Raw genomic sequence first — 57,671 nt, 5'->3', positions numbered from 1 at the left:
TTGCTGCAATTGCTGCTCAAACGAATTTACTAGCACTAAACGCGTCCATTGAAGCGGCTCGCGCTGGGGAACATGGTAAAGGCTTTGCCGTTGTAGCAGAAGAAGTTCGAAAGCTTGCTGAACAATCGAATAGCGAAGTAAACCAAGTAGAAATGATTGTGCAAGATATTACAGCAAGTATTTTATCCGTTGTAACTTCTACTGAAGAGAGTACAAAACTGATTGAAACAGGTTCTACTACTGTATTACAAACGTCTCAATCATTAAGTGATATTTCAACAGAAGTTGCGAAAACAGTAGAAGAAATTTCTACGATTTCTAGTAAAGCAACAAGCGAGGCGGAAGATTCTAAACAAGTTGTGAAGCTTATCCAGCAACTAACAGAATCTATTCGTGAAATAGAAGAAGTAACCACATCTATTTCTGCAGCGACCGAACAAACCACAGCTTCTATCGATGAGGTAGCAAGCCGCTCAAACGAAACAAGCCATATGGCACAAGAGCTTCAAGAAATTGTTGGTAAGTTTAAATTGTAAATATGAAAGTGAAAACGCCGGTAAGGCTTTAACAGGTGTCCACTGCGATTTTCACTCCAGTCGTACGCTTTCCGCCGGGTGAGCGATGAGCCATTCCCGCCGCTTATGGCGTCGTTGGAACGTCTCATTTTGCTCCCTCATCCGGCAGGAGTCGACACCTGTAGTGAAAATCAATGGTAAATTCTTTTTTATTTATGATTGAATTGCTAAAACAAAATCATCAACAGTTATTTACCCTGTAAATACAATAAAAGGTTAAGGGCATTCATACAGCTGTTGAGAGCAACTAGTTCTAGTCTGAAAAAAACCAAATTACTCTTGAGAGCAACGAATTTTCATAAAATAAGTTTATCTGGAGTGAGACTACGATAACTATCGTATAGTTTCCCTATTCTACATTCGACAAAATATTAAAAACTCGCTTCCTATATAGGAAAGCGAGTTTTTATTCTATCTATTAATGAATACCATGTGCAACCATGGCATCTGCTACTTTTAAAAATCCTGCAATATTTGCACCCACTACGAAATTCCCTGGGGCTCCGTAAGCTGCTGCTGCATCAAAACAACTTTTATAAATATTTTTCATGACTACTTGTAGCTTTTCATCCACTTCTTCCACAGTCCAAGACAAGCGCATGCTATTTTGTGACATTTCCATTGCGGAAACCGCCACACCCCCAGCATTAGCTGCTTTCCCTGGTGCAAATAAAACACCATTTGTTTGGAAAGCATGAACGGCTTCTTCTGTACAAGGCATATTAGCGCCCTCTCCTACCGCCTTTACACCATTTGCAATAAGCAACACTGCATCTGTTTCTTCTAATTCATTTTGCGTCGCACAAGGTAAAGCGATATCGCAAGCGACCGTCCAAATATTGTTACATCCTTCATGATAGACCGCATGCTTATGAAACTTTATATATTCTTGTATTCTTTTATTGTCGAATTCTTTTAATTTCTTCACTGTTTCTACATCTATTCCTTTTGGATCATAAATGTAGCCACTAGAATCACTGCACGCTAGTACAGTTGCACCTAGCTCAATTGCCTTCTCCATCGCATATGTTGCCACATTTCCCGAACCGGAAACAATTACTTTTTTTCCAACGAAGCTCTCGCCTTTACCTTTTAACATCTCTTCTACAAAATAAACGCAGCCATAACCAGTCGCTTCTTTACGCCCTAAGCTACCGCCATGATTTGGATCTTTACCGGTGAAAACACCTGCTTCAAAACCACCTTTAATGCGATTATATTGACCAAACATATAGCCAATTTCTCGCTTTCCAACGCCAATATCTCCCGCCGGTACGTCCATGTCCGCTCCTATATATTTGCTTAGCTCTGTTATAAAGCTTTGAGTAAAACGCATAATTTCACGCGATGACTTCCCTTTTGGATCAAAATCAGAACCACCCTTACCGCCACCAATCGGCATACCAGTCAATGCATTCTTGAATGTTTGTTCAAATGCTAAAAACTTCATAATACTGCTATTTACCGTCGGATGAAAACGAATTCCGCCTTTATAAGGACCAATACTATTATTAAATTGTACACGGAAACCACGGTTTACTTGCACCTTACCTGTATCATCCTCCCAAGCAACACGAAACGAAATTACTCGGTCAGGCTCTGTAATACGTTCTAAAATACCATTATGCATAAACTCAGGATGCTTTAAAAAAACAGGACGAAGCGAATCAAAAATTTCACGTGTTGCCTGTAAAAATTCTTTCTCCCCTGGATTACGCTTCTTCACTAGCTCGTAAACCTCATGCACATAATCATTTGCTCTACTTTTTTGTTCCTGTTCTCTCAATAAATCCATATATTTTGCCCCTAACGTATTCATTCTTTTATCTATTATCTCGAATCTTCTAAAAACATTCAACACAAAGATAATAGTAGTATAATAATTATACATAAAATGTTACAATTATACGGCTAAAACACCCTGAAAAAATCATTCTATTCCAAGATAACGCTTCTACTTACAAGCTCTTGAAGTATCAATCAATCGAGAAAATTATTAATTCTACTGATCACTCTATCATCTCACTTGTATACATTATACATTCCGTGATGAATTAAAAATTTTCTAAAAAGTATGTGTCAGCTTTTTTCACTTTATAATGAATAAATTAATGACTATATAGCGAAAGTTAAGAAAAGAGGAATAAAACATGGAAACAGTAAACACACCAACATCTAAAAGAAAGTGGAAACCATCTATTCCACATGTATATGTCATATTATTTTCACTCGTTATTGTAGCAGCAATTTCCACTTACATATTTCCGTCCGGCGAATATGAGCGGATGGTGGACGAAGCAGGTAGAACGATTGTTGTAGCGGATACATATAAAGAAACCGCTTCTACTCCTGCTGGCTTTTGGTCGATTTTCCAAGCGGTACATAAAGGAATGGTGAATTCGGCAGGTATCATTTTCTATATATTCATCGTTGGAGGTTCTTTTGGTATTTTGCAAGCAACTGGTGCCATTGAAGCAGCAGTTGGTTCAATCGCGCAAAAAATGAAGGGGAAAGAAATTTTAATTATACCGATCCTTATGACTTTCTTCGGCCTATCTGGCGCAATGCTTGGTTTAGCAGAGGAGACAATTCCTTATATTACAATTTTAGTTCCTTTAATGCTTTTAATTGGATATGATTCTATGGTAGGGACGGCTGTAGTGCTCCTTGGAACTTCAGCAGGATTTACAGCAGCCTTTATGAATCCTTTCACGGTTGGAGTGGCTCAAGGAATCGCGGAAGTTCCTTTGTTCTCTGGCCTTTATTTGCGAATTGTATTTTTTGTCATATTTCTAGCAGTAAGTATTTGGTATGTTATGCGTTATGCACGTAAAATTAAAAAAGATCCAACTAAAAGTGCACTTTATAATGATACAGATAATGATAGCTTCAAAATTCCTGATACTATCCTAACGTTAACGAATCGTCATAAAATAATTTTCGTTATTTTACTTGGAACACTTGTCACACTCGCATTTGGAGTTATAAAATTTGGATGGTATTTATCTGAAATTGCCGGGTTATTCTTATTGATGGGTATCCTAATGGGGCTAGTTGGAAAGATGAACTTCAGTCAAATTTCAGAGCAATTTATCGAAGGGTGTCGAGTGCTTGTAATGGGAGCACTAGTAGTTGGGGTTGCAAACGCAATATTAGTTGTTCTTCAAGACGGGAAAATTATGGACACCATTCTATACGGATTCTCTTCTGTTATCGGAGACATGCCTGCTGGTTTTGCAGCGTTTGGTATGTATATCGTTCAATGCTTACTCAATTATATTATTCCATCGGGTAGTGGACAGGCTGCATTAACAATGCCGATTATGGCTCCGCTTTCAGATTTAGTCGGGGTAACTCGCCAAACAGCTGTACTTGCCTTCCAGTTCGGGGACGGAATATCTAATATATTCACACCGACATCCGGATATTTCATGGCAGGACTTGCCCTTGCCAAAATTTCTTGGGTGAAATGGGTTAAATGGATTTTCCCTCTTATTTTGATCCACTATGTGTTAGGGGCAATTTTCGTGACCATCGCACACTATATAGGATTTTCTTAATAGCATACCCCCTCCATTCACGGGGGTTTTATTTAATGGAAAGGAACTAAAACAATGAAACCAGATATAAATTTAACAAAATGGGTTATTGAACAACGACGTTACTTACACACTCATCCAGAAATTTCCCATGAAGAAGTTGCCACAAAAACATATATAACGGAACAATTACACGCTCTAGGAATCGAGACATATTCCATAACTGGTAAAGACGTCGTCGGTATTGTTTACGGAGAACATCCTGGAAAGACAGTTATTATTCGTTCCGATATGGATGCTTTACCTATACTAGAAGAAACGGGTCTTCCATTCGCTTCTGTCAACAAAGGTGTTATGCACGCTTGTGGACATGACGGGCATATGTCCATTTTACTCGGTATCGCTAAATTACTAGTCAGCAATAAATCAGCTATTCATGGTACGATTCATCTTTTGTTTCAACATGCGGAGGAAGCAGTTCCAGGTGGAGCAGGTGAAATTGTGAAAACTGACTTTCTGGACAACAAAGACGCCATTTTCGGTTATCATTTATGGCAGCCTTTGAAATCTGGTTTAATCGGAGTTCGTCCAGGCTCTACAATGGCAGGTGCAGATCGTTTTTCCATAACTATTTATGGAAAAGGAGGTCATGGATCTATGCCAGAAGAAACGATCGATCCAACGCTTGTTATCTCACATATTATTACGCAGCTACATACCATTGTCAGCCGTAATGTTAAAGCAATCGATCAAGCTGTCCTAAGCATTGGCGAACTAAATTCAGGCACAACTTATAATGTAATACCGGATACAGCGTATGCCTCCGGTACTGTTCGTTATTTCAATATGGAAACATCTCTACTCATCCGAAAAAGAATGGAAGACATTGTAGACGGTGTATGTAAATCGTTTGGTGCAACATGTAAAGTAGAGTACTTCCACGGGGATCCGCCTGTACTAAATAACAAAGCGTTAACCTCTTTTATTCAAAAAACGGCTGTTTCCCTTTTCGGCGAAGAAAAAGTTGTGGAGATCGATCCGATTTTAGGTGCGGAAGACTTCGCTTGTTACTCACATAAAATTCCGGCGTCGTTTACGTTTATTGGTGTCGGTAAAGAAGAGGCTCCATACGGACATCACCATCCGAAGTTTGATATTGACGAAGATATGCTTTCTGTAGGAGTCGAGCTATTTACGACTGGCGTACTCGATTATTTAAGAGATAATTCGGTAGCGAACAATTAATTTTCTCCAATAAATGGCGTAATGCGACAATACTTACTGGGAACGCGACAGATTAGGCTCTGAAAACGACAAAGCCAAGCAAGCGGAAGTTTTTTGGGAAGTAACCCCAGTTAAACTCTATTATTATTGCCGTCTCACTCCAAGCTAACTTGTTTGATGAAAAATGGTTGCTCTCAGGGGTCATTTGGTTGCTTTCAGAATGCCATTGATTGCTCTCAACAATCGTTTGGTTGCTCTTATACTAGAACTGGTTGCTTCCCCTAGCTGTTTGATTGCTCTTAGCCATTTACTGGATATATTTATTCTACAACTACTTAATTGTATGGATTTAGTGCGGCGGCGCGTGCCCACGGAAAGCGAAGCGCAGCCCACTAAGTCGCAGTTTCCCTAAACTGATCGACACGCCCTAGAGCATATAATTTCCTAAATCCATAAAAAAGTGGCTCCATCAACAAACGATGGAGCCACTTTTTCTATTAGTAAAGGCTTTTAATAAGTGTTTCTAGCATAACAGGCATTTCAACAAAGGCACTATCTACATGCAGTCTCTCTGTTCTTTGGTGTGCATCTTTACCGAATGGGCCAACATTCAGCACTGGACCTTTTAGCTGTGCCATATCTTCAAACGGGATACTGTATGTGTCTCCCCAGACTGGTGTGTTGCTTTCAAAGGCAGTCCAACCGTTGCCTGAATCATCATAATTTACATAGCTTAAATCACAAATGCCATTAAAGTAGTGAATTTGATCAATTTTATTATTGAACGATTGTCCTGATTTCTTCAGTAGCTCTACCGCTTCTACAATTAACGGATCATTGGATGTATTGACCGCCGGGTAGTAAGGAGGTGTGAATAATATGACAGTCGCAGGTGCTAGTTCTTGGCACTGAATCATTAAGTTATCAACGATACGCAAGGATTTTTCACGATCGTCCCAATCCTCCTGCATAAGCGCTTCCTGTTTCAAGCGCTCTACTTCCTCTGCTCCTAACTTTTGAGTCGCATAGGCAAGCAATTGTTCATAACGTAATACTTTGACTGTTCCTACGCCCTTTACTTCTTCACGCTGACAAATCTTTTGATAATCGGTATTTAGCGCATCCATCGCCTCTGTAGCCACCTGTTCAAAAAGATCCATCACTTCCGCTGCCGTACGTTTAAATAAAAACACATTATATAATGCTACTGCACGATATGGAGTCTGTGTGGAATAAGACATCTTCAAGTCTTTCTGCTGCAAGGAAACTGGTAATGGCGTACTTTCACCTAAATCCGTTTCACGGAATAGAGAATTCCATTCCATACGTTGAGTCAAGTAAGATGCAATATAGTTCGCCGTCATCCCTTTCATCGGCTCTCCAACATGTGTCTCTTTACCATAAAATAAAGCAGCGGGCATAATTTTACCGATTGTTCCAGAGTAAATATACTCTGCAATATCCGTTGGGTTTTGAGAAAACGATGGCTCACTATTTAAAAACAATTTATATGTTAACCCAAATTCCTCCCGAAGACGTACTAGCTGTGTTACCGCTGCACGCATCCCAGCAGAATTCACTTCCTCATCTGGAACAGTAGTCAACACAAGATTGATCGGCCATTCTTCGACAGTTGCTTTTTCTATTAATTGCATATGAAGTGCAAGACCCATTTTCATATCCATCGTGCCTCGACCAAATAAATACTTTCCAGTTTCTAAATCAATGCGGGCTGACTCTGGTAAATCGCTCGGATCCTCCATTAATTTCTTTGTTAGCTCCTCTGGAAAATATGCGAGTGGTTGTAAAGCACCATACTCCTCTGTTTGGACCGTATCAAAATGGCTGATTAAAACAACTGTTTCTACTGCTTCTGGGTGTTTATATAATGCAGTAACTGCATATCTTCCTAGTCCTGCATCAAGCAACTGTAGATGACTCGGATGATCTTGAAAATACTTTAATTCTCTTAACTTATCCAAAGCTTTAGGAGCAAAAGTAGTTTCCCCTTCTGTTAGCGTAATACTATCCCAACTAACAAGTTCACATAACAATTCTCGAAGTGTTTTTGGTGTACTCCATAATAATTGACTCATTCTCTATTTCTCCTTTGTTGCTAATGCCTAATACAATAATTACTAATATTCAGAAAAAATACGTTAGTTTTCTTGAACAACTTTAGTATTTACTAAGGCTTCTTTTTGGTGTTTTTTCTCTAATCTCAATTTATAGAATAGCATACAAGCGATGAAAAAACCTACCCCATAATATAAACCTACTCGCTGTGTAGGGTCAAATGCTAAAAAGACTAATATTAATAAACAAAACGCTATACAAAATATTGGAACCAACGGATAAAATCGAACTTTATACCCTAAATCCTCGACTTTTCCACCATCCCTTATATAACGTCGTCGGAACATGAGCTGGGATGTAGCAATTCCCATCCACGAAATAGTGACTGAAATCCCCGCTATCGACATTAATAATACAAATACTGTATCTGCCTCCATTACACTTGTAAGTAAAGACAATAAGGAGAAAGCCATCGTAAATATTAAAGCAGTTAACGGAACTTTTCGTTTAGATAAACGACTGAATACTTTTGGTGCCATCCCTTCTTTGGCCATTGACCATAAAAGTCGAGTAGATGCATATAAGCAAGAATTTCCGACAGACAAGATGGCAGTCAAAATAACGAAGTTCATAATACTACCAGCGTATGGAATTCCAGCTAAATTCATCAATGTTACAAAAGGACTTTCCAATAATCCAAGTTCTGAAGCTGGGAAGATAGCCGACAATACAATAATAGATGCAATATAAAATACGACAATTCTAAAGAGAATTGTTCGAATTGCTTTAGGAATATTCTTTTCTGGGTTTTCCGTTTCACCCGCTGCAATACCTACCAATTCTGATCCTTGGTAAGAGAAAATAACATTCATCATCGTCACGAAAACAATAGCAATCCCCGCTGGGAACAATCCTGTAGGTGCTAAATTAGTAGCGAATGGTGTAGCTCTTTCTTCCAATGGAATAATCCCGAAAATTGCTGCAGCACCAATAATGATAAACAGAATTACCGCAACAACTTTAATACCTGCAAACCAAAACTCTGCCTCCGCAAAAGCTCTCGTTGTAAGCGCATTCAAAGCAAATAATAAAACCATGAAAATGGCACACCATATCCAAATTGGTACATCAGGAAACCAATGCTGCATAAGTATCCCGGCTGCAGTAAATTCCACACCGGCTGTAGCAGCGGATCCTACAAAATACATCCACCCAAGTGAAAATCCTGCAGAAGGACTTATAAATTTTGTCGCATATGTTTGGAAGGATCCCGTAACCGGCATATAAACAGCTAGCTCTCCTAGACAAACCATGACCATATATAAGATTAGACCACCAAATAAATAACCAAGAATAGCTCCCCCAGGACCAGCTTGGTTAATCGTATAGCCAGCATTTAAAAATAAACCCGTCCCAATTACCCCTCCAAGTGAAAGCATAAATAAATGACGGCTTTTCATCGAACGATTTAATAAATCTTGCTGTGATTGTTCCCCAATATTAGACATACTATTTCCCTCCCCTATTACGATTTAGTGGTTCTTACTGGTACGCTGGCACAAGTAAGAATCTTTTAATATATTTTCCCAAGTTAGAATCTCAAAGATAAACAGCTAAGACCTCCGTCTTGCTTTTGTACTTCAGACATATCAAGTTCAATTGTTTCGTAGCCTGCTTCGTTGATTTTACGTTTCGTTTCGTTATATCCTTGTGGAATAATCACATAATCATTTACACGAATACAGTTTGCTGAGTATTCATCTTCATCGGAAATAACGATTTTATCGTATGCATCAAAAGCTGGGTGATCGACAAATTCACCTGCTACTACCATTTTGTTATTTCCTAAATAAGCGATACCTGTTTTCAAATGAAAGAACTTTTGAAGAGGAATGATTGTTGCTTCAAATCCTTCGCTTTCTAGAATTTCTTTTAACTGGCGTGCTCCTTCTTCATTCGTACGTTCTGAAATTCCGATATAGAATTTATTATCCGCTTGAAGAATATCCCCACCATCAAGAGTGCCAGGTGATTTAATATAATGAAATTTCTTATAAAAATCTTTTAAAACGCTTTCAATTTCCACGATTTCTCCATTACGAGAATCCGCACCAGGATTCGTAACAACCGCAAAATCAGCAGTTAATACAGCAGCGTCTTCCACAAATGTTGAATCTGGAAATTCTTCACTCGCTGAAAGAAGTGTTACTTCTACTCCGCACTTTTTCAAAGCTTCGACATAAGCCTCATGCTGAACTAGTAATTTATCATAATCTGGTTTCCCAAGATCAGATGTAGTCAATCCTTCTACATAGCTTTTACCAGGTGTTTTTGCGATTACTTTTTGAAATTTACTCATTTTATTTTCCCCCTTAATTTCTTATAACCGGACTTGTCAGACATGTTGGACCACCAGTTCCTAAAACACTGATTTCGCGTCCTTTGTATTCATATACCGTTGCTCCCGCATCTAGCAATTGTTGTTTCGTAGATTCATTGCCTTCGACTAGCACACAAACACGTGGCGCAAGAGCCAACACATTACAGCCGAGATTATCGTATTCTGCCTTTGGTACTTCTACTAGTTGAATACCACGCTCAATTAGTAGCTGACGGAAAAAAACTGGCATCAATGGTGAATGCACTGCCGCCAAGTCTTTATCGACCATGCTTATGAAAGACATCAAATGTAAGCATTCCGCTTCTCCTTGATCATGCGGAAGCTGCACAACGATGAACTCCTCCACAAATGGAGCCGTCATTTCTTTTAATTGACGAATTGCTTCATCATTCGTACGGTATCCACGACCTACTACCAATGTTTTATCATCCAACCAAACAATATCTCCACCGTCAGACACTGCATCACCAGTTAACTCTCCAATAATAGGAATCTCTTTTTCTAAAAGAAATTCTTTATAAACAGCTGCTTCTGGCTGTCTTAACTTTTTCCCTGATTTTAAAATGATGGCACCTGCTGGCGTAAACTTTACGGGATCATGCGCGTAAATTGAATCCAATCCTACCTTGTCTGTTGCTGGAAGATAATCAATTTGAGGTACATGTTTTTCTAAAATCTCGATGAATGTTTGATATTCACGAACCACTTCGTCCAAATCAGGTTCTTCTAGATAATTGAACGTTTTCCATTGATCTGAAAGATGTTCTTGACTAACAAAAGCTTCGTTCGGATGTTTTACAATTACTCTTTCTAACTTTTTATACATAGATGAGTTATAAGACATTTCTGCTCCCCCTTTTCCGTATATCGGAAAACGTTTCTGATTAACGGAAAGTTTATATTTAAAATATATGGTTTTTATGGTATGATGTCAATGTATTTCGAAAATTTAAAACATATTATTTTAAGATAATAAACAGGTGGTGACTTACATATGCAATCCATTACACGTGCTATGACTGTTGCAAAGGTATTAGCTTCGCATACCAATGAAAAAGGAGTAAGCATTTCGGTGCTATCCAAACAATGCGAGCTTCCACTCAGCACGATGCACAGATTGTTACAAGCCATGATTAAACAAGGCATGGTCGAGCAAGATGAACATTCCAAACTATATCGCCTTGGCATCGTTTGGTTGGAATATGGTTTACAAGTGTACGATACAATAGACTATGTTAGTAAAATCCGACCTGAATTAGAAAAACTCTCGAAGGAAGTAGAGGAAAGTGTTTACTTAAGTAAACCTGTTGGAACAGAAGCGATGATTGTCGAAAGAATCGATAGTGAAAACAATTCTATCCGGATATACGACCAGCTCGGGTTACGTATCCCTATGCATATCGGTGCTGCCAATAAATCAATGCTTGCAGCTATGCCTAGTGCTCAATCTGAAAGTATTTTGTCAGATCTTGTACCTGCTGACAGAATTCCTGATTTTCTACAAACACTTCACCAAATTACAAAGCAAGGTTATGCAGTTAGTCACTCTGAAAGAACGGAAGGCACCTCTTCTGTCGCAGTTTCTATAAAAGACAGCCTTGGACAAATCATCGGTGCAGTAAGTGTTGGTGTCGTTAGCTTCAACCTAACGGAAGAACGTCTCGCATTCCTAATAAGTAAAGTAATGGAGACTGGCAATAATATATCTACAAAATTAAGATCAAATAACTAAGATATCTGCCAAAGGAAATGGATAGAATATGTAATATAGGGAAACTGCACTGTAAAAGTTTTATAAAGGTGACCGCTAAGATTTTCGCTGCAGTCGTACGCTTTCCGCGGGGTGAGCGATGAGCCTTTCCCTCCGCTTAGGGCGTCGTTGGAATGTCTCATTTTGCTCCCTCATCCGGCAGGAGTCGACGCCTGTAGTGAAAATCAATGGTAAATTCTTTTTTATTTTTGATCGACTTGCTAAAAACAAAAACATCAATAGATTTTTGACTAAGTAAATCCATTAAATGGCTAAGGGCAATCAACCAATTATTAAAAGCAACCAATTCTACTTGGAAAGCAACTAAATTAGCATAAGAGCAACTAAATTACTAGTGAGCGCAACCAAATCGATGTTAAAAGCAATCATTCCTTAAAATAACAAGTTTACTTGGAGTGAGACGTCGATGACTACCGTTGCAGTTTCCCTATACGGTGTAGTATTTCAATAACACCAATTCAATAATTTCGAGTTCCTAAAAAAAGAGAGCAACCGTCTATTCGACAAGTTGCTCTCTTTCTATATATTATCCGAAACTGATTCTTTATTTTACTTCAAGTTAGCCCATTCGTTTTCAAGCCAAACTTTGAAATCAGAACCTTTTTCACCTTCGTATGCATCATACACGTCAATGCGCATTCTTTTTAACTTTGTTGCAAAATCCTCAAAGGAATGATCTGCTGGTAAACTCTTTTTCACGCGAACGAAGACTTTATTAGCTCCTTTAATCACTTCAAACTTTTTACGAGCAGGCATCGCAGCTTCCTCTCCAAACTCAAGAAGGATACGGTATGCCGCTTCCTGAATTTTATATACGGGGTCATTTGCTAGTCTAGATTTCATAATGTCGATTACTTGACTAGTATTGTATTTCCCTAATTCCTCCACTGCATCATAACGTGCTCTCCAATTGGAGGTGCGATTGGCCGCCTTTTTTAATTCCTCATAATTCTCCGGTAACTCATTATTCACGATCTTTTTACTCAACTATTCCAAACTCCTTCTTTTGTTCGACTCTTCCTTACTGTCACATCTCATCATTATATACTATGATCGATCATTCTCCTATTTTTACCGGACAATCTTCTTTTATCCCGCATTAACGTGCAGTAAGACTCCCACTTCAAGATTTAAGAATAGCGAAAAGATAAGTGGGAGATCAACTGCCCGTAAAAGCCCGAAGAAATGATCCCAGACTAAGCACGCAACATCGTGTTGCAACGTCTGTGTGACCCACATCGTGTGGGTCACAACTAACAATCAGTGGGGGATGAACCCCCACTGATTGAAGTTTCACTTTATAGGATTTGTTCGTGTTGGTTTTGGACTCTTCTAAGGACATCTAAAATCTCCGCCACGATTTCTATAGCTGAGCTTTGTTTTCCTACTAATAACTCTACATTGTTTTCGTTGATCATTTCAAAAGTCCAATTGCTAGTAGTGGATGTGAGTACATGTAGACCTTCAATTGCCCAGTCATTATGTTCTTTATAAAAGATGAGTAAGCGATTATTATGTATTTTGTTTTTTATAGAATGATTTAAAAGCCTACTCATCTTTTTTAAATCTCCATTTTTATTGAACTGTACTAGTTTTTGTTCATCTATTACGGTTCCTTTTTTTATCCATTCACTATAATAGCTAGTTGGGACAAAGACTTTTTCTTGGGAATAGACTTTTTGTTTGTCTACTCCTGCAAGCATCCGTGGATAGATGACATTGTTCCACGTATCACTTGGAGCCCCGTGCATATATAATGTATACTTCTTATCTTCTTGCTGTGAGCATTCGACTACATTGTTCTTACTAAAATAAAACAAAGACTTCTTTTCTCCGTCTGACAATATTTCCACCGTTAAATTTGTTCTAGACATAATCCATAAAGCATTTGCAAATCCTTCTTCTAAATCTATTTCCCCGTTTGAAAAGCGCACAAGCTCTAACGCATGTAGCTTTTTATAGGTTTTTTCCCATTCTATTTCTATTTGTTCTTTTGAAAAACCTAAGAAGGGATCAGAAAATCCTATTAAGGCTTTCGTGTTCAACGTTTGCATCATGACAAAAATATCACTTACTGTAAAAGTAGGAACCATCTTACCTCTTCCCTTCCTTCTTTCGTTTTTTCTTATTTTTCCTCTTATATCGCTCACTCTTAGGTAAACCAAACTCCGGATAAAGCTGTTTTACAATATCTAAGTTTTTGCAAATAAAAAAATAACGATGAATATAAATGGAAAAAAAAGCAGTTAGGAGCGAAAAAAAAGAAATACATACAATAAGTAATATAGATAAAGTGGAATCAGTATGTATAAAAGACAAGACTATTTGCCCTAATATATAACTAGCTCCCCCAATAGCTATCCAACTTACAGGAATAGTGCTTTTTTGCTGTAATCTATGATAGGTTCCCGAATATAAAGACTTCCAATTCATCCAGTTCATACCCACCAGCAACAAAATAAACAACAATATACCTGTTATGAAAGGCCATAAGCCAGTTGCCCCCATATTTACATAGAGCAACTTTTGAATAACTAAAAAATATACATAGGTGTTTACTACTCCATAAATTCCGAAAAATAAATAATACGACTTCTCATTTTTATACGGATCTATCAAATAAATGATAGCCCAAATTTGAATAATTGCTATCGGAACAATTGCAGCTATCAAAAAAGGAAGGGAAAAAGGATCTCCTATGATTGGAATGATTCCAAACATGTATAAAAAAATTAAAAAGAATCCAATTATATTGGATCTATTCTCCTTGGGTGTTTGTAACTTTAAGTAAGATTTTGCAATCTTATCTATGTTATTCTTTTCTATTGGAACTCACCTCTATCTACCTACTAAATCTAACTAAACCAAGAGGACACCTTATCAATAACGCCTTTCGTTCCTATCTTAATAGCATCTCCTATGGAATCCTTTTGGCCATCATTGTCAACATCCATAATATCAATTTCACTCAAAACAGTTGTTACAACTATCCCTGTAACAAGTCCAGCTACTGCTCCAACTGCAACACCTACTGGTCCACCGAAAGAACCCATTAAAGCTCCTGTTTGAGCACCTGCCCATGCGGAAGCTGCAATAGAAGCTCCAGCCACTGCTACATCTCCTGTAACATCTCCTGCAATTTTGCTACCTGACTCGTTATTTTGAATGCCATGTACAATATCTCCTCCAGCAGTGGCAATAACGCCTAAATAACCAACTTTATTTCCCGCAAATTTAAGCGATTCCTTTACATTAGTCGCAGCATCAACACGCTTAAATATCTTCGTATAATTGGTAGCATTCTTACCTGAATAGGTCTTCTTTTTAACACCTATCAATTCAGGCTTCGTCAATTTTAACACAACTCTTCTTTCCCCTTTCGCAGTAATACGCTCTTCTCTTTTAATACCAAAACCTTGGGCAGCAAGCCTCCCTTCTTTTCCAGCAACATAACCAGAGTAACCAAAAACCCCCAGGCTAGCAGCAGCATTGATCGGCTTGTCTTCCCAACCATTAATATTCATGCCGACTGTACTTAAAATTCCTTCCCATAGATTTTCTACCGTATAACTAGGTGAAGAAACTTCCACATCATTTTCTTTTACTCTAGGGTTCTCTTTGAGTAAATCCAATTGATGCTGCCTGTAAAACTTTCCTATCGGCGTATTCTCTTGTAACATGTTCCAGTTTTCACTTGGAAAGTTTACATCGGTCAACCCTTCCTCTATAAGAAGCTCCATATCGCTTATCCATGTCTCTATATGTAAAAGAGCAGCCTCTATAACAACAAGTGCATTTGTTTGTGTACTATCAAATTCTTCTAATGCTGTGACCGTGTCATCTCTTTTATTCCGACTATTCATGACTCCGTCTTGAACGCCACTGTCATCTAAATGAGGAAGTGCCACAATATCAGAAACCTGATCCATAATCGCATTCGCTTCTTCCGTAAGATTACCGGTAATTTCTGAAATCTCTGTTAGTCCGTCTTCGACATCTTCCTGCAAGAAGCTTTGACGTATAAAACCATTCGTATTCGGTTCCAGAGAAGAAAGTGCGGCATCCATTTGCTTAAGAATACCATCAAACTCGTTTTTAAAAGTCATAAAAAAATGCAATAAAGGCAAATGACAATTATCATAAAATGATCGAATGGCTTGAGCCCCTTGCCCTTTAAAAGAGTCCTCCATCGCAACAAGTCCATCGACAGCCAGTTGAATTGCCTTCATTTCTTCTTCTATTCGACTAAGCATTTGAATGTTGCGCTGCAAGCCTTCATGAAAAGGGTTAACATCTAAAACCTTCACATAAACACCTTCCCTGTCTGAGCATTATCTTAGTTTTCCATGATCTTTATTAATCTCTTTATTTTTTACAATACTCCTAGACTCATTTCCGCATAGGTTCGATTAGATCTTGTTTTCTTGAACTGAACGAATACAGGCGTTTTTTGAGTCATATTATGTTCTTTTATATAGGTGAACAACTCCCAATACTTAACTTGTGATTGCACTTCATAATTTTCAGTTACTCTTGTCATAAGTAAATTATCGACAATAAAATAGCTACTGAAATTTATTTCTTCTTCCTTTGGGAAAGCAAAATGGCTTTCTGCAATTGGTAGAAAAACCTGAGCTGTCATCACTTCTGCCGTCGGATCACTAATAATCGAAAAAAATATCACTCCTGTTGGATGATACCCATGCCCTGTTAGAATTTCATCAAAGTCATTTAACGCGATATCAATTTCCTCTGGCAAAAAATTATATAATTTCGATGCTACGTTCCGGTAAGCAATTTGATGGTTTTCTACAATCATCCTTCATCACCCTGCCCTACTACTGGCACGTACAAATCGATTATATAATCGCCGTACACTTCCAATAATACACAATAATACGTATCATCTAGCTTTATCCCTCTAGCATTCGCATACGATTTTACTTTTTCATACGCCGCATAAAAATCCACTTCTTGGTCCGCTTGTCGAAGTAACAAAGCCCTTTCTAACACTAAGACATCTTTAAAAGAAAGATCTCCCTCATCTGCCAGTACAACCGGACTACTGATCGGCAAGTAATATGTAAAACGACCTGATTTTTCATCTGTCGCACTTTGCTCAAATGAAAAACATATCGGTCCATTGCGATAAACATCCTTATTCAGCGTAAAGTCTTCCAGCATATAAATACTTTCCTGCCAATCTGCTTTCTTCTGCTCCACTTTATATGTCAACACATTCTCAAAAACTAATGAACACATTTCAATTCCCATCCTCATTCACCCTTTCTCCAATTTTTTCTACTTATTTAAATAACCACGCTTGTTAAAATTAAAGCTTTTAAATCGGAATTTGCAATATAAGATGACAAGTTGTTCCGGCAAAACAAATAACATAACTAAAAATAAAGCAATTCCAATTACAATGACTACTATCATATTAATGTCATCAATCGCAGATATTCTAGCAATATATTGAATGATAAAAACTACTCCTAAGCCTCCCACAGTTGCTGCAGGGACGATAGATTTAGTTTCAAAATGACTTCTCAAAGCATCTTTTTTAGTCCCTTTTCTATAATGCCCTTTTCTCAACAGCCTAATAAAACGTATAAAAGTAGCAACAAAGATTAAGAGTCCAATTCCCAGAATAAAATACGTAAATTGAATAAGAGATTCTGCATTCGCTACCTCTCCTTCCCCATCGTAACCAATAATAAATAAGGCACTTATGAACAAAGAAAAGGAAAATAAGTTTTGCGAAACTAATATGGATAACAAATACTGCATCTTTTCACTTTTTTTATATACTATAGGAATGGCGTAAATAAGTGACAGTACGCTAAGTATTACTGTAAATACAAAATGGCTCAAAAGAATTTGATCTTTATATGGATAGACGGTGTACCGACCTGCCACAAAATATTCTAATGCAAATAGCAAAGCCTGGAAAAGTATAGATAGTAGTAGCATGCCTCCCAAAGATCCAGGGCTTTGTCTTCCAGATTCAAAAGGCCCTCTTAGTACTGCAAAATCTTCTTCCTTAAGTTTTCCGAGCATAAATGGTACCCTCCGCTTTAATTGAATTGCCGCTTGTTAACAAAACCTCGCTCACTAAAATTAAAGCTTCTATATCGAAATTTACAATACAAAATAACAAGTTGCTCTGGAAGTATAAAAAGCATGACAAAAAATGCGAGAATACCTCCGACAATCAGAATAATCATATTCAAATCATCAATTGCAGATTTTCGGACAATGTATTGAATGATAAAAACAATCCCTAATCCGGCAATAATAGAAGACGGAATATAAGAAGTTGTTTCAAATCTACCTCTCATTTCACCTTTTCTCGAGCCTTTACGATAATGACCGTTCTTCAACAATATATAAAAACGGATAAACGTTGCTAAAAACACTAAGAACCCGATCAATAAAACAATATAGGTAAAGTTAAGCAGGGAATCAGAGGTAGCAATCATTCCTTCCCCATCTTTTCCGATTAAGAATAATGCCATTATGAGAAATGGGATGGAAGACATATTTTGAGTAACTAGGATGGAGATAAAATACTGCACTTTCTCACTTCTTTTATAAACCGCTGGAATTGCATAGATTAAAGACAACACAATTAATACAATGGTTAACCAAAAATGTGCTGTCAGTATTTCATCCTTATATGGATAGATGGTAGAATCAGCGGCCATATAATACTCAAGTGCATAGAGCAATGCCTGTAAAAATATACCCAGAATTAAGACAAAAGCTAAGTTCGCTGGGCTTTGTCTACCGGAATCTATAGGACCTCTTAGCACTTCAAAATCTGCTTCCTTAAATTTCATAAAAAACCACTCTTCTTTCTTTATTAATGGAACCATCCTTTTACATGATCCATTACCGATTTATCCTCTTCCCCAAACTTGGTATTTAACGCAACGTTGGCAAGTATTCCAAGTCCAACCCCTACCGCTGTTCCAACACCTGGTATAGGTATAGCCACTGTAAAGGCAGCAGTAAACCCTGCCTGAACTGCTCCTCCAACCGCCACATCAATTGCCGTATCAACTGTAGCACGTCCTGCAGCTTCTCCATCACTAAGACCTTCATCTTTTGCCGTTGTGTAGTTGCTATAATAACTTAGTCCTGCACCTATAGGGCCCAGTGCTTTTCCAGCGCCTTTGAAAACTCCACTTGTTGCTATACCTTTTACATCCACTAAATCCGTAAATGATTTTCCTGCACTTTTTAGAGCGGCACTTCCGACCGTTTTTGCTTTTTGGATATTGGTTGCTTGGTCATTAAAGTAAGCAAGAGAAGGATGCTTTTTCAATGCTTCATCCCCAGTCCCAGACCAACCGCTCTGTCCTGGTTTTTTCGTTCCATATTTAAGCGTAACTTTATTGTTCGCTGCAATTTCATAATGCTTAGGAGACCATTTTCTATTTCCTTTTGGCACATTTTTCATTAATTCTTTAAAAGCTTTAGAGTCTATATCTACTCTCAAGTTTTTTAAAGCATTGCCAGATGCATTGATTCGATAAGAATATTGGCCGGTTTTTGGATTAAATACCCTGGAAGTAGTAATCCCTCCATCTTTCCCTGCCACATACATACCGAAAGCAGATATTCCGCCAGTAAGTCCTGTATTCAACCTTTTCGCGTGTCCTACTGCGTCCTTCAACATCATAACAGTCGGATTTGCGGAAGAAACATCCCCAGGATTTTCCTCTTCCCCGTCAGCATCCACATTATCCGTTTTCCCTAAACGGGTATCTAGCTGTGTACGAAGTGGATGACTTTCCGTATACTCTCCCCACCGGTCTGCCGGAAAATCAATATCCGTCAAGCCGTCATTCATCATGCCTTCTATTTCTAATAACCATAGTTCTAGCGTAAGTAAATCCGATTCAATTTGCGTTAATGCATTCGTCTGATTTGTGTCAAACTCATTCAAATCTGTAACTGTATTATCTCGCTTTTTCTTCGCATTACTAACACCATCTTGCACACCGCTATCATCTAAATGAGGAAGTGCCACGATATCCGCCACTTGATCCATAATGCCATTTGTTTCATCTGTGAGATTACTAGTTACTTGAGAAATTTCCGTTAGTCCTTCTTCTAGTTCTCCCACTAAAAAACTTTGGCGAATAAAACCATTACGATCTGGCTCTAATGCATCGAGTGCAGCACCCATTTGGGTAAGGGTGCTATCGAATGCGGCTTTAAACGTAATGAAAAATTGTAAGAATGGCAAATGACAATCATTGTAAAATGCTCGGATAGCATTTCCACCTGTTCCTTTTAAAGAATCTTCCATTGAGACAAGACCTTCTATGGCAGTTTCGATTGCCTTCATTTCCCCTTCAATTCGGTTAAGCATATTTATATTTCGCTGTAAGCCATCGTGAAATGGACCGACATCTAATATTTTCATGGTGCCACCCTCTGCGGTCCGTCGATTGTACATTGCATAGCGGTCGAAATAGTTTGATCCGTTTCATTCATAAATTCAACAGAACTTGTAGTGGTCTGAATGTTTGTGTTTAACACGGTTTGATATTTTGTCAATAATTGCTCCAGTTTTGTTGAAAGATCTGTCAATTTCGACACAACATCCAGTGTATTTCCTGTAATTGGCGGTTCTGCTTTTGGATTAAGCGATTCATTCGCGTTTGTCATTTCCCCTAGCTGCATTTCCACATCGGCATATACGATTTTCACTTCAGTTGACATATTGATTCACCCCCCACATTATTTAGATGAAGCAGCGGCTCTTTCTCTAGCTTCTTCTGCCTCTAAGTTCGCAATCGTTTGTTTGATCGATTCAATTTCTGCTTGCAATGACGCAATTTTAGCTGATATTGCACTAAATACAGCAGAGAATTGAGCGCCCGTTATTTCTAAATAAGAAGCATGAATTCCTGCTTCCCGAATGTCATCAAAACTAGTTGCAAGTGTTCCAAACCATGTCGTCGTTGTAAGTTCTGGCTCTAAACACTTATGTTCATTTTCATTGAATTGTCCTTGTTTTTCTGAGAGTGATCCTTGGCATTCGATTAGTCGTCTTAGTTCTTCTTGCTTCTTGTGCAACAGTGCATAATAATATCCAAGCAAATGTATTCTCCTCTCTTATCCTTTGTTAATGGAAGTTCCAGATGGTTGAACCAATTTCGGTAACACGACGATAAATAAAGCCAAAAGACCGATAGCAATGATCGCTAGGAATATCAACGTGCGCGTATTGTTAGTAGCCGTCTCTCGATCATCTATGAAGCTATCCGGCAACTGCATATCATTCTTACTTTCAGCCATAAAAAGGTTTAGTTCAGAAGATTTCGCAGCGACTGTGCTCTTTTCGCCCCTAACGGAAGTTTGAAACAGAAATGAAGTGTCGCTTCTATTGGGTAGCTGTTTTCTTCCATCAAAATAAATATTAAACTGCTTATCCGGAATCGTATTCTTCATCTCTGTTTTTTTTCCATCATGCAAGTAATCGGTATTTTTCTTAAACTGGAGCTTTTCATAAATTACTGGCTCAAGCTCCTCGATTGTTTTATCTTCCTCTGCCGAAACAACCTGTAAGTCTACAAATAGAACTACAAACGCTAGTAATACTAGCAACAACAATATCTTAGTTTTCATACGCTTCCTCTGCCTGCATGACTGGTTTGTTCGTTTGTTTAAAATACGAAACGATTAGCATAATAATCGCGATTACCCCTGTAATGATTGTTCCCCATAAGAAACTCGTTTCCGGTTCATATTTAATAGACATATAGACATTTGATAATACATCTGGAAGTGGGATATCTGGTACCGCCAGTATTAATAGCGGAATAATATACACACACATGAGTACAACACTTGCGATCCATCCAGCTGATTGCCCAAACTCGAGCGCGGTACGAATAATGGCAGCACTCGCAAGCAATAAAAGAATTGTAAATATCGTCCATTCAACTGCTCGTTCATCGTTCAATATATACATATTAATACTGTATAAACTAATAACGAGTCCAACGAGTAAGGATAATATTGCTGTAAGACCTAAACGTATTCCGATTGGGCCTTCTTTCATTTGATACGTGAAGTATCCGATTAACAGACTACTAATAAGTAAAATGATAAATAGAATGACTGGAGGTACTTTTTGCGCTTCTTCCGAAAGTGCGGCTTCTCCTTTCACATCTAATGGATTGACAAAGTGGTTAAATGCATATCCATTTTCTTGCCCATCTACATATGTGTTTGCAAGGAATCCTTTTATATCCTCATCAAATGCTGTCATCGCATCCACATTAGTTTCCCATTTCTCACTAAATTCACTTGATGTATTTCGGATGTCTCCAGCTTTAGCAGATAAATCATTCGCATAATTTACCAAACTACTCTGTTTTTGAGATAAGGATTGGATCATTCCGCTCAGTGAAACAAGCTGGTTGCTTACATTTTGTTGACCGGACATGACTTCCCCTTCCGTAGCTGCTGCCACAGGTTCACTCGATCCGATCATCATAGAAGGTGTTTGAATTTGTTGAAGTAGCATATTCGCTTGTTCATCAATGGCATTTAAATCTGTCAGTAACGCTGAATGCTGTTCCTCAACCGTTTCTTTGTAGCCCGACATAATGGCTGCAAATGTCGTATTTAAATCCGATAGGCCAAGCTCCGTTTCTGGAATGCTCTCGTTTACAGAAGTCCAGCCTGCAAGCTCCTCCTCATTTAAATCCACCACATTTTTCAATAATGCTGTTAAAATTTCATCCTCTAACATAGCGTCCTTATTTGCAGTTTGCCCTCCCTCGCTAAGCGTAAATTCAAATTGCTCTAGCGTTGCATAATAGGAAAGAAGAGAACTAGTATCTGTACTAGTTGCACCTTTAGCAAATAGCTCTTCTAATCTTGTTCGTTGATCGGTTGATAATTGCGGATGCTTTAATAACGATTCTTCTTTTTGCTTTATTTCCGCACCAATTCTTGCTGTATCAACCGGATAGGAGTTTAATATTTGTTGCACCGATTCATATTCTCTATAAATAGAATTGTAATTTTCTAGGAGACTCGTATAGTCAGTTGCTGCTTGTTTGTAATCACTTTTTCCTTCTTCATTTGTTTGATTCCAAATGCTTTCTTTGGAAGAGATGCCTGTATTGAGCGTTGCTAGCTCCCCTTCGAGTTGCTCGAGTTCACCGATAAATCCAGATTCCGGATCTGCTGCTGCCACTCTTTCTTTCATAGCAGCAAGCGCAGTTAAAATTTCCGCCACTTTTGCTCGCTCTTCTTCTAATGCAGGAAGGATTATTGTTTCTTTACTAGCAGCTTTACGATCCATTTCTTCCTTCGTGGACATTAGCTGTTGCTGGTCTGTTCCAATATTCGTTACACCTAATACAGCGGGACCGTTCTTTCCTGTTTCAATCCCTTTTTCCAAGTTAGATAAAATAGTGTTATTGTATCGATCGATTGCAGTTCCTTGTACGATCAGTAGGTCGGACAATTGACGATCTACTTCATTTTTACGTAATTCGGATAAGGAGTTCAGTTTTTCTTTGTTTGTATCTATTATTTCGTTTACTTTTTGAATTTCTTCGTTTAATGTTTCTTGGCTATCCTCTAACATTTGAACCGATTCATTATACTTTTCGGCTTGCATCGCTGCAGCTGCTTGAATTTTAGCTAAACTACTATCTTGTACTTGTTGTAGAATCTGTTTTTGTGTATCTTGAAATTCTCTGTATTGCTGAACATATGTGATAAATCCGTTCATTTGTTGACCAAATGTTTCTGCATTTTCAATGCGAGAACTATGTGCATCACTTGCTGAACCTATTGTGGAAAGTAAAGAATCCATTTGCTCTTTCTGTCTTTTCATTTGATCCGCAAGCGTTTCGGATTCGGGCTTATAGTAAGCCGACATGGCACTGAGAAATTCTGTTTCCTTTCCTAAAATGTTCGCAAATTCTTTTTTGATATGATTCATTTCCTGGGCAATATAAGTCCAGTAAAGCGTCGAAACCTTATCATTTACTCGATTTGTAGCTAATTCAATCTCATTAAGCACGCGCTCTTTTTTGATACCCGTTTTTTGACGCTGCACTTGATAAGAAAAAGTCGCTTTTTTTGGGTTTTGTTGATCATACGACATAATATTTTCAGAGAAGTTGGATGGAATATATACGATTGCCTCGTATTGATGGGATTTTAATCCATTCTCCGCAGCTCCACGCCCCATTACTTTCCATTCATACGGAGAATTCTCTGCTAAAATGGAAACGACTTCTCTTCCCATCTCCACATTTTCTTCTTCCTTGGATAGCCCTCTATCCTCATTTACAATGGCAATCACTCGTTTGTTTGTTTTGTTCAAATCTAGTAAGTTAACCCCCATCAGTTGAAAAAACAAAATGGGGACTGCTAATATAACTAAAATTCCAACGGTTAATTTCAACCATTTCATATGCTTATCTGATTTCATTGCAAAATCTTCCTCTCCATCTTGCATAATGGGAGCTGGACTTTCGTCGTATTCCCATTCAACATATAGTGCGCAAACCCAAGTGGTAATTCCGCTTCTTTTCGCTCATAGGCTAATGTGTACAATGTTTGTTCTGACTTCTTCGTATAAAGGATTGCTTGACGAACAAGTTTTAGTTCATTTGTAAATGCATCGTAGCCCTTAGCGATTTCTGCATTGTTTCCAGAAACAATGACATTGAATCCTAAATGAGCATAATTTTTCATCATTTTCGAAAGACGATCTTGAATGCCGATATCTGCAACTTGTAAAAATCTTGTATATCCATCAATTACAAAATAGGAAAGAACTACTTCTACAGCATTTCCTTGTTGCAGTTTTTCCACATACGTTTTTTCTACTTTTGCATAATATTGCTCCGCACGGGAAATCCATTCCACTAAGCTTTCTTTTGTTTCTAAATAATCGATAGCCGAGTTATTCGAGAATGTGGATAAACCTCGGTCAAAGGAGTCAAAGATACCGATAAATCCTGTTTGCTGTTCCATTAACGTAGTAAGCATCCACTTTAACGTATTTGTTTTTCCACGCTGCACTTGCCCAACTAGTAAGCAATGACGATTCTTCTTGAAATCAATTGAAATTGGACGGACAGTTTCTTCATCTAATCCGATTGGAACGAGCCCATCTTTTTGTTTAGGCTCTAAATAATCTGCAAAATGGATAGAAGTTAACTCAAGCGGCAACATCGCAATTGGACTTGGAAGTACTTCACCACGATATTTATCCTGCAGTGATTGGATATTCCTTTTCATCGATTCTAATACTTCGAAATCATCTGCTCCTTTACTAGGAAGGTAAATTTGCGTGAAATAGGCATCTTCTTTTTTTAATATCGCTCGCCCCGGAAATGGTTCTAAGTTAAAAGGAACACGCCCAATAACTGTAAATGCTTCCGTTGCATCCAATAAATAATGAACAACCTTCGTCTTTAAGTTATTCATAAGCGACTGTCTAACAGCTTGAACCCTTGTTGCTGCTATGAACAAGTAAATACCAAGTGATTGCCCATCTCTTCCGAATTGAATAAGTTGCGATTCTAATTCTTCCATTTCTTCACGGACAATATCATAGTTATCTACTACTAAATAGATAAATGGTAATTTCTGTTCAGATAGTTTGTTATACATATGGATATTGCTCACTTCTCTTTGTTGGAAGGCGATCTTTCTTTTCGCAATTTCATCCTTTACTCGTTTGATGAGTTTTTCACGTTTCAATTCTTCATCAATCGTGAAATAATCAGCTGTTTGTGGAAGTTGCTTTAATGGAAGTAACGATCCATTGCCATAGTCCAAAATATAGAAGTTCGCTTCACTTGGTGTTAATTGCTCAGCTATCCCAAGAAGGGCAGTAAGTAATGTATAAGATTTACCATATCCAGAAGAACCGAAGACCCCTAGATTTCCATCTTTTGTCCAATCGTAGTTCACTTGCGTTTGACTTTGTTTCTCAGGTTCATCTATCACACCAATCGGCACTCCTTTTTGTAATGGAACAGTTGTTACTTGTTTTTCCATTCGAAGTGCGAGCGGCGGCAACCACGGACTAGCTAGTTTTTGAATATTTAACTCTGCTGTTGTTTCTGCGATTTTCGCTGTGACAGCTTCAATCTCCGTTATACCACTTGATTTCTTCTTCCCATTTGTTGCAATACCAGAAAGCGGATAGAGACCGAGATCTGTGACGATTGCCACATCGTCTTCTCCTTCCAATACTTCCTCCATATAAGCAGCTCCACTCCATGCAGACTGGAATAATTCATACACTTCGTTGTTACCAACCTGTAAATATCCTCGACCAGTTACCGTAATGGATGCTGCATCACTATTTTTTAATATTTCTTTACTATCCGATGCATCTTGCACCTTCAATGCCACGCGGAAACGAGCATTACTCCAGATTTGGTCGTCGATAATGCCCCCTGGTTTTTGCGTTGCCAAAATCAGATGCACACCTAAGCTTCGACCGATTCGTGCGGTACTTACCAGCTCACGAATAAATTCCGGTTCCTCGCTCTTCAATTCCGCAAATTCATCAGAAATGAGGAATAAATGTGGTAATGGCTCCGCCGCCTTACCTGCTTTATACAAGGTTGTATAGTCATCAATATGTGTGACCGTATACTTATCAAACAAACGCTGCCTTCTTTTTAACTCACTATTAATAGAAGCAAGGGCACGCATACTAAAGTTTTTACTTCCTTCAATATTCGTGATAGTGCCAAGAAGATGTGGGATTTGTCTAAAAGGCTGTGCCATTCCCCCGCCCTTATAATCGATTAAAAGAAAAGCTACTTCATGCGGATGAAAATGAACTGCTAGCGATAAAATATATGTCTGCAAAAACTCACTTTTACCGGAACCCGTCGTACCTGCAAGTAATCCATGAGGACCATGTGCTTTCTCATGTAAATTCAACTGCACGAGCTCATCTTTTCCTTTAAAGCCGATTGGTACAGCCAATGATTTTGCTGATTCATTCATCATCCAATTGCGACCAATCGGAACATCTGCTACATCTCTGACTCCGAACATTTCTAGAAAATTAACGGAATTGGGAATCGAATTTTTGATACCGATTTGATGATTCAGCGTTCTTAACATCCGAGCAAAGCGTTCATTTGTCGATTGATCGTATGCATCTAAGCGAAATGGAATATCTACTGCTTTTCCAGCTTCGATTAGAATATCTCCTTCTTGTTCGTTTACGTAACGCACAAGTGTATGAACATTTTCCGTCATACGCTCTTGTGCTGACTCTGCAAAAATAACGGAAATGCCAAGTTCCTTCGTATTTTTACTTTCTAAGTACTCTAAAATTACATGCTCAGCAAGTAAGGAGTAATCAGAAATGATAAATATGAGATGAGGGGCAAACTTCACTTTCCCTTTCATTTCATCTGCATCTCGCTCACGAATAAGTTCATATAACGAAGAAAGTAACTGATCTCGCGTTTCTTCGTTATGGATTAACCCTCTTGCATGCATATGGGGAAGCTTGAAATGTGGCAACCACTTCATCCATTCAATATCTGCATATTCCTCATGATTAAAAATGTATATAAATCTTGTATCATGATAACTATGGGAAAACGCTAATTGACCAATTAGCTGATGCAATTCTCGTTTAATAACCGATTCTTTTCCTATAAGTCCTAATATTCCTTCCGAGAGATTAGTTGTGATCGGTGCTTTTGGAATTTCTTTGTATACATTTTCCATTCGCTGCGCTTGTTCTAACAAGTCATCTATTTCTCGATTGGCTAAATCGCCCGATGATAGTTTAACCTCGTAGCTGGAGGGAATTGTACCTGTACCTAGTCGAAACTGTAAGAAGTCATGACTTTCTAGTGTTCGTTCCCAAATTCTTCTAGAAAGGGATTTCGTCATTTGTTTCATTTCCTCGAAAGGAGGGAAATGATAGGCTAAGACCCTTTTCTGTTTTTCCGATAGCTCATGTAATTCCTGTCGAATGTTTTCTAAATAAGCTGTATATACGCGAAGTCTTTTTTCTGCATTTAACTTCCGCTTTTTACGATCCTTGAAAAATTGGACAGTAGACATTACTAAAACAGCTACAAACATCGCCATCGAAATGATGATGAAACTTCCTCTTGGTATGAAGTAAGCGACGAGTCCTAGAACAATAAGCATGACAAGTGGAAGTGCAATCGTTAATAATAATCCGCGTCCGTTATCATCACTTTCCTGAGTAGGAAACGAAATCGATACCTTGTCTTCAGGCAAGTCATAAATCATACGAGGCGTACGTCTATAATCCGGATACATATGGAATATTTCCGATTTTGGCACTTCAATTTCAGATAAGCTCGTTTTGTATTGGCTAGACGTTATCACTTCTAACCGATCGCGTTCAATTAGTTTCATTTCCATAAAAGCCCACTGGATAATATCGCCGGTTTTCAGGATGGTGTTCGATTCACACCGCTTTCCATTCACATACAATGGACAGCCGAATGCTTTTTTAATAATCCATCCATCGTTTATCTTGTTCAAGGAGAAATGACCTGACTCCACATGTTGGAATTGCACATTCTCCCGCTTAAATGTCGCTGTCTCTAGTTGACAGTCAAAGGATATTTCCTCTTCGTAGTCTATAAAGTAGGTCTTTGATGTGAGAGATGCCGAAGAAGCATATAGATGCAGTACTTTATCTTCTTGATCAATTCTTAAACCTTCTTCGTCTGTTAATTTCCCCACATATTCATTCCCACTGTATACGGAGAGATTCTTGTCTTCTTTTTTTACAGTTATATTTCCATTTATAAATGGGTACGTTTGGATGGTTACGTCATTCTCTACTTTTGAACCTATTGTAAGAGGAACAGCATCATTTTCATTCATACTTATACGCTGATAATATTCACCGTAAAACAGCCATAGTTGCAGCAATGCAATACACCTACCTTCTATTTGCTCAAGTTTTGTTGCTTATCTTTCTGCTTTTTCTTTCTCTTCCTCTTCTTCTTGCTGCTCCATCAGTTTTTCATATTCTTCTACTTCTCTATCTATTTCATCTAAAAGTGTTTGCATCTCTTCACCCGATAATTTCTGATCTGCCTTCACTTCTTCACGTCTTTTCAATAAACCATACGTAATAAGCTCGCCATCTTCCATCGACCTAGCTAGATCCACAGCATTTTCTGCTTCTCCTCGATTAATATAAATCCAATACATTAAATAATCGGCATCCGTCTGCAACGTAATATTAGACAAGACATTTTTTTTCTGTTCTTCGTCTAATCGTTCATTCGTTACAGAAGAGTAAGCTAGTTCGTATAACACTACATAAGGCATAGCCTTCACACTATACGGACTTAATCGGGTAACAACCTCACTGTAATTTTGTCCCAAAAAGTATTCATGGCTGAGGGTATATGCTTCATTTTTTGGCTTTTCGTGTATGAAATAAATAATAGTAAATATGATTGCAGGAATAATTAGCACGCCAAGCCCTATAGAAAGCCATTTCGTTATCTTCCATTTTTTTCGTGGGAGTTTTACATTCGCTTGTTCCCTTACTTCCAGCTGCTCCAATTGCTGACCGATAAAATCGAGTAAAGACTCGCTATCAGTCATCGACATTAGTTTTGCGCCAATTTCTTTTAACTCGAGAATCTCCGAGTATTTCAAGTACTCCTCGAACGTAAAAGATGGGTCTATGCTAGCCGCTACGACAGCTTTCGTTTCTAACCAAACTTGCTCATCATTTGTCTCATATGGCGGCAAGCTTCCCATTACACCGTAATACAAAAAGGAAGGCTCCATCCCTCTGCTATATACAATGTTTTCAGGACAAACGATTAAATTTAAGCGAGGATAAGGATGAGCGTAAACCTTTTCTACAAGCTGATTAGCGAACATCCATCTTGATTTTTCATCTTCTAAACGCATGTTACTAAAACGTTTGAGGGAAGATGGAATCATTGCTTGAATAATCAGTTCATCATCTGTTATCGTAATGTCCTTCGTAATTTTCGGGCTTACTTCTTTTAGAAAAATAATTTCTTCCGTTCTTTTAAAGCCGACCCGTTCTTTTTGAAAGACGAACGTTGTTTTACTTTCTTCTTCATTTATTTCTGCACCTATCCGATTTTTTAAATATGTATGTGAATTAGTGGCCATCTTCATAACTCCTTCAAATAATTTCGATTCGATCACCAGTCGTAATTCCGCAATGCGCAAGCGTTAAATGACCTGGAAATAATTTATCTTTGTTTACTACACGCACCCAATGACCTTCCCGTGGAGTTTTGGAAATTGCATTTGCTTGCCACGCTATATCAATCATTTTTTTCATCGTATAATAATCGGATAATCTAAGATCCATCACATCACCTTCGTAATTGGACAAATCTACTGTAATTTCTATATACATAATTTCACCTCTATGAAGGAAAAAGCGCCTTCCTCTTTGGAACGACGCTCTACTTTTTTCTTCTTCCGAGTTGGAAGTGTTATCCGCGAATTTGACTCGCGATTTGTTGGTCTGCATCTTGTAATGCTTGACCTGCACGGCTTAATTGAATTCCTACTTCACTTAAAAGTTCACGCATTTCGTTAAAATGAGGTTTAAGTCTTTCATATTGCTCAGCGAATGCTGCACTTGAAGACCCTTCCCACATGGATTGCAACTCACCAATCATTCCATCTAAACGACCGATTTGGGATCCAACCTCCCCTGACTCATGGTTGTAGCGAGAAGCCATTGCATCTAGTTCTGCTGGTGTTACGCGAATAATTCCTGACATTCCATACATCTCCCTTATCTTTTAATATTTTGTCATTTATAAAATAACTGTTTTGGGAAGAAATGAAGATTTTCAAATTGAATCTTTAGTACTTCACCAACACAGATACTTCCGCTGTTTTAGTAAATACGAATTAATTTCTGCTCTAGTCCAAGGATTCTATTCCCAACTTGATAGAGTGTTAAACCTAAATATTCATTAAAAACAAAATATTTTTTTATTTTTTATTTAGGATGCGAGAAGTTGGTTATATTTACAAAAATAAATACCTAACTTTTCCTTAATATAATAAATAACATTACAAGTTGCGTACGTCAAAGTTACAAAATTTACATAAAAATTTACTTAGTACCATGAACTCAAGGACTTATGTCACGACATTTTAATATGCAAAACTATTTGGCACTTTTTTTATATCGATTTCCGTAATAATTAGCTAAAAAGCAAAAAATCATAAATCAAAAATAAAACTAGTGCTTTTTAATCATTTTCTGTCTGAATAGTCGAAAAATATCTCGATATAAAAATACTCAATACTATGTGTTTAAGTGCTAGGATTTTTGCCAAAACATTGGAACAGCGAAATTGGACCTTCTTAAGTCAGAATTCATTCACTATAGGTCTTAAATCGTATAAAACTACTTCCTTATCAGCATGATTGCTCTTGATAAAGAACTGGTTGCTATCAGTATGTTGCTCTATACAATTTTCCGGTTATGCCTTCATTCTCCAAACACAAAAAAGCAAGGAGAATTACTTCTCTCCTTGCTTTTTTATCCATAGTCGTAAAATCCCCGTCCACTTTTTCTGCCTAAATGGCCTGCGCGAACTTTTTTACGCAATAATGGTGGCACTCGATATTTGGAGTCGCCTGTTTCTTCTAATAAGGTTTCTGCAACAAACAGCATCGTATCTAGTCCGATTAAATCAGCAAGCGCGAGTGGTCCAATTGGATGATTTGCACCGAGCATCATTCCTTTATCAATATCCTCTGCTGAAGCAATCCCTTCGCCAAGCACAAAAATGGCTTCATTGATCAATGGGACCAAAATTCGGTTCACTACAAATAATGGTGCATCTACAATGGATATACTCTCTTTCCCAATCGATTCTACTAAACTAGCTACAGATTCGTATGTTTCGTTGGAAGTATCTGATCCTCGCACAATTTCGACAAGCTTCATAACTGGTACTGGATTGAAGAAATGCATTCCAATTACTTTTGCTGGTCGTCTAGCTGCAGTAGCTAATTCTGTTATGCTTAGTCCCGATGTATTCGATGCTATAATTGCTTTTTCATTCAACAATGCACCTAACTCTGCAAATACTTTTTTCTTTATTTCCATATTTTCAATGATAGCCTCGATCACAATATCTGAATCCTTTAAAAGTGGAAGCTCCTTCGTAAATGTAATTCTCTCAAACACTTTATCTATTTCGCGTACATTCTTTCCTTGCTTTTTGTACACTCTTTCTAAATTTGTATGCATTATTTTCTCTGCTCGAACAAGCGCTTCCTCATTTACATCACATAAGATTACTGTATGTCCGGCATCTGCCATCACTTGCGCAATTCCGTTTCCCATCGTACCTGATCCTAACACGCCTATGTTCATCTACTCATCTCCCTAGAACTTAAACTTTCTAAAAATATATAGCAAGGTCTGCAGGTTTATTTCGCTATTTCCCGGGAAATTTCGACAGCTTTCGCCCATGAAACCTCTACCACTTTAATAGCTACTGTTACTAGGACTACATACTCTCTATTACAACCGCGATTCCTTGTCCTCCGCCAATACATAAACTAGCAACTCCGTATTTTAATCCTCTACTTTTCAACTCATATGCTAATGACAGAAGAACCCTCGTTCCGCTAGCCCCAACAGGATGGCCTAAAGCAATGGCACCGCCGTTGACATTTGTTTTGGCACGATCAAGTCCTAACTCTTTTTCCACGGATAAATATTGAGCAGCAAATGCTTCATTTACTTCTATTAAATCCATGTCCTCTAATCGGAGTTTTGCTTTTTCCAAAGCTTTTCTGATTGCAGGTACAGGACCGATTCCCATAATCGAAGGGTCGACTCCTGCTACACCCCAGGAAACGATTTTAGCAATCGGCTTCAGTCCGTTTTCCGTTACTGCTTTTTCACTCGCTACAATAACAGACGCGGCACCATCGTTAATACCACTAGCGTTACCTGGTGTCACTGTTCCATCTTTCTTAAAGGAAGGTCTTAATGTGGCCAACTTTTCTGCTGTAACATCTGCTTTTATATGTTCATCTGTCGATACCAGTATTGTCCCTTTTCGAGTCGGTACTTCTACTGCCACAATCTCATTTGCATAGACACCATTGTCACGAGCTTCCCCTGCACGTTTTTGGCTTAGTAATGCAAATTCATCTTGCTCTTCACGCGTTATTTCATATTGCTCCGCCAGTTTTTCTGCCGTCATTCCCATTCCACTACCTACATATTCATCTGTAAGTGTAGAGAGCACCATGTCTTCATAAACGACAGGGCCCATTTTAGAAGCACCAAAACGCGCATTGAAATTGGAGTACGGAGACATCGACATATTTTCTGCTCCTCCGGCTAAAACAATTTCTGCTTCGTTCAATAAAATCAATTGTGCAGCAGAAACAACAGACTGCGCTCCAGAACCACATAACCGGTTCACATTATAAGCAGGAACTTCTACAGGCACACCTGCTTTCAAGCCAATATGTCTGGATAAAAACGAAGCATTCGTGCTAGAGTGAATAACATTTCCATAAATAACATGATCCACTTGAGTAGCATCCACTTTCGATCGTTTTAATGCCTCTACTGCTGTCGCAGCACCTAAATCATCTGCTTTCACTTGTGCAAAGGAACCTCCAAAACTAGTAAAAGCCGTTCTAGCACCATCTACAATATATACTGAACACATTTCTTTTCCCCCTTATTCTTTTCGAAGAGCCGTTTTCAACACTTTTCCGCTTGCATTTCTAGGAAGAGTATCGATAAAAACAATTTCTTCTGGTATTTTATAATTTGCCAATCGTTTCGAACAGAAAGAAATAATAGCTTCTTCTGTCAAAGTTTGACCTTCTTTTAATACAATAAAAGCTTTTGAAACTTCTCCATAAACGGTGTGTGGAATACCTACAACCGCTGCTTCTAAAAGCTCTGGAATTTGATATAATACCTCTTCAACTTCTACTGGGTATACATTTTCCCCTGCTCGGATAATCATGTCTTTCTTCCGATCTACAATATAAAGCAGTCCATCCTCATCGAATCGGCCTAGGTCCCCTGTATATAACCAACCGTTTTGAATCGATCTACTCGTTGCTTCCTCATTTTTTAAATAGCCTTTCATTACTTGAGGGCCTTTCGTAACTATTTCCCCGACTTGCCCGACCGGTAGTGGTTTTCCAAATTCATCCACAACTTGTACTTGTGTTTGTGGAAGCGGTTCTCCTACAGAGCCAATTTTGTCTAATGCATGATGATCCTTTAGCGTCGTAGCGGCCGGAGAATTTTCTGTTTGTCCATACAAGTTTTGTACTTTCACATCAGGATATAATGCTTTCACTTTTCGAACCAATTCGTATGGCATCGGTGCCGCTCCATAAGTAAACAGTCGAAGATTAGGTAACTGTAAGCCTTGCATTTTTGGCGTATTCAATAAAATACTGTACATCGCAGGTACCCCAAAGAATATTGTGATATCCTCTTGCTCCATCGTATTTAAAGCGCGTTCAGGAGAAAAACCTTCTTCAATCACAATCGTTCCACCGGCGAAAATTACAGGAATACTAAAAACATGACTCGCCGCACAGTGAAATAATGGAGCGACAATTTGCATTCGATCTTTGGAGTTAAGCTCCATTGCCTCTCCCCATATCTCCGCAACCGCTCTCACATTACTCGCTGTCAACATAACGCCTTTTGGCTTACCAGTCGTACCAGAAGTATAAAAAACGACGCTCGTCCGTTCTTCATGCTCGCTTACTTCCTTGTAAGTAATAGTTTCATCCTCTAACACTTCTATTAAGCCTTCGTTTTCTCCTACTACTAGCGTATCTTGAAATTTTGCAAATGTTTCAGGGATTTCTTTTAAAATTGGCTCCATATCCGCTCCATAAATAAGTGCTTTTGCTTCAGAATGCGCAAATATGTACTCCACTTCAGGAGCAGCAAGCTTCGTATTGACAGGCATTACGCTAAATCCACCAAGCTGACATGCATAATAACAAATTAAGAAATAATCAGAGTTATTCAAGTAAACTGCAATAATATCTTCTTGCTCATAGCCTTTTGCTTGAAAATAACCAGCTAATCTTTTAGCCTGCTCGTAAAACGCTGAATAGGTTGTATTCCTTCCCTTAAACTGCGTGATCAAATGATGGGCTTGCTCTTTTGCATGGAGTGCCAATTTTTCTGTAACGAACATATATCAGATCCCCTTTTGTTTTAAATGATGGCATTCATTTCACAACTTTTAACAAATAATCTGCATAAATTGTTTGTAGTTCTTCGATTGTCTTATCCCCATCAAGTCTGTACCATTGCTGAATCCAGTTCATAGAACCAAGTAAAATCATTCTTGCCATCTTTGGTTCTTGTATGGTGAATTCTCCCTCCGCCACTCCTTTTTGAATTACTTCATCAAACCACGCTGCATATTCATTTCGCTTACGTAAAATAGGATGGAGATAATCCTTGGAAAAGGTTTGATCAGGCTTAATGATCATATTAAACGTTTCTTTTTCCTCAATCATATAGCGTATATGATTGGCAATCATCTTGCGTAGTTTCTGTTCATTGGATAGATCTTCATGAAAATAATCCTCTAGCTCACTAATTGCCTGCCCCAACACCATTTCGTGACATTGAAAAAGGAGATCTTCTTTATTTTTAAAATAGTAATAGAGAGAACCTTTCGTCATAAGAAGCTCTGCAGCAATCTCTTCCATCGTTGCACCTTGATATCCTTTTTGGTTGACGATTTTGACAGCAGATAAAATAATTTCTTGCTTTTTCTTCTGCAGTTTTTTCTCTGAGAGCTTCATCTGGATTCCTCCCTTCTCTATAAATCTAGCTTCTTCGCTATAATGGTTTTCATAATTTCCGTTGTGCCCGCATAAATACTCGCAACTGGAATATCTCGGTATCTTCTTGCAATCTCGTATTCTTCCATATATCCGTAGCCACCGTGCAGCTGCAAGCACTCAGCTGCTACCCGTTTTGCCATTTCACTAATCCACCATTTTGCCATAGACACTTCTTTTACAATGTCTTCATTTTCAATATGACGAGCAGTCAATTGATTCACATATGTTCGTCCGATATCTATTTCCGTTGCCATTTCCGCAATTTTGAATTGCGTATTTTGAAATTTACTAATCGATTGACCAAATGCTTTTCTATTTTTTACATAGTCAATCGTTATTCGCAGCATTTCTTCTGCTTCTATTTGACATTGAAGCGCAACGACTAAACGCTCCTGCTGCAAGTTCTGCATAAGATAATAAAACCCTTTACCTTCTTCCCCAAGTAAATTTTCTGCAGGCACTTTTACATCTTCGAATATTAACTCCCCAGTATCTCCGCTATGCATGCCGATTTTATCGAGCTTCTTCCCACGCTTAAAGCCTTCCATCCCGTTCTCCACAACGAGTAAACTAATTCCTCTATAAGCAGGGGTGGCATCTGGATCCGTTTTACAAACAATGACAGCAATATCCGCTGTCAAAGCATTTGTGATAAATGTCTTTTCGCCATTTAAAATGTAAGTATCTCCCTCTTTTCGAGCAATCGTTTTCACTCCCGCTAAATCGGATCCAACACCAGGCTCCGTCATACCAATTGCAGTAATCAGTTGCCCGCTTATACAGCCGGAAAGCCACTTTTCTTTTTGTTTTTCCGTTCCAAGACTCTCGATGTAAGGGCTTACAATATCAGAGTGCAGACACATTCCACTTGCTAAACCTTGACCTACACGTTCGAGTTCCTCAATTAAAATCATCGAATAGGAAAAATCTAGCCCAAGTCCCCCATATTCCTCACTAACCCACGGACATAAAAAACCATTCTCCCCCATCTTTAGCCAAAAATCTCTTGGAATAGCTCGTTTTGCTTCCCATTCATCATAGAATGGGTACGCTTCCTTCTCTAACATCTTTTTCAAAGCCTTGCGAAATAACTCATGCTCATCCGTTATAAAAGAAGCTTTCACCAAAATAATTTAACCTCCTCTATAATTCAGTCTGAAAATTCAATCTTAAACTCATTATACTTCTTCCGTTCTAAAAGTAAATGATTTTTTGAACGACGTTTAAATTTTGAATAAATACATACATTTTTCATTTTATGTTGGAAAAGCCCCAAATATCTATCCACCCTGGGTTTAATTTTGTAACATACCTTTTATTTACTCACCACAGTAAAAACGCCCTGGATAATTACACCAGGGCATTGCGTTACAAACTTATTTATCAAACTTTTCGTCACTTAGCGGTATATCTTCATAAGGATGTAAGTCATCAGTAGATGGAATATTATACCCTGTATCAGGAGAATCATCTAAAAAGCCATTTGTCTCCCTGTTATTTTGCTCCGTTTTTTTAGTTGCTTGAACATCCTTCTTCATCGATTGTTTCATCGACTCTTTTTGTGCTTGAAAATTTTCCTTTGATACTTCTGCATCCTCTAAGCTTTTTTCCATTTTACTTAAATAGCGAGAAGCATGTTCTTTTCCTCCCAAACCAAATGCCAATCCAAACGCTAATGCTAATCCGCCTAATATTAGGATAAAGGCTGAATTAATAATGGAAGCAGCTATTCCTAACTGGTCTAATGCCATGAAGAATGCGAAAGCCAAAATCGCATATTTCGCCACATAGCGTAAGAAATGTGGTGTTCCGGAAGAATGCTTCATCAAACTTCCGACCAATTTTTCTACCAAGTTTGCTAACCAAAATCCTACTGCTAAAATAACAATTGCGGCAAACACAGATGGTAAATAAGCAAAAATTCCAGTTGCCAATGTCACCATGAATTCTAACTCCAACAATTGTAAAGCTTCTACAACAAACAGTAAGATAATCACAACTTGAACGATTGTACCTAGCAATGTTGAAAAAGTTGGCGTCGAATCATTACCAGATTTGAATCCCATTTTACCAAATACGGAATTCACACCACTTTTTTCAAGAAGCGATACAACGACATCCTTTACCCATTTCGCGACAACGATTCCCACTAACACTAATAGGATTGCCACAAAAATCTTCGGTAGCATGGCAAGAACATTGTTTAACATAGCAATAGCAGGTGATGAAATACCTTCTAAATCTAAGATTTCTAATGTAGTAATAGAAACGGGAATCATGATTAAAACAAAAGCCACAACCCCAACAACTTTTGAGACACTCGTCCCTTCAATAAAAGAAGAAATCTTCAGCTTATCTGCTAATCGATCTGCACCGGCTGATTGCAAAAACTTCTCTATTAAATTACGAACTAGTTTCGCAACGAACCAACCAATAGTAAACACAATAGCTGCCGATACTAGTTTAGGAATAAAGTTAAAGAAACTAGCAAGCATCCCCTCGAATGGTCCACTTAATCCATCAATTCCTAATGCATTCAATACTGCTGGAATAAACAATAAAAAGATTAAATAGTACGCAATGTTTGCTGCTGTATCCGTCCATTTCGTCTGATCCACTTTTTCCGGATCAACGCCCGTTTTTCCAACGTATTTATTTAAAGGAAGCTTTGAACCTGTCATTTGAATCACTTTTTTGATAACAGTTGCTAAAATCCAAGCAAATAATAAAATCAAAGCAGCTTTCAAAATATTTAAGAAAGCACCCGTTAATCCAGAATACATGGAAATAAACGGAGTGGCCATTGTATTCAGGTTCAGTATGTTAAAGAATAAAACAAATGCAAAAATCAACACAATAGCAAAGACTACTTTGCTTATAATTTTCTCGACTGACCATTTAGACTTTGTATTTCCTAAACGTTCATTCACCTGAAATTTCCTAAGTATTTTATACGTCGTGTTTTCTAATATCTTCGCAATAAAAAATCCTATTAATAATACCAATAAACCTATTAATATCTCGGGTAAAAAAGAGAGTGTATCTCTCCAATAATACTGATCTAACATTGCTTCTCCTCCTTATATATTAACTTTTCTATAAGCTTTCATATTTACTCTGTTACCCACCTAACCCTCTTCTCAAACTAAATTAAATACAACGAGACAATTTACTAAATAAAATAAAGTATGGAAAAGCCCAATACGCTAAGCACTTGCCACCTGTCCGATTTAGCTCATAGAAAAGATAAAAAGATTAACTCACATTATAGGAAAACTGCGCGGTAAAGCTTTATTAGGTATCCACCGTGATTTTCGCTACATTCGGACGCTTTCCGCCGGGTGAGCGATGAGCCATTCCCTGCGCTTAGGGCGTCGTTGGAATGTCTCATTTTGCTCAGGCGGAGGAACAAAGGCTAAGATCGCCACATCGTGTGGCAACGCCTTAGAAACCAACATCCTGTTGGCCTCGGCAGGAGTCGACGCCTGAAGCGAAAATCAATGGTAATTGCTTACTTATCAGAATCCGCCATTACCAATAAATAGTTGAGTGAGACAATATCCACTGTGAAACACGACAAAACCAATCTAGCGGATGCATTTTTTGCTATAGAGCGAAGACTGGCAACTGTTTACTAAGTAATATCCCCATAATGTGAAATATCTCCCTTCTCCATTATCCAGTTATTGGATAAGGGCAATCAATCAGTCATTGAAAGCAACCAATTCCATTCGGAAAGCAACTAAATCTGTATGAGAGCAATCAAATTACTAGTGAAAGCAACTACTTCTTAAAACAGCAATTTTATTTGGAGTGGGACGCCGATAACTACTTCGCAGTTTCCCTATACTGATCGACTAGCTATAGAATTTATAATTTTCCAAGCTATAAAAAAAACGACTCCTCAATACGAGAAATCGTTTTTGTCTTCTATATATATTTCTATAGGATTGCTATTTCAAACTATCAATCGCTTGTTTAACGCTGCCAAATGTGTGAAACGAGCTAAAATCAATACCTGCTCGGACAACCTCCATGGAAAGATTGGGACGTATGCCTGAAAATAATACATGGATGCCAAGTAGTTGAAGTACACTGTGAAGGATAAAGATCTGCTCCGCCACTTCAGAATCAATCGTCAAAATACCGCTAAAATCAATAATCAAATGGTCAATCGAACGGCTCGGGATCAAGGGCACTAAATGATTGATGACGTATTGAAAACGATAGGAATCAATCATACCGATTAAAGGCAATACCGCAACTCCTGTTTGGATGGGTACAATAGGAGCCGATAATTCGTTGATCTCTTTTTGGCGTTCTTCCATTAATGAATCACGATAAACTTCATATGCGGAAATCGTCTCCATAAGGCTTACATCCATCAAATAATTAATTCGATTATTTATTTTCACTACATTTTCAACTGATAATCCGTGATCTATCGATATCTGGGTGATGCACTCTAAATACATTAAGCGGTTTTTAGCAAATGGTTTAAGAATCGTTGAAAATTGGGAAAAAAGAGCCGCTTGCTGTTCACCGACTTGTTTACTCCATTTGATTAGTTCTGCTTCTGCAGCTTCCTCTGTTTCTTCAAAAGATTGAGCTATAAGCACTAAAAACTCCACATTCTGTTGAATTGAATGCTCTAACATCTCTTCTGTAACTGGTATATCAACGTTTATTAGTGCTTTTTTTGTTATATCTCTTATTACTATTTCGGCATTATCGATTAAATACCGTCCTACTTTCCTTACTTCTTCCATACAATCTCTCCGTCCCCTATAATGTTCCCGTTGCCTTTGTTAATTCTTTATTTGTAATCTTCCTATGAGAAGCATTCCAAACAGCTCGTCCATCTACTATTAAAAACGCTTGTGGTGATTCATGACGTACCCCTAAGTCATTTTCTATCTCATTAGACACCGCTCGATGTTCAATCACTTTAACTAAGTACGTTTCCACTGGTGAATCAAACGACGTAAACTCTCCATATGCATATGCGCTAATCGGGCAAGTGGTACTATGCTTAAACACAATGACCGCTTTCTCTTTTGATTGCTCCAAAACATCTTTCCATTGATCTACCGAAGTAATTTCTGTATACTTTGCCATTTGAACCATCCTCCCTAAATTTTCTCCTTTATATCTTATATACCATTATACAAGACTTCCCCTTCAAAACACCTATACTTTTCATACTACCCTCTTTTTAAAAAATCTATCATTCTTGTATTTGTTTAATAGGCTCGTTTTTAGGTTATTTATAATATGTAGATCCAATCATCTTGAGAGGAGAATGTACATGAGAGCAAAGAAACCTACCATACTTGCAACAATCCTGCTATCATCATCGATGCTTGTTGCTGCTTGTGGGAATAATGATGAGCCAGAGGAAAACGTACCTGATGGAACAGCATTTGAGGAGGAACAAAATGAGAAAGTCGATGATTCTCAAACAAAAGAAGACCCAGAGAGTGAATTCGGCTTCCGTTTTTTAAATTTACACATCAGTACACCCGACAATAAAGATGCAATAATAGCAGAATACTATGGAAACTCATCACGATCGGAAGCAGTTTACAAAAATATGCATGCTGCTGCGGATGTGCAAGGAGATGCTGCATATACGTTACTCGAGCAAGTTTTTACAGATCTTCAGATAACCCAAGACATGAGTAAGGAAGAAGTAATCGAAAGGGTAACGATGGCTTTTGATGCAGCTGATTATACAAACTTTGACCTTGAAGTTGAATACGAAGATGGAGAAACGAAAACATACACAGATAGCAAAGAATAATAAAAACCAAGCCGGGATCTTAGCCGGCTTGGTTTTCATTTTTGCTATTTTGTTTTATCTTCTCTTATTTTAGAGAGTATGATACAGTAAGACTAAAGCAACAAAATAAGAAAAACTCCCCAAGTTTTCCAACTTAGTTTTTCTAATTTCTTATTATGTCCTTCTCTTCAATCTTCCAATTTCGCACATATAACGCCAAAAATAGTTCCCAATAGTGCACCTGCTACTACTTCCACTGGCTGATGTCCAAGTAACTCATTTAATTCTTCCTCTCTTTGAACATACTCAAAGCTCGGAAAATTACCCGATAATGTGGCTATATTGTCTTCCAAATCATTTACAAGCTGTGCAATCTCGCCTGTATGTCTTCTGATTCCCTGTGCATCATACATTACGATTACACCGAACACAACAGCAAGCGCTGTCTCCGTATGACGAGTTCCTTTATTAGCCGCTACATAAGATGCAAGTGCTGCTACTCCTGCGGAATGCGAGCTTGGCATTCCTCCCGTTGTAAATGCTTGTTTAATATCCCATTTTCCCGTTAACTTTTTATGCGTTAATATTTTTAAACCTTGCGCTAGCCCAATTGCAGATAAAGCTGTAACAATTCCTCGATTCATTTTCGTCATTTTGTCCTCCAACTAGCAAATTTTATATGTATTTACATTTCCCTATCTAACATTAAATAATCCTGAAAATTATATTTTCTTGTTTTTTTATGAATAATCATTGAAAAACTTCAACATAATAGCACAAGCCAAATAAATCGAAAGGAGGACAATCCATGTGAATCGGAGGATTTTAGCTCCTACTCAAATAAATCCTTTTACACTAGCAATATTCCTATTAATACTAGCCATTTTCGATTCTATATTTACTGATTTCGGCATCCGAAACGGTCATATTTCGGAGGCAAATCCATTCATGCGCTTCGTGTATGAAAACAATATTGCCATTTTTTATTCCATCAAAATTATCCTTCCCCTTCTTTTTATGTATATCATCACAAAATTTCAACCGAGAAAATATTTGCAGCTTTTAATTGGGTTTACACTTTTACTCTATACGCTTGTTCTAATCCAACACTTTTTTTGGATGTCCTTATTGTTTATTTTTTAAAAGATCCAGCAACTCAAGAGCTGCTGGATTTTTTTACTTACTTTTCTTACTTTTTTCTTCTCTTTCCCATCTCTTTAAAGAAGGGAAAGGGTCGTATGCCCATTCGACTCGGCCGTTGTATTTGTACATGCCGTAATGTAAGTGAGGTGGGAATTTTCCAGAGGTTCCTTCTTTTCCATAACCCGAGCTTCCAACATACCCAATTATTGTTCCTGGCTCGAGTATATCTCCTTCTTTTAAACCTTCTGTATACCCGGATAAATGAGCATAATAATGGTACGTGTTATTTACGTCTCTAATACCGATCCTCCAGCCACCGTAGTCGTTCCATCCCATTATTTCCACTTTGCCAAAAGTAGTGGATTTCACGGGAACACTATAAGAAGCAAACAAATCAGTACCTTCATGCATTCGTTTACCACCCCAGCCTCTTGAGTCACCCCAAGTACTGCGATAGCTATAATTGTGATTTATAGCAAGTGGAAAGGCACGCGCATCTAAATTTAATGATTCAAACTCCTTGTAAATTTCTGCGTTCGTCATAATTTGTTTAACTGTTTCATCGCGTTTATAATACTCCTTTAGCGCTTTTCCAAAGTCTTTTTCCGTCACTCCAAACTGTATTAAATATTCAGTTAAAGTGTACATCACATCATCATCATTTCCGCGATCTGCCTTACCGTCCTGATTGCCATCTAAGCCATGCCCATTGAAAAAAGCGATCGAATTCAGGTTCGTATCATCTAGCAACGGATTTAGCACACCCGTCCAGTAATCATCGGAAAATTGGATAGCAACAACGCCATCTCGCTTCGGGATATCATTTCTGACTTCCTGTATATTCCGTTCAAACTGATCGATAGCAGCTAGATAATACCAGGGCAAAACGTCACTCGAATATTTTATATAGTACTCCATGCGCTTTTCTAAAATTTGCTCTCTCGATAGTTCTTCAGCAGCAGAAACAGCAGTGGAAAGAAGAAAGACAAAAACACATGTAGAAAACGTCAGTCTAATCCAGCTAATCAAACAAAATACCTCCTTTTTCTATACAGTAGCTTTCCCTCCTGACATCATTTCATGAATAAATAAAACGTGTATTTCTAACAAATTACTGGTTACATTAAGCAGATTAGGAGCAGCTTTTCTTACGTTAGATATAATGAAGTGAACGCTGGAATTTAACACGGAGGCGCACCAAATTTCTAAATTATGTATTTGCAAAATAAATACTTCCAAGAAACGGCAAAGGGCAACCAAACTGTTGAAAACAACCAGTTCTACTCTGAAAGCAATCAAACGACACTTGAGAGCAATTAATAGCAGGCTGAAAGCAACCAAATTACCCTGGAGAGCAATCAATTTGAAAGTCAGGAGATATTTGCATCCGATAAATTCTAGTACATGGTATGACACGACAAAGCCAACCACCAATATCACACACCATAGATTTTAATTATTCCTAAACCCCAAAAAACGACTGCTCTTAAACAGTCGTTTCCCTTAATACGCTAAAATTCACTTCACACAAGCCTCTATAAAACGTTCAAAAATCGCAGCAGAAATCAGATCATCTTTCACCAATAAACTTTCCGGATGCCATTGAATTCCCATAACAAACGGGTGGTCTTTACTTTCAAAAGCTTCAATAATTCCATCGCTAGCAAGTCCGCTCACTAAAAATCCATCTGGAATATTGCGAACTGCTTGATGATGAAAACTATTCACTTTAAACTTTTCTACCTGAGCCACATTACTTAAAATGGTGCCTTCTGTTACATGTACAAAATGAGAAGCATACCAATTTGGTGCTTGTTGGTCGTGCTGTAAAAGTTGCTCGGTTGACTGCGCATATATATCCTGATACATATCTCCGCCAGCGGCAATACTTAAAATTTGAGCTCCCCTACAAATTCCTAAAATAGGCTTATTCTTTTCTAACATTTTTTGAACTAACTGTATTTCAAATACATCTCGCTCTGGTACAATACTTCCTAAACGCGGATGAGGCTCTTCTCCAAACAAAGTCGGATCAATATCGCCACCGCCAGTCAAAAGAAGCCCATCTATCCTATCAACGATTATGTCCACTGCTGCATCCTGCAAATTTGGTAGCACAATGGGAACCCCACCAAAACGAGCGATTGCATGAACATTAGCAGTCGGAACGGAAAGAGCGTCGTCCTTTAAATTCGATGAAACACCAATAATTGGATTCAAATGAATTCTCCTAAACAATTTATTTTATACGGAAATACTGTTTTTCGTAGCTTTTTCCATTACTTTATAGTCAAAGCCTAACTCTTTTAAAATAGCTTCTGTATGTTCTCCCACCGCAGGAATGGGGTTCATAACAGTTTCTATTTCATCAAATGTAACAGGTGGAAGTAATGCCTTTAAATTGCCAACCGGAGACGCAACTTCTCTCCAACGATGTCGAGCCTGTAGCTGAGGATGGTCCATTAATTCGCTCACTGTATTAAGCCGTGCATTTGCTATTTTTGCATCCTCAAGCAGTTCAATAATTTGAGTAGAATCCATCTTTTCAAAAGCATGGTCAATAATAGCCTTTAACGCATTTTTGTTAGATACTCGATTAGAATTATTACTAAAACGAGCATCCTGCGCTAGCTCGCTATCTTTTAGTACATTTTCACAAAAACGAACCCATTCGCGTTCATTTTGAATGCCCATAAAAACTTGTTTTTGATCTCCAGCCGTAAATGGTCCATATGGATAAATGGTAGCATGACTAGCTCCCGTTCTTTTTGGTTCTATCTCACCGTAGCCCGCATAATACAGTGGATAGCCCATCCATTCTGCCAGCGCCTCTAGCATCGATACTTCTAAAATAGCACCTTTACCAGTTTTACTTCGAGCAATGATCGCAGTTAAAATCCCCGTATATGCATACATACCCGCAGCAATATCTGCAATCGATATACCCGATTTAGATGGCGTGTCTTCCGTTCCAGTAACCGAAACTAAACCAGCCTCACACTGTATTAGTAAATCATATGCTTTCTTATCCATATAAGGACCTGAAGAACCATAGCCTGAAATCCCACAAATGATGAGCTGCGGATATTTTTCTTTTAACTCCGCCGCACTGAAACCAAGTCGATCTACAGCACCTGGCGCCAAATTTTGAATAAACACATCTGCATTTGCTAATAATTTATCTAAAACTTCTTTTGCTTCCTCTTGTTTTAAATCGAGTGTAATAGACTCTTTGGAACGATTAATCCAGACGAAATGACTAGCCATTCCTTTGACCGTTTTATCATAATTTCGTGCGAAGTCACCAGTTTCTGGTCTTTCCACTTTAATAACACGCGCTCCTAAGTCTGCAAGCTGCCTTGTAGCAAAAGGTGCTGCCACAGCCTGCTCCAACGATACTATAGTTATCCCTTCTAAAGGTAACATACGATTTCCTCCTTACTTACTAGATTAGTCCAATCCATCTCCACCACGTAGCTGCAACAACTACGGTTGCAATTATCGTGATGATTGTTGCATATAAGCCCGGCTTTAAAAAATCTCTCTGCTCAATCATTCCAGTACTATGGACAAGCAGATTGGACATAGATTCCACGACAAACATAAATCCAAAAACACATGTAAGCCCTGTTGCAAAACCAATAGCTAATGGATCTACCCCTGCATTCTGCGCAACACTTATAATGATAGGAACCAGTACAACTACTGCCGTGGAAACGTTCGAAATCATTTTATGAAATAGCTGAGCCATCAAAATAACGATGAATACAGCTAATAATGGATTTTGAATAAGCTCCATAAACGAAGGTACACTTAAATAATCACTGATTGTATCCGCCGCACCAGAATCGACAAATGTATACCCCATCGACAAAGTCACACTTAATAATAAAATCGTATTGTAATTGATTTTAATAACCGATTCCCAATCGGCAATTCCGATTTTCGGCAATGTCATCAGTACAACTCCTATTAACGCTGGGATGCTTGGGTGCATTCCATGAACTGGCTCTGTTAACCAAAGCATAACGATAAAAAATAGAATGATCATACAAATGATTTCTTGTCTGTTCACTGGACCTAGTTCTTCTAATTTAATTTGCATCTGCTCTTCAATCTTTGGAAAGTATTGTTGCTCTTTCGGCAATGGGAATACTTTCAACAAGAGAATCCATATAGCAGGTATTAATATAAACCATAATGGAAACGTATAAAAAAACCATTGAAAATACGTTATGCTAACCCCGGCAAAGCGATTAAGAATTTCCACTGTTAATATATTTCCAATTGCCGCAGTCATTACTGCTGATCCACTTATGACCCCACCGAACGCAACGCCTAGCATAATCATTTTCCTAAAGTTACTTCCTGGTTTTGCCCCTACGGTCGAGATAATCATTGTGGAAACCGGTACTACTAAAGCGGTACGGACAGCAGTGGATGGTATAAAGAAAGATTGAATTTGTTGGATAATAATAACACTGCCCAACAACCCTTTTGCACTGCTTCCCCACTTTTTCAAAATCATGTACGTCATACGCTTGATCAAAGAAGTATCATTTACAGCGGTTGCAAGCATCATCCCAGCAACAATTAAATAAGTTGCAGGTGAAGCAAATCCACTGAAAATAACGGACGAATCTGCAATATTAAAAACAAGCATAAGCAATAAAATGATCAACCCAGTAAGCCCTATAGGAATAGGCTCCAACGACCATAAAATAATTCCAAACGTGATAATACTAGTCATCAGTTTGGCAGCGGTTGAAAATGTATCAGGTAACAAAAAAAACATGAATAGGAATCCGGCAATAGCCAAAGAAATATATGCATAGATTTTAAAATCTTTATTTTTAACTATTTTCATGCCACCATATCATTCCTTCTTTATAAAGCATGACAGATCCAACCGCCAAAATGATTCGTTTTAAAAAAGTTTGCAATTCTGTGGAAACCCGCTTCTACTAACAATTCCCTCAGTTTTTCCTCAGAAATTGAAAACTCCGTTAATGTACCCTTCATTAATTCTTCCACTTTTTCTTTTGGTAGTTTAGTTGTATCGAGCCAATAATTTTTCCATAGAGTGACAAGTTCTTTAAACTCTGGGCTAGTTGGGTCACCAAACTTACTGACGAGCACAAACGGAGCACCGGGATTTAGATGAGATCTTACCTTCTTTAACAGTGCCAGCTTATCCTCTACATTAGGTATAAAGTGAAGAACGAGAATACAAGTTGCTGCATCAAATACTTGGTCAATTGGAACATCTTCTATTGTCCCATTGATCAGTTCGACACGATTATCCATTTCCATTTGCTCCGCTTTCTTTTTAGCAACTTCTAGCATATCCTTTGATGGATCAACTGCCGTAAAATTCCATCCACTATTTGTAGGGCCGAATGCTTTTAGTTCATTTCCTCCTCCACCACCAAGTATAAGGAGGGAAGCATTTTCTTCTAGGTTAGCGCGTAGAAATGTCTGCGAAAGCCGGAGCATCGGATCATAGGTTGGAAGTGTCCGTCTTACTCCCTTGTCATACTCAGTTGCAATGTCACTATCGAACTCCATTTTCTTAGCCATAATTGAACCCCCTACTTCCCAATACTTAATAGTAGATTGTATAATTCAGACTTTTCTTCAAAGCCGATACCTGGAGCATCTGGTAGCCTGACATAACCGTTTTCCACGGCGAAATTATCCGCAAACCCTCCAAATGGCTCAAATACACCTGGATAGGATTCATTTCCATGGAGCGCTAATCCGGCTGCAATATTTAAAGACATTTGATGCCCTCCGTGAGGAATACAACGTCTAGAAGACCAACCGTGCTCTTTCAGCATATCGAGAATTCGTAAATACTCCACTAACCCATAGCTAAGCGCACAGTCAAATTGAAGGAAGTCTTTTTCTGGATTCATGCCGGCATACCGGATTAAATTCGTTGCATCTTGTAGGGAAAATAGGTTCTCCCCTGTTGCAATTGCATGTGGATAACGCTTAGAAAGCTCCGCTTGCAAATGAAAATCCAGTGGATCACCAGCTTCTTCATACCAAATAAGTTCATAGTCTTTGATCTTTTCCCCAAATTCGATTGCGTATTCCAAGTCAAAGCGGCCATTTGCATCTACCATCAACCCGCTTCCTTGCGGTAAAATATCTAGTACAGCTTCTATACGTTTTAAATCCTCCTTTAAAGAAGCGCCGCCAACTTTCATTTTCACATCTTTATAGCCTAATGCTAAATAACCTTTCATCTCATCTTGTAGTTCCTTCAATCCTTTATCAGGGAAATAGTAACCACCCGCTGCGTAAATGTATACTTGCTCATCCACTTCGCCATTACCATATCTTTCCGCTAGTAACTGGTACAAAGGTTTTCCTTCTATTTTGGCTACCGCATCCCAAATAGCCATATCGATCACTCCAACAGCAACCGTGCGTTCCCCGTGACCACCCGGTTTTTCATTGGCCATAATAATGGCATGTATTTTATGTGGATCAAAATTAGTTCCATCATCGGTGACTATATCTTTTGCATCTGCTTCTAGTAATCTAGGAATAAATCGTTCATTCAGTAATGCTGTAGGAGCATACCGTCCGTTCGAGTTAAATCCATAACCGACAACTGGCTTTCCGTCTTTGATAACGTCTGTTGTAATCGCTATGGCAGATGCGGTCATTTTACTAAAATCAATATAAGCATTTCTTATTGGACTACTAATTGGTACTGTCTTTACATCTACTTTCGTTATTTTCAACATATTCACTCCTATTGTTTTTCAAAATTCAGACTCGTATATGCGTAAAAGAATTAAGATATGGGAGACTCTACTTCCTGCTTAAAATAAAATAGTAGACGCTTTGCTTTTTTGTAGACAGGATAATCTACCATTTGGTTATTTACCGCTATAGATGCCACTCCATTTTCTTCTGCCTCTTCAAATGCTTTCACAATGGCCATTGCATTCGAAATCTCTTGTTCTGATGGTGAAAATAGTTGGTTGATTATTTGTATTTGCTTCGGATGAATGATTAACTTTGCTTTAAAACCAAGCTGTCTAGCAATCTTCGCTTCATTTTCAAAACCTGCTGCATCATTGAAATCCGCAAAGACAGTATCGATAGGTGCCTCAATACCAGCTGCCCTGGAAGCTATGACAATTTGAGAACGGGCAAATAAAAGCTCCATCCCACTTGCTGAGAGTTCGCAGCCAATGTCTAACGAAAAATCGATCGAACCAAAAGCCATTTTGGAAATCATCTCATCCGCAGCTGCAATAGCGTACACAAATTGGACTCCTTTTGCTGTTTCGATTAAAGGAATTACTTGAAAAGCAGAAGAGGATTCTGTGGTAGCTTCTCGGACTTTCTGACAAACAAGTCTTATATTCTGCTCGCTTTCCGATTTAGGAACGACTACTCCTGCTGCACCATTTGCTACCGCACAGATCAAATCTTCTTCCCAAAAAGAAGTTTCACAATCGTTAATTCTTACGAAAATCTCTTTATCCTTGCTAAACCTTATTAAGGATTCTTTCACTGCTTCTCTTGCTTTTTCTTTTTCAGCTAATGCGACTGCATCCTCTAAATCGAGAATGATACAATCTGCATCAGATGCAATCGCTTTTTTAATCATGTCCTTGTTAGTCCCAGGTACAAATAAATAGGATCTTGCTAGATTCATTATTTTTCCCCTCATTTACTCGATTGGTTATTGGATACATTAATTCGTTACACTATTAAGTACGCCACTTTTAGCTTTTTCTTCTATGTTGGCAATAATGGCATCCGTTACTTCTGTAATAGTAGATTTACCACCAATATCAGGAGTTTTAATACCTGCATGCAATGTATCTTCAATTGCCTCTAACACGAGTGCTCCCAGCTCTTCCTCTCCTAAATGATCCAACATCATTTTCGCCGTCCAAATTTGACCAATTGGATTTGCAATTCCTTTTCCGTAAATATCAGGAGCAGAGCCGTGGACTGGTTCAAACATGGAAGGATATTTGCCATTTAGATTTATATTGGCAGCAGGTGCAATTCCAATACTGCCCATAATTGCCCCACCTATATCACTTAAAATATCTCCAAAAAGATTACTAGCTACTACTACATCCATGGTCTGTGGTTTGGTGATGAAAAACGCAGATAATGCATCAATATGAATATTTTGCATCTGAACGTCCGAGTATTTTTGAGCTATTTCCGACAAGACCTCATCCCAAAATGGCATGGAATGGACAATTCCATTCGATTTTGTAGCACTAGTTAAGTGTCCACTTCTTTTTCGAGCTAGCTCAAATGCATATTCCATCACGCGAGAAACACCTTTTTTCGTAAAAACAGCATTTTGCACAACAATCTCATCAATGCCATTATGGACTCTACCACCACTACTACTGTATTCACCCTCACTATTCTCTCTAACTATAATCATGTCAAAATCCTGTGGATTGGATAAAGGCGATACCATTCCTTTTAATAGTTTTGCAGGTCGTACATTGATTACCTGTTCAAATTCTCTACGGATTTTTAATAATAGTCCCCCTAAGGAAATATGATCCTTTACAACCGCCGGGTCTCCAATCGCTCCTAAAAAGATCGCATCACTTTGACTTAGTAAATCTAACGCATTATCTGGCATCATTTTTCCGTGCTCCACATAATACTGAGAGCTCCATGGATATTGCGTATAATTGAATGTTAATCCTCCGTGAATATTTGCAACTGTATCTAATACACGTAACGCTTCTGGTACAACCTCTTTTCCAATCCCATCTCCAGGAATGACGGATAACTCAATTTTTTTCATCGTAAAACTCCTCTCTCTTTTTGTTTGATTAATTCAGTTTTTATTGATCATTTTTATTAAATTTTCTTTTGTCCGATTAATATGCTTTTCCATCACTTCTCTTAATCTAACTGCATCTTTTTCTTTAATATATTTCACCATCAGTCGGTGCTCCTCGTGGGAATCCGAAAGATGTTTTGCAAGTAAACTTGGTGTATACTGCGGAACACCCTGCCACAATGTATGGATAAATCCCTTGATTCTTCTTCCTGGAGAAGCCTCTATAATAATTTGATGAAATTCTTTATTTAGCTGCATATATAATTCCATTTCACTTTCCGTATGCTTTAAGTTCAGCATTTTTTCGTATAGGTATTCTAATTCCTTTATATCTTCTTCCTCTAAAAATGGAAGAGATTGAACTGCCACTTCCCCTTCTAGCATCTGTCTAAGGCGATAAATTTCTTCGATGTCTTCGATCGAGATAGGGGTAACGATAGCACCTCGTCTTGGCTCAATACGAACTAACCCTTCCACTTCTAACTGTCTTAACGCTTCGCGAAGAGGCATTCTGCTGACCCCAAGTTTTTGAGCCCATTCTTCTTGCATAAGCCGGTCACCCATCTTGAATTCACCTTTTAGTATTAAATCTCTTAGTTTGGTCGTTACTTTGGATTGTAAAGTGGCTCTATCTTGTTCCGTTAATTTGAAATTTTCCATATTACACTCCCTATCTAGTTGCAGATATACTCTTTTCTCTTATTTCCACATCGAACATTTCTTCAATTAGTTTGACAATGGCTGTATGGTCCTCGTTCCCTTTTCCGTTCGCCCACGCTTGTTTCCATAATTGAAAAGAGGCACTTGATATAAACATAGGTACTTTTTCTTCCTCTGCCATATTCATGGCAATTTTTAAATCTTTCACCATTAAATCGAGCGTAAACCCTACCTCGAAGTTTCTCGTTAACACTTGGGTCGGAAATTTAAAATCACTGGAAAAACTTCTTCCTGTACTAGAATTGATAACATCCAACATTTTAGCTGGGTCCAATCCTAGTTTTACACCAAGGGCCATTGCTTCGCCTGTTGCTGCTAACGTCGTGGCCGAAATCATATTGTTTAATGCTTTAATCGTATGACCCGCCCCAATTTCTCCTACATGAATAATGTTCTGTCCAATATGGCTTAAGAACGGTTTAACTTCTTCAAAATGGGCCGCTTCTCCGCCAACCATTATGGACAATGTTCCATCTTCCGCTTTCTTCACCCCTCCACTTACAGGAGCATCGATCATTCGCAATCCTTCCGCTGATAACATGGCATGTAATTCCTTCGTGACAGAAGGGATGGAGGTGGTCATATCTATTAATAGACTGTTCGGTCGCAGGCCTTTCATCAAGCCTTCTTGTCCCGTCAAAATTTCCTTAACGATAAAGACATTAGGTAGAACCGTGATCACATATGAAAACTTCGATGCTAAATCTGCTGGGCTATCTGCTTCTGTTGCCCCTAAACCGACTAAAGCTTGGACAAAATCTTTATTTACATCGAAAACGCCGACTTCCACACCTTGCTTTAATAGCCTTGTTGCTATTCTACCTCCCATATTACCTAAACCAATAATCCCTACTCTCATAATTTCAATCCCTTCTATATTTATGATTTATATTGAGCTACACCCTCTTGGTAAACATCTCCCCCGTGTGCATCATTAAGGACAAACACAGGAAAATTCTCAATCGTTAACTTCCTAATGGCTTCTGTCCCTAAATCTTCATAAGCAATTACTTCGGAGGATTTAATCGAACGAGCAATCAATGCGGCGGCTCCACCGACTGCACCAAAATAGACCGCCTTATGCTTAATCATTGCTTGCTTCACTTCTTCACTCCGATATCCCTTCCCAATCATTCCCTTTAAACCAACTTCGAGTAGTCTTGGTGTATACAAATCCATTCTTCCGCTAGTCGTTGGTCCGGCTGAACCGATAACCATTCCAGGCTTTGCTGGAGTCGGACCTACATAATAAATAACTTGATTGGACAGATCGATTGGAAAAGGAATTCCTTCTTTTTCTTGTTCAATCATTCGCTTGTGCGCCGCATCTCTAGCTGCATAAACTACACCAGATAGCAGGACACGGTCACCTGCTTTTAAGGCAATAAGATCTGCTTCTTGTAATGGTAGATTTATCTTTTTTTGCACTGTTTGCTCTCCTTAAAATCAAATTTGCCTTGGCGTATTTGCGTCCGGATTTTTATCGAGCTCGCTTGATAAATTCCTCTAAAAAATCCGTGGCATCCACCGGAGGTATTAACTTTATTCAGCAGGGATTTGCGGATCGCTACTGACTTTGTTTTCATCTCACCACTTATAGAAGTGAAAAATTCTGCTCCTGCGTAACCCTGTCGCAAAAAAACATTTGCTTAATTAAGTTAAAGTGATGGTTTGATGTCGGCTGGCATGGCAGTTCAGATTAACTGCAACTGGCAATGCGGCGATATGGCAGGATTCAACCTCCACTTTCACATCAAGTGCTGTTGTACTTCCCCCCATCCCTTGGGGACCGATACCTAGTCGATTAATCTCGGACATCAGTTCTTCTTCTAGTTCGGAGACAACAGGGTCTTCATGACGAACACCTAAAGGTCGAAACAATGATTTTTTCGCCAAGTAAGCACAGCGCTCAAAGTTACCACCAATTCCAACACCTACTACTAGAGGAGGGCATGCATTGGGTCCAGCTTCTTTTACGATTGAGAGAATATATTTTTTCACTCCTTCAATCCCGTCTGAAGGTTTTAACATTTTCAGGTCACTCATATTTTCTGCACCTCCACCTTTTGCAGTCATATGTATCGTTATACTGTCTCCCTCCACTAAGTCGATATGAACGATGGCTGGTGTATTATCCCCTGTATTTTTGCGATTCAATGGATTATAAATAATAGAATTTCGTAAATAACCTTCTCCGTATCCCTTTTTGACTCCTTCATTGATCGCATCGACCAAGCTTCCTCCCACAATATGACAGTCTTGACCTACTTCCACGATAAAGACAGCTGTTCCGGTATCTTGACACATGGGAACTTGTTCGGCTTTAGCAATATCCGCATTTTCGATTAACTGAGAAATTACTTCTTTTCCTATTTCTGATTGCTCGGTTTGTAGCGCTAGTTTAAAAGCAGAATAAACATCTTCCCCCAAATTGTAATTCGATTTCTTGCATATCTCTGCAACTTGTTCCACGATATGTTCATAATGGATTTTTTTCATCTACCATCCTACTTTCTCCTTTTTTCTAACGCACAATATAAAAGGTCCCAAGTGCCTTTGCTATTAAAATTCCTGTATCATCTTTAATATCACATTCAGAAACTACTGTTGTCTTTCCTTGATAAAGGATAGAGGGAATTGCGATCAAACGAGCTCCTTGTCCCTTTTTGATAAAATTCACTTTTAATTCTAATGTGAAAACCTTTTCTCCTTCTTCTAACGATTTTAAAATTTGAAAGCCAATGGCAACGTCAGCTAATGTGTAAATGGACCCTCCCTGTGCAACACCATATGTATTCTCATTTTGAATTCCTAATTTCATTTCGGTTGTGCCATCATCCTTTTGCTCGATGCCTAGAAATCTTCCTAAAAAATGCATAGGAATTTTTGTTTCCGCCTGTTCGGTAGAGGAAGCTTGATAAAGAGACAGCAAATAGGAAATCTGATTTAGTTCATCATCATTCAAGTTTTTTAGTTTATCTTGTATCATATTGATTTGTTCGATTTTATTAGATTCCATCCTATTTCTCCCTCTTTATCTAGCATCTTTTATTAGAATTGAGCCATTAAAGCTTCCGTATTCTCCATTAACTCTAGTGCTAGAATATCTCGTATAATCTGTTCTTTTTTTGTAGCAGCAATGTTGTTCGTCATACTTGTAAACTTCTCGACCAATTCTTCTGAAGTCACCGCGTTTTCTGGGTCGCCTTTTGGAAAATCAGATTGTTTATGAATCGTTTCTCCATCTGCTAAAGTCACTTCCACTGTAGCACCCCATTGTTCTGGATAATTTGCATTAATATCTGGATCAATACTGACCTTGACCTTTTTCAATAATTGACGGATTTGATCGTCCCATAAATTTGATTCATTAAAATCAACCAAACCTGCACTACCTGTTAAAATGGCTAATGCCGAACAAAATTGCAAACTAAATTTAGCTGCATACTCGGTAGCAGGGTCATCATTATCGGTTATATCAATCGCTGCTTTATAGGATTGAACCGTTATAGACTCTATTTCTTCTAAGCTAGGTTTGCGTTCCTTAAAGACCTCGATCAATAAATCAATTGCATGATGTGTATGGCGACAGGATGCATGAATCTTAAAGGAATTCTCTAGAATTTTGAATTGTTTACCTAATCCTTCTGTTATTTTGGAGGCATCATATTGCTCACTCATCGCCTTGAAGAAACCACGATCACCTTCTAAGATTTTCGTTGGGCCAGTAAAACCTTTTTGTGCTAAAAGTGCGGCTAGAAGTCCATTCATCGCTGCTTTTCCAGAATGTAATTGCTTGGTCATCGCCCCATCAATTATAAATTCCCATAACCCAGCCGCTTGTGTACCTGCATTTCCTAACGCAAAAACCATTTCTTCTTCCGTTAAGTTCAGTAATTTGGCAGCTGCAATTGCAGCCCCAAACGTTCCACATGTCGCTGTATTATGCCAATAATAGTAGTGAGACGGGGAAACTGCTTCACCAATTCTAAAGCAAACTTCATAACCAATAACGACTGCAGTTATTAAGTCTTTACCAGACAGTTTCTTCCACTCGGCTACCGCAAGAGCTGCCGGAATAACAACGGTAGCTGCATGGATAATAGACCCTTTGTGAATATCATCCAGCTCTACTATATGACTCGCAGCTCCATTCAAGAGTGCTGCGTTGACAGCTGATGATTTCCCTCCAGTAAAAAGAGTCGCTTGTTCCGAACCACCCATCTCTTCCACTAGTTCGCTGATCATCTTAATCGGTACTTTATTAGAACCAGCGATAGCAGAACCAAAATAATCTAAAATACAAAGCTTTGTAAACTCTACAACCGCGGGTGGCAGTTCTTCATAGGTTAATGCTTGACTGTATTTAGCTAACTCTCTACTTAAATCCATGTATCAAGTCTCCTTTACGGAATATAAGGTGCATCTTGAGGGTCCACTCTATTGTGTTTCGAAGCTTTCCCTCAAGATTTCCTGACATGTTTAGTGCAATGTACAATAGGTTTTAATCAAAATTGCTGAAATCGCAAGGTATACCCCACTAATCGCAAGATACATTACTAGAATCGCAAGGTATACTCTACTAATCGCAAGATGCATCACTAGAATCGCAAAGTATACTCCACTAATCGCAAGATTCCCTTTTGCCATAATCTATGTTTGTTCTACTCTCACTGAGTAGCGTGAAGTCTTGTATTTTGTATCCAAAAGAAAACTTCAAATTTTTTTAGTTCTCTTCTTTATCCATTTCATCAAAAACTTCTTTTGCTGTTCTGAAACTATCAATCGCTGCCGGCACTCCGCAGTAAATCGCTGTCTGTAAAAATACTTCTTGAATTTCTTCTTTTGTTAGACCATTATTGATAGCCCCTCGTACATGGAGTTTTAACTCATGCGGTCTATTTAATGCAGTGATCATTGCAAGATTTAACATACTTCTAGTTTTCTTGGGTAGGCCAGGTCTTGCCCAGATTTCTCCCCAACAATACTCTGTTACCAATTCTTGCATCGGCATATTAAACGCTGTTGCATTTTGAATGGAACTGTCTACGTACTCCGCTCCGAGTACACTTCTTCGAATTTCTAAGCCTATATCAAATTTTTCTTTGTTCATGAACCATTCTCCTCACCTTTTTATTTGGATAACACTTCGCTCTTTTTATTGGAATGAATCAACTCATCAATGGAAGGGTACTCATCTAAATGTAATAGAATCTTCGCCATCTGAGCGGTGCTAGATTTCCCTAAGATGTCTTCTACGAGACTATTAAATTTTGTTAAGAGTTCCTCTTCTAACATAGGGTTTTGGATACTTCCCTTTGCATGCTCTACTTTATGTGTTAGTTCAGATCCATCTTTTAAGATGGCCTTCACTTCAACCTCTTCTTCTTTTATCGCTTCATCGACTGTTATGCTTATTTTCTTTTGCATTGCGATGATTTTTTCATCTTTTACTTTCTCATCTGTGTATTGTTTTTCACTCGCATCACCATCTAAAAAGGCAATAGCAGCTGTGAAAAATACACTAAACTTGCCTTCTAAACCTGTTTGCGGGGTTTCTTTTCCAGTCAGTTCAAGTACATAAGGATTAACTTTTAGTTCGATCGATTTCAGGTCCTCCAGTGACACATTCTTATGCAAGTAAATACATGCATCAATAGAAGGATGCAA

52 protein-coding genes (2 of these 52 only partly in view) are annotated in these 57,671 nt (G+C 38.3%); 6 read left to right on the top strand and 46 right to left on the bottom strand.

Annotation, left to right across the window (positions count from 1 at the left end; all coding sequences use genetic code 11):
* Window positions 1–536, top strand: the 3' end of a protein-coding gene (locus ACIP9W_RS04440) for a methyl-accepting chemotaxis protein (RefSeq protein WP_400786463.1). Its footprint begins 1,165 nt before the window's first position; 536 of the gene's 1,701 nt are visible here — the last part of the coding sequence; its start codon lies beyond the left edge, outside the window; the stop codon is at window positions 534–536.
* A 457-nt stretch (window positions 537–993) separates the two neighbouring features.
* Here ACIP9W_RS04440 and gdhA read toward each other — a convergent pair whose 3' ends face one another.
* Window positions 994–2,370 carry an NADP-specific glutamate dehydrogenase gene (gene gdhA / locus ACIP9W_RS04435; protein WP_400786461.1) on the bottom strand — a complete coding sequence of 459 codons (1,377 nt, stop codon included), beginning with the start codon at window positions 2,368–2,370 and terminating at the stop codon, window positions 994–996.
* Between the two features lie 355 nt (window positions 2,371–2,725).
* Here gdhA and ACIP9W_RS04430 point away from each other — a divergent pair, with 355 nt between their 5' ends.
* The gene (locus tag ACIP9W_RS04430) at window positions 2,726–4,135 is read left to right on the top strand and encodes a YfcC family protein (protein WP_400786459.1); all 1,410 of its coding nucleotides are present in this window, start codon (window positions 2,726–2,728) and stop codon (window positions 4,133–4,135) included.
* 54 nt (window positions 4,136–4,189) lie between these two features.
* Window positions 4,190–5,359, top strand: a complete 1,170-nt coding sequence (locus tag ACIP9W_RS04425) for a M20 metallopeptidase family protein (RefSeq protein WP_400786457.1) — start codon at window positions 4,190–4,192, stop codon at window positions 5,357–5,359.
* A 476-nt stretch (window positions 5,360–5,835) separates the two neighbouring features.
* Here the strand turns inward: ACIP9W_RS04425 and ACIP9W_RS04420 are convergent, their stop codons facing one another.
* The 4 genes from ACIP9W_RS04420 to ACIP9W_RS04405 all read right to left on the bottom strand — a co-directional run bounded on the left by ACIP9W_RS04420 (window position 5,836) and on the right by ACIP9W_RS04405 (window position 10,659).
* Window positions 5,836–7,434 carry a M20/M25/M40 family metallo-hydrolase gene (locus ACIP9W_RS04420; protein ID WP_400786455.1) on the bottom strand — a complete coding sequence of 533 codons (1,599 nt, stop codon included), beginning with the start codon at window positions 7,432–7,434 and terminating at the stop codon, window positions 5,836–5,838.
* A 63-nt stretch (window positions 7,435–7,497) separates the two neighbouring features.
* On the bottom strand, window positions 7,498–8,922 hold the full coding sequence (locus ACIP9W_RS04415) for an amino acid permease (protein ID WP_400786452.1): 1,425 nt from the start codon (window positions 8,920–8,922) through the stop codon (window positions 7,498–7,500).
* A gap of 83 nt (window positions 8,923–9,005) precedes the next feature.
* Entirely contained in the window at window positions 9,006–9,773 is a 768-nt protein-coding gene (locus tag ACIP9W_RS04410; RefSeq protein WP_400786449.1) for a dimethylarginine dimethylaminohydrolase family protein, read from the bottom strand.
* Between the two features lie 13 nt (window positions 9,774–9,786).
* Window positions 9,787–10,659, bottom strand: a complete 873-nt coding sequence (locus ACIP9W_RS04405; RefSeq protein ID WP_400786447.1) for a dimethylarginine dimethylaminohydrolase family protein — start codon at window positions 10,657–10,659, stop codon at window positions 9,787–9,789.
* A gap of 150 nt (window positions 10,660–10,809) precedes the next feature.
* Between ACIP9W_RS04405 and ACIP9W_RS04400 the strand changes: the two genes are divergently transcribed.
* Window positions 10,810–11,547, top strand: coding sequence for an IclR family transcriptional regulator (locus ACIP9W_RS04400; RefSeq protein WP_400786444.1), 738 nt, complete (start codon window positions 10,810–10,812; stop codon window positions 11,545–11,547).
* 588 nt (window positions 11,548–12,135) lie between these two features.
* Here ACIP9W_RS04400 and ACIP9W_RS04395 read toward each other — a convergent pair.
* The 24 genes from ACIP9W_RS04395 to ytxJ form a co-directional block, all read right to left on the bottom strand.
* Entirely contained in the window at window positions 12,136–12,573 is a 438-nt protein-coding gene (locus ACIP9W_RS04395; protein WP_400786441.1) for a HEAT repeat domain-containing protein, read from the bottom strand.
* A gap of 311 nt (window positions 12,574–12,884) precedes the next feature.
* A complete protein-coding gene (locus tag ACIP9W_RS04390; RefSeq protein ID WP_400786439.1) occupies window positions 12,885–13,679 on the bottom strand; it encodes a hypothetical protein in 795 nt (264 codons plus the stop codon).
* A 762-nt stretch (window positions 13,680–14,441) separates the two neighbouring features.
* Complete coding sequence (locus tag ACIP9W_RS04385; RefSeq protein WP_400786437.1) at window positions 14,442–15,893, bottom strand: ribonuclease YeeF family protein; 1,452 nt, start codon at window positions 15,891–15,893, stop codon at window positions 14,442–14,444.
* Window positions 15,894–15,958: 65 nt separating this feature from the next.
* A complete protein-coding gene (locus ACIP9W_RS04380; protein ID WP_400786434.1) occupies window positions 15,959–16,405 on the bottom strand; it encodes a DUF5085 family protein in 447 nt (148 codons plus the stop codon).
* Window positions 16,402–16,860, bottom strand: coding sequence for a DUF5085 family protein (locus ACIP9W_RS04375; protein WP_282242729.1), 459 nt, complete (start codon window positions 16,858–16,860; stop codon window positions 16,402–16,404). Before ACIP9W_RS04375 ends, ACIP9W_RS04380 begins: the two co-directional genes overlap by 4 nt.
* A gap of 27 nt (window positions 16,861–16,887) precedes the next feature.
* Window positions 16,888–17,646, bottom strand: a complete 759-nt coding sequence (locus ACIP9W_RS04370) for a hypothetical protein (protein ID WP_400786431.1) — start codon at window positions 17,644–17,646, stop codon at window positions 16,888–16,890.
* Between the two features lie 17 nt (window positions 17,647–17,663).
* Complete coding sequence (locus ACIP9W_RS04365; RefSeq protein ID WP_400786429.1) at window positions 17,664–18,428, bottom strand: hypothetical protein; 765 nt, start codon at window positions 18,426–18,428, stop codon at window positions 17,664–17,666.
* A gap of 23 nt (window positions 18,429–18,451) precedes the next feature.
* Window positions 18,452–20,023: a ribonuclease YeeF family protein gene (locus tag ACIP9W_RS04360; protein ID WP_400786426.1), complete on the bottom strand. Its 1,572-nt coding sequence runs from the start codon at window positions 20,021–20,023 to the stop codon at window positions 18,452–18,454.
* Window positions 20,020–20,322 carry a YwqI/YxiC family protein gene (locus tag ACIP9W_RS04355; protein ID WP_142539547.1) on the bottom strand — a complete coding sequence of 101 codons (303 nt, stop codon included), beginning with the start codon at window positions 20,320–20,322 and terminating at the stop codon, window positions 20,020–20,022. Before ACIP9W_RS04355 ends, ACIP9W_RS04360 begins: the two co-directional genes overlap by 4 nt.
* Before the next feature lie 18 nt (window positions 20,323–20,340).
* Window positions 20,341–20,703: a YwqH-like family protein gene (locus ACIP9W_RS04350; RefSeq protein ID WP_400786424.1), complete on the bottom strand. Its 363-nt coding sequence runs from the start codon at window positions 20,701–20,703 to the stop codon at window positions 20,341–20,343.
* Between the two features lie 15 nt (window positions 20,704–20,718).
* Window positions 20,719–21,231, bottom strand: a complete 513-nt coding sequence (locus ACIP9W_RS04345; RefSeq protein ID WP_400786422.1) for a type VII secretion EssA family protein — start codon at window positions 21,229–21,231, stop codon at window positions 20,719–20,721.
* Entirely contained in the window at window positions 21,221–24,064 is a 2,844-nt protein-coding gene (gene esaA, locus ACIP9W_RS04340; RefSeq protein WP_400786420.1) for a type VII secretion protein EsaA, read from the bottom strand. Before esaA ends, ACIP9W_RS04345 begins: the two co-directional genes overlap by 11 nt.
* The gene (gene essC, locus ACIP9W_RS04335; RefSeq protein WP_400786418.1) at window positions 24,061–28,539 is read right to left on the bottom strand and encodes a type VII secretion protein EssC; all 4,479 of its coding nucleotides are present in this window, start codon (window positions 28,537–28,539) and stop codon (window positions 24,061–24,063) included. The genes esaA and essC overlap by 4 nt, the downstream gene beginning before the upstream one ends.
* Before the next feature lie 39 nt (window positions 28,540–28,578).
* Window positions 28,579–29,772, bottom strand: coding sequence for a type VII secretion protein EssB (gene essB, locus ACIP9W_RS04330; protein ID WP_400786415.1), 1,194 nt, complete (start codon window positions 29,770–29,772; stop codon window positions 28,579–28,581).
* A gap of 13 nt (window positions 29,773–29,785) precedes the next feature.
* The gene (gene yukD, locus ACIP9W_RS04325) at window positions 29,786–30,025 is read right to left on the bottom strand and encodes an ESX secretion system protein YukD (RefSeq protein WP_142539553.1); all 240 of its coding nucleotides are present in this window, start codon (window positions 30,023–30,025) and stop codon (window positions 29,786–29,788) included.
* A gap of 79 nt (window positions 30,026–30,104) precedes the next feature.
* Window positions 30,105–30,398 carry a WXG100 family type VII secretion target gene (locus tag ACIP9W_RS04320; RefSeq protein ID WP_093265042.1) on the bottom strand — a complete coding sequence of 98 codons (294 nt, stop codon included), beginning with the start codon at window positions 30,396–30,398 and terminating at the stop codon, window positions 30,105–30,107.
* A gap of 773 nt (window positions 30,399–31,171) precedes the next feature.
* Window positions 31,172–32,014 carry a 3-hydroxyacyl-CoA dehydrogenase NAD-binding domain-containing protein gene (locus ACIP9W_RS04315; RefSeq protein WP_400786411.1) on the bottom strand — a complete coding sequence of 281 codons (843 nt, stop codon included), beginning with the start codon at window positions 32,012–32,014 and terminating at the stop codon, window positions 31,172–31,174.
* A gap of 136 nt (window positions 32,015–32,150) precedes the next feature.
* The gene (locus ACIP9W_RS04310; RefSeq protein ID WP_400786409.1) at window positions 32,151–33,332 is read right to left on the bottom strand and encodes an acetyl-CoA C-acetyltransferase; all 1,182 of its coding nucleotides are present in this window, start codon (window positions 33,330–33,332) and stop codon (window positions 32,151–32,153) included.
* A 12-nt stretch (window positions 33,333–33,344) separates the two neighbouring features.
* The gene (locus ACIP9W_RS04305) at window positions 33,345–34,841 is read right to left on the bottom strand and encodes a class I adenylate-forming enzyme family protein (protein ID WP_400786407.1); all 1,497 of its coding nucleotides are present in this window, start codon (window positions 34,839–34,841) and stop codon (window positions 33,345–33,347) included.
* 34 nt (window positions 34,842–34,875) lie between these two features.
* Window positions 34,876–35,460: a TetR/AcrR family transcriptional regulator gene (locus ACIP9W_RS04300; protein WP_400786405.1), complete on the bottom strand. Its 585-nt coding sequence runs from the start codon at window positions 35,458–35,460 to the stop codon at window positions 34,876–34,878.
* A gap of 17 nt (window positions 35,461–35,477) precedes the next feature.
* A complete protein-coding gene (locus ACIP9W_RS04295; RefSeq protein WP_400786878.1) occupies window positions 35,478–36,626 on the bottom strand; it encodes an acyl-CoA dehydrogenase family protein in 1,149 nt (382 codons plus the stop codon).
* A gap of 252 nt (window positions 36,627–36,878) precedes the next feature.
* Window positions 36,879–38,570 (bottom strand): mechanosensitive ion channel, encoded by a 1,692-nt coding sequence (locus ACIP9W_RS04290; protein WP_400786402.1) that lies wholly within the window; start codon window positions 38,568–38,570, stop codon window positions 36,879–36,881.
* A gap of 885 nt (window positions 38,571–39,455) precedes the next feature.
* Window positions 39,456–40,271, bottom strand: coding sequence for an STAS domain-containing protein (locus ACIP9W_RS04285; RefSeq protein WP_400786400.1), 816 nt, complete (start codon window positions 40,269–40,271; stop codon window positions 39,456–39,458).
* 16 nt (window positions 40,272–40,287) lie between these two features.
* Complete coding sequence (gene ytxJ / locus ACIP9W_RS04280) at window positions 40,288–40,620, bottom strand: bacillithiol system redox-active protein YtxJ (protein WP_400786398.1); 333 nt, start codon at window positions 40,618–40,620, stop codon at window positions 40,288–40,290.
* A gap of 190 nt (window positions 40,621–40,810) precedes the next feature.
* On the opposite strand from ytxJ, the gene ACIP9W_RS04275 reads away from it, so the two are divergent.
* Complete coding sequence (locus tag ACIP9W_RS04275; RefSeq protein WP_400786396.1) at window positions 40,811–41,305, top strand: YusW family protein; 495 nt, start codon at window positions 40,811–40,813, stop codon at window positions 41,303–41,305.
* Window positions 41,306–41,472: 167 nt separating this feature from the next.
* On the opposite strand, the gene ACIP9W_RS04270 is transcribed toward ACIP9W_RS04275, so the two are convergent.
* On the bottom strand, window positions 41,473–41,937 hold the full coding sequence (locus ACIP9W_RS04270) for a divergent PAP2 family protein (protein ID WP_282242747.1): 465 nt from the start codon (window positions 41,935–41,937) through the stop codon (window positions 41,473–41,475).
* A gap of 157 nt (window positions 41,938–42,094) precedes the next feature.
* Between ACIP9W_RS04270 and ACIP9W_RS04265 the strand changes: the two genes are divergently transcribed.
* Window positions 42,095–42,427 (top strand): DUF5658 family protein, encoded by a 333-nt coding sequence (locus tag ACIP9W_RS04265; protein WP_400786394.1) that lies wholly within the window; start codon window positions 42,095–42,097, stop codon window positions 42,425–42,427.
* 33 nt (window positions 42,428–42,460) lie between these two features.
* Here ACIP9W_RS04265 and ACIP9W_RS04260 read toward each other — a convergent pair whose 3' ends face one another.
* From ACIP9W_RS04260 to ACIP9W_RS04185, 16 genes are all read right to left on the bottom strand, one after another.
* Window positions 42,461–43,456 carry a M23 family metallopeptidase gene (locus ACIP9W_RS04260; RefSeq protein ID WP_400786392.1) on the bottom strand — a complete coding sequence of 332 codons (996 nt, stop codon included), beginning with the start codon at window positions 43,454–43,456 and terminating at the stop codon, window positions 42,461–42,463.
* Window positions 43,457–43,945: 489 nt separating this feature from the next.
* Window positions 43,946–44,647: a gamma-glutamyl-gamma-aminobutyrate hydrolase family protein gene (locus ACIP9W_RS04255; protein WP_400786390.1), complete on the bottom strand. Its 702-nt coding sequence runs from the start codon at window positions 44,645–44,647 to the stop codon at window positions 43,946–43,948.
* Window positions 44,648–44,671: 24 nt separating this feature from the next.
* Window positions 44,672–45,853 carry a CaiB/BaiF CoA transferase family protein gene (locus ACIP9W_RS04250; protein ID WP_400786388.1) on the bottom strand — a complete coding sequence of 394 codons (1,182 nt, stop codon included), beginning with the start codon at window positions 45,851–45,853 and terminating at the stop codon, window positions 44,672–44,674.
* Window positions 45,854–45,872: 19 nt separating this feature from the next.
* A complete protein-coding gene (locus ACIP9W_RS04245) occupies window positions 45,873–47,294 on the bottom strand; it encodes an SLC13 family permease (RefSeq protein ID WP_400786386.1) in 1,422 nt (473 codons plus the stop codon).
* Window positions 47,295–47,314: 20 nt separating this feature from the next.
* Window positions 47,315–48,007 (bottom strand): class I SAM-dependent methyltransferase, encoded by a 693-nt coding sequence (locus ACIP9W_RS04240; RefSeq protein ID WP_400786384.1) that lies wholly within the window; start codon window positions 48,005–48,007, stop codon window positions 47,315–47,317.
* Between the two features lie 11 nt (window positions 48,008–48,018).
* The gene (locus ACIP9W_RS04235) at window positions 48,019–49,188 is read right to left on the bottom strand and encodes a mandelate racemase/muconate lactonizing enzyme family protein (protein WP_400786381.1); all 1,170 of its coding nucleotides are present in this window, start codon (window positions 49,186–49,188) and stop codon (window positions 48,019–48,021) included.
* Window positions 49,189–49,238: 50 nt separating this feature from the next.
* Complete coding sequence (locus ACIP9W_RS04230) at window positions 49,239–50,111, bottom strand: HpcH/HpaI aldolase/citrate lyase family protein (RefSeq protein WP_400786379.1); 873 nt, start codon at window positions 50,109–50,111, stop codon at window positions 49,239–49,241.
* Between the two features lie 39 nt (window positions 50,112–50,150).
* Complete coding sequence (locus ACIP9W_RS04225) at window positions 50,151–51,242, bottom strand: tartrate dehydrogenase (protein ID WP_400786376.1); 1,092 nt, start codon at window positions 51,240–51,242, stop codon at window positions 50,151–50,153.
* 33 nt (window positions 51,243–51,275) lie between these two features.
* Window positions 51,276–51,941: a GntR family transcriptional regulator gene (locus ACIP9W_RS04220; RefSeq protein ID WP_282242756.1), complete on the bottom strand. Its 666-nt coding sequence runs from the start codon at window positions 51,939–51,941 to the stop codon at window positions 51,276–51,278.
* Window positions 51,942–51,951: 10 nt separating this feature from the next.
* Complete coding sequence (locus ACIP9W_RS04215) at window positions 51,952–52,860, bottom strand: NAD(P)-dependent oxidoreductase (RefSeq protein WP_400786373.1); 909 nt, start codon at window positions 52,858–52,860, stop codon at window positions 51,952–51,954.
* A gap of 20 nt (window positions 52,861–52,880) precedes the next feature.
* On the bottom strand, window positions 52,881–53,429 hold the full coding sequence (locus tag ACIP9W_RS04210; RefSeq protein ID WP_400786370.1) for a Fe-S-containing hydro-lyase: 549 nt from the start codon (window positions 53,427–53,429) through the stop codon (window positions 52,881–52,883).
* Window positions 53,430–53,654: 225 nt separating this feature from the next.
* Window positions 53,655–54,500, bottom strand: a complete 846-nt coding sequence (locus ACIP9W_RS04205) for a fumarate hydratase (RefSeq protein ID WP_400786368.1) — start codon at window positions 54,498–54,500, stop codon at window positions 53,655–53,657.
* A gap of 25 nt (window positions 54,501–54,525) precedes the next feature.
* Window positions 54,526–55,020: a PaaI family thioesterase gene (locus ACIP9W_RS04200; RefSeq protein WP_400786366.1), complete on the bottom strand. Its 495-nt coding sequence runs from the start codon at window positions 55,018–55,020 to the stop codon at window positions 54,526–54,528.
* A gap of 32 nt (window positions 55,021–55,052) precedes the next feature.
* Window positions 55,053–56,393, bottom strand: coding sequence for an MmgE/PrpD family protein (locus ACIP9W_RS04195; protein WP_400786364.1), 1,341 nt, complete (start codon window positions 56,391–56,393; stop codon window positions 55,053–55,055).
* 334 nt (window positions 56,394–56,727) lie between these two features.
* Window positions 56,728–57,114 (bottom strand): 4-carboxymuconolactone decarboxylase, encoded by a 387-nt coding sequence (gene pcaC, locus ACIP9W_RS04190; protein ID WP_282242762.1) that lies wholly within the window; start codon window positions 57,112–57,114, stop codon window positions 56,728–56,730.
* A 20-nt stretch (window positions 57,115–57,134) separates the two neighbouring features.
* Window positions 57,135–57,671, bottom strand: the 3' portion of a protein-coding gene (locus ACIP9W_RS04185; protein ID WP_400786362.1) for an MmgE/PrpD family protein. The gene runs 807 nt beyond the window's last position; the window shows 537 of its 1,344 coding nt (coding positions 808–1,344); the start codon falls outside the window, past its right edge — the gene reads right to left on this strand; the stop codon is at window positions 57,135–57,137.

It is taken from the genome of Psychrobacillus sp. NPDC093180, from assembly GCF_044754065.1.
Classification (GTDB): Bacteria; Bacillota; Bacilli; order Bacillales_A; family Planococcaceae; genus Psychrobacillus.
The sequence above is the reverse complement of the archived record's forward strand: the minus strand, read 5'-3'. Positions and strand labels throughout refer to the sequence as shown.

Excerpts from the sequence above, each read along its gene's own strand:
- ACIP9W_RS04425 (WP_400786457.1), top strand. The coding sequence starts at position 4,190 with ATGAAACCAGATATAAATTTAACAAAATGGGTTATTGAACAACGACGT.
- ACIP9W_RS04200 (WP_400786366.1), bottom strand. The coding sequence starts at position 55,020 with ATGGAATCTAATAAAATCGAACAAATCAATATGATACAAGATAAACTA.
- ACIP9W_RS04305 (WP_400786407.1), bottom strand. The coding sequence starts at position 34,841 with ATGTTCGTTACAGAAAAATTGGCACTCCATGCAAAAGAGCAAGCCCAT.
- ACIP9W_RS04240 (WP_400786384.1), bottom strand. The coding sequence starts at position 48,007 with ATGGCTAAGAAAATGGAGTTCGATAGTGACATTGCAACTGAGTATGAC.
- ACIP9W_RS04215 (WP_400786373.1), bottom strand. The coding sequence starts at position 52,860 with ATGAGAGTAGGGATTATTGGTTTAGGTAATATGGGAGGTAGAATAGCA.
- ACIP9W_RS04315 (WP_400786411.1), bottom strand. The coding sequence starts at position 32,014 with ATGAACATAGGCGTGTTAGGATCAGGTACGATGGGAAACGGAATTGCG.
- ACIP9W_RS04275 (WP_400786396.1), top strand. The coding sequence starts at position 40,811 with ATGAGAGCAAAGAAACCTACCATACTTGCAACAATCCTGCTATCATCA.
- ACIP9W_RS04410 (WP_400786449.1), bottom strand. The coding sequence starts at position 9,773 with ATGAGTAAATTTCAAAAAGTAATCGCAAAAACACCTGGTAAAAGCTAT.
- ACIP9W_RS04415 (WP_400786452.1), bottom strand. The coding sequence starts at position 8,922 with ATGTCTAATATTGGGGAACAATCACAGCAAGATTTATTAAATCGTTCG.
- ACIP9W_RS04220 (WP_282242756.1), bottom strand. The coding sequence starts at position 51,941 with ATGGAAAATTTCAAATTAACGGAACAAGATAGAGCCACTTTACAATCC.
- ACIP9W_RS04245 (WP_400786386.1), bottom strand. The coding sequence starts at position 47,294 with ATGAAAATAGTTAAAAATAAAGATTTTAAAATCTATGCATATATTTCT.
- ACIP9W_RS04195 (WP_400786364.1), bottom strand. The coding sequence starts at position 56,393 with ATGGATTTAAGTAGAGAGTTAGCTAAATACAGTCAAGCATTAACCTAT.
- ACIP9W_RS04285 (WP_400786400.1), bottom strand. The coding sequence starts at position 40,271 with ATGGAAGAAGTAAGGAAAGTAGGACGGTATTTAATCGATAATGCCGAA.
- ACIP9W_RS04390 (WP_400786439.1), bottom strand. The coding sequence starts at position 13,679 with ATGGTTCCTACTTTTACAGTAAGTGATATTTTTGTCATGATGCAAACG.
- gdhA (WP_400786461.1), bottom strand. The coding sequence starts at position 2,370 with ATGGATTTATTGAGAGAACAGGAACAAAAAAGTAGAGCAAATGATTAT.
- ACIP9W_RS04355 (WP_142539547.1), bottom strand. The coding sequence starts at position 20,322 with ATGTCAACTGAAGTGAAAATCGTATATGCCGATGTGGAAATGCAGCTA.
- ACIP9W_RS04300 (WP_400786405.1), bottom strand. The coding sequence starts at position 35,460 with ATGAAGCTCTCAGAGAAAAAACTGCAGAAGAAAAAGCAAGAAATTATT.
- ACIP9W_RS04250 (WP_400786388.1), bottom strand. The coding sequence starts at position 45,853 with ATGTTACCTTTAGAAGGGATAACTATAGTATCGTTGGAGCAGGCTGTG.
- ACIP9W_RS04290 (WP_400786402.1), bottom strand. The coding sequence starts at position 38,570 with ATGTTAGATCAGTATTATTGGAGAGATACACTCTCTTTTTTACCCGAG.
- ACIP9W_RS04345 (WP_400786422.1), bottom strand. The coding sequence starts at position 21,231 with ATGAAAACTAAGATATTGTTGTTGCTAGTATTACTAGCGTTTGTAGTT.
- ACIP9W_RS04405 (WP_400786447.1), bottom strand. The coding sequence starts at position 10,659 with ATGTCTTATAACTCATCTATGTATAAAAAGTTAGAAAGAGTAATTGTA.
- ytxJ (WP_400786398.1), bottom strand. The coding sequence starts at position 40,620 with ATGGCAAAGTATACAGAAATTACTTCGGTAGATCAATGGAAAGATGTT.
- ACIP9W_RS04420 (WP_400786455.1), bottom strand. The coding sequence starts at position 7,434 with ATGAGTCAATTATTATGGAGTACACCAAAAACACTTCGAGAATTGTTA.
- ACIP9W_RS04360 (WP_400786426.1), bottom strand. The coding sequence starts at position 20,023 with ATGAAAATATTAGATGTCGGTCCATTTCACGATGGCTTACAGCGAAAT.
- essB (WP_400786415.1), bottom strand. The coding sequence starts at position 29,772 with ATGGCCACTAATTCACATACATATTTAAAAAATCGGATAGGTGCAGAA.
- ACIP9W_RS04365 (WP_400786429.1), bottom strand. The coding sequence starts at position 18,428 with ATGAAATTTAAGGAAGCAGATTTTGAAGTGCTAAGAGGTCCTATAGAT.
- ACIP9W_RS04270 (WP_282242747.1), bottom strand. The coding sequence starts at position 41,937 with ATGACGAAAATGAATCGAGGAATTGTTACAGCTTTATCTGCAATTGGG.
- ACIP9W_RS04230 (WP_400786379.1), bottom strand. The coding sequence starts at position 50,111 with ATGAATCTAGCAAGATCCTATTTATTTGTACCTGGGACTAACAAGGAC.
- ACIP9W_RS04380 (WP_400786434.1), bottom strand. The coding sequence starts at position 16,405 with ATGATTGTAGAAAACCATCAAATTGCTTACCGGAACGTAGCATCGAAA.
- ACIP9W_RS04320 (WP_093265042.1), bottom strand. The coding sequence starts at position 30,398 with ATGTCAGGAATTATTCGCGTAACACCAGCAGAACTAGATGCAATGGCT.
- ACIP9W_RS04235 (WP_400786381.1), bottom strand. The coding sequence starts at position 49,188 with ATGTTGAAAATAACGAAAGTAGATGTAAAGACAGTACCAATTAGTAGT.
- ACIP9W_RS04430 (WP_400786459.1), top strand. The coding sequence starts at position 2,726 with ATGGAAACAGTAAACACACCAACATCTAAAAGAAAGTGGAAACCATCT.
- ACIP9W_RS04400 (WP_400786444.1), top strand. The coding sequence starts at position 10,810 with ATGCAATCCATTACACGTGCTATGACTGTTGCAAAGGTATTAGCTTCG.
- ACIP9W_RS04310 (WP_400786409.1), bottom strand. The coding sequence starts at position 33,332 with ATGTGTTCAGTATATATTGTAGATGGTGCTAGAACGGCTTTTACTAGT.
- ACIP9W_RS04375 (WP_282242729.1), bottom strand. The coding sequence starts at position 16,860 with ATGGGAATTGAAATGTGTTCATTAGTTTTTGAGAATGTGTTGACATAT.
- esaA (WP_400786420.1), bottom strand. The coding sequence starts at position 24,064 with ATGAAATCAGATAAGCATATGAAATGGTTGAAATTAACCGTTGGAATT.
- ACIP9W_RS04370 (WP_400786431.1), bottom strand. The coding sequence starts at position 17,646 with ATGCTCGGAAAACTTAAGGAAGAAGATTTTGCAGTACTAAGAGGGCCT.
- yukD (WP_142539553.1), bottom strand. The coding sequence starts at position 30,025 with ATGTATATAGAAATTACAGTAGATTTGTCCAATTACGAAGGTGATGTG.
- ACIP9W_RS04205 (WP_400786368.1), bottom strand. The coding sequence starts at position 54,500 with ATGAAAAAAATCCATTATGAACATATCGTGGAACAAGTTGCAGAGATA.
- pcaC (WP_282242762.1), bottom strand. The coding sequence starts at position 57,114 with ATGAACAAAGAAAAATTTGATATAGGCTTAGAAATTCGAAGAAGTGTA.
- ACIP9W_RS04225 (WP_400786376.1), bottom strand. The coding sequence starts at position 51,242 with ATGAAAAAAATTGAGTTATCCGTCATTCCTGGAGATGGGATTGGAAAA.